Origin of the sequence: Streptococcus mitis (assembly GCF_001074635.1) — a bacterium.
Taxonomy (GTDB): domain Bacteria; phylum Bacillota; class Bacilli; order Lactobacillales; family Streptococcaceae; genus Streptococcus; species Streptococcus mitis_E.
The window spans coordinates 1-47,893 of record NZ_JUQO01000220.1 but is presented as its reverse complement, the minus strand read 5'-3'; the positions used below and the strand labels follow the sequence as shown (position 1 = coordinate 47,893).

39 protein-coding genes and 1 pseudogene are annotated in these 47,893 nt (G+C 39.5%); 4 read left to right on the top strand and 36 right to left on the bottom strand.

Going from position 1 to position 47,893, the window contains the following annotated elements; translation table 11 throughout:
- Nucleotides 1-87 precede the first annotated feature (87 nt).
- From brnQ to recJ, 16 genes and pseudogenes are all read right to left on the bottom strand, one after another.
- Nucleotides 88-1,413, bottom strand: coding sequence for a branched-chain amino acid transport system II carrier protein (gene brnQ, locus ADI58_RS09485; protein ID WP_033685412.1), 1,326 nt, complete (start codon nucleotides 1,411-1,413; stop codon nucleotides 88-90).
- 170 nt (nucleotides 1,414-1,583) lie between these two features.
- On the bottom strand, nucleotides 1,584-1,871 hold the full coding sequence (locus ADI58_RS09480) for a rhodanese-like domain-containing protein (protein WP_049522414.1): 288 nt from the start codon (nucleotides 1,869-1,871) through the stop codon (nucleotides 1,584-1,586).
- A 205-nt stretch (nucleotides 1,872-2,076) separates the two neighbouring features.
- Complete coding sequence (locus tag ADI58_RS09470; RefSeq protein ID WP_000078161.1) at nucleotides 2,077-2,655, bottom strand: uracil-DNA glycosylase family protein; 579 nt, start codon at nucleotides 2,653-2,655, stop codon at nucleotides 2,077-2,079.
- 53 nt (nucleotides 2,656-2,708) lie between these two features.
- Nucleotides 2,709-4,109, bottom strand: coding sequence for a dipeptidase PepV (gene pepV, locus ADI58_RS09465; protein ID WP_049522413.1), 1,401 nt, complete (start codon nucleotides 4,107-4,109; stop codon nucleotides 2,709-2,711).
- Between the two features lie 13 nt (nucleotides 4,110-4,122).
- The gene (locus ADI58_RS09460) at nucleotides 4,123-4,728 is read right to left on the bottom strand and encodes a nitroreductase family protein (RefSeq protein ID WP_049522412.1); all 606 of its coding nucleotides are present in this window, start codon (nucleotides 4,726-4,728) and stop codon (nucleotides 4,123-4,125) included.
- 173 nt (nucleotides 4,729-4,901) lie between these two features.
- Nucleotides 4,902-5,756: a metallophosphoesterase family protein gene (locus ADI58_RS09455; protein ID WP_049522411.1), complete on the bottom strand. Its 855-nt coding sequence runs from the start codon at nucleotides 5,754-5,756 to the stop codon at nucleotides 4,902-4,904.
- 57 nt (nucleotides 5,757-5,813) lie between these two features.
- Nucleotides 5,814-7,559, bottom strand: a complete 1,746-nt coding sequence (locus tag ADI58_RS09450; protein WP_049522410.1) for an AAA family ATPase — start codon at nucleotides 7,557-7,559, stop codon at nucleotides 5,814-5,816.
- A 5-nt stretch (nucleotides 7,560-7,564) separates the two neighbouring features.
- Nucleotides 7,565-8,533 (bottom strand): hypothetical protein, encoded by a 969-nt coding sequence (locus ADI58_RS09445; protein WP_049522409.1) that lies wholly within the window; start codon nucleotides 8,531-8,533, stop codon nucleotides 7,565-7,567.
- 73 nt (nucleotides 8,534-8,606) lie between these two features.
- A pseudogene (locus ADI58_RS11710) lies at nucleotides 8,607-8,681 on the bottom strand (metallophosphoesterase family protein); the annotation flags it as partial.
- Nucleotides 8,671-10,518 (bottom strand): excinuclease ABC subunit UvrC, encoded by a 1,848-nt coding sequence (gene uvrC, locus ADI58_RS09440; protein WP_049522408.1) that lies wholly within the window; start codon nucleotides 10,516-10,518, stop codon nucleotides 8,671-8,673. The gene uvrC and the pseudogene ADI58_RS11710, both read right to left, overlap by 11 nt.
- Before the next feature lie 38 nt (nucleotides 10,519-10,556).
- Nucleotides 10,557-11,258 (bottom strand): M57 family metalloprotease, encoded by a 702-nt coding sequence (locus ADI58_RS09435; protein WP_049522407.1) that lies wholly within the window; start codon nucleotides 11,256-11,258, stop codon nucleotides 10,557-10,559.
- A gap of 78 nt (nucleotides 11,259-11,336) precedes the next feature.
- Nucleotides 11,337-12,503 (bottom strand): aminoacyltransferase, encoded by a 1,167-nt coding sequence (locus tag ADI58_RS09430; RefSeq protein WP_049522406.1) that lies wholly within the window; start codon nucleotides 12,501-12,503, stop codon nucleotides 11,337-11,339.
- 4 nt (nucleotides 12,504-12,507) lie between these two features.
- Nucleotides 12,508-13,728, bottom strand: a complete 1,221-nt coding sequence (gene murM / locus ADI58_RS09425) for a peptidoglycan bridge formation alanyltransferase MurM (protein WP_049522405.1) — start codon at nucleotides 13,726-13,728, stop codon at nucleotides 12,508-12,510.
- A gap of 110 nt (nucleotides 13,729-13,838) precedes the next feature.
- The gene (locus ADI58_RS09420; RefSeq protein WP_049522404.1) at nucleotides 13,839-14,618 is read right to left on the bottom strand and encodes an alpha/beta hydrolase; all 780 of its coding nucleotides are present in this window, start codon (nucleotides 14,616-14,618) and stop codon (nucleotides 13,839-13,841) included.
- Nucleotides 14,619-14,684: 66 nt separating this feature from the next.
- Nucleotides 14,685-16,346 (bottom strand): ribonuclease J, encoded by a 1,662-nt coding sequence (locus tag ADI58_RS09415; protein ID WP_049522403.1) that lies wholly within the window; start codon nucleotides 16,344-16,346, stop codon nucleotides 14,685-14,687.
- A gap of 173 nt (nucleotides 16,347-16,519) precedes the next feature.
- On the bottom strand, nucleotides 16,520-18,742 hold the full coding sequence (recJ, locus tag ADI58_RS09410) for a single-stranded-DNA-specific exonuclease RecJ (protein WP_049522420.1): 2,223 nt from the start codon (nucleotides 18,740-18,742) through the stop codon (nucleotides 16,520-16,522).
- Nucleotides 18,743-18,918: 176 nt separating this feature from the next.
- Between recJ and ADI58_RS09405 the strand changes: the two genes are divergently transcribed.
- The 4 genes from ADI58_RS09405 to ADI58_RS09390 are packed head-to-tail and all read left to right on the top strand — an operon-like array spanning nucleotide 18,919 to nucleotide 21,841.
- Nucleotides 18,919-19,677: an amino acid ABC transporter ATP-binding protein gene (locus ADI58_RS09405; protein ID WP_001229571.1), complete on the top strand. Its 759-nt coding sequence runs from the start codon at nucleotides 18,919-18,921 to the stop codon at nucleotides 19,675-19,677.
- A 10-nt stretch (nucleotides 19,678-19,687) separates the two neighbouring features.
- Nucleotides 19,688-20,482, top strand: coding sequence for a transporter substrate-binding domain-containing protein (locus tag ADI58_RS09400; protein ID WP_080982534.1), 795 nt, complete (start codon nucleotides 19,688-19,690; stop codon nucleotides 20,480-20,482).
- Nucleotides 20,483-20,494: 12 nt separating this feature from the next.
- Entirely contained in the window at nucleotides 20,495-21,172 is a 678-nt protein-coding gene (locus tag ADI58_RS09395) for an amino acid ABC transporter permease (protein ID WP_049522402.1), read from the top strand.
- A 9-nt stretch (nucleotides 21,173-21,181) separates the two neighbouring features.
- On the top strand, nucleotides 21,182-21,841 hold the full coding sequence (locus tag ADI58_RS09390) for an amino acid ABC transporter permease (RefSeq protein WP_049522401.1): 660 nt from the start codon (nucleotides 21,182-21,184) through the stop codon (nucleotides 21,839-21,841).
- Between the two features lie 93 nt (nucleotides 21,842-21,934).
- On the opposite strand, the gene ADI58_RS09385 is transcribed toward ADI58_RS09390, so the two are convergent.
- The 20 genes from ADI58_RS09385 to ADI58_RS09290 all read right to left on the bottom strand — a co-directional run.
- The gene (locus tag ADI58_RS09385; protein WP_000229952.1) at nucleotides 21,935-23,065 is read right to left on the bottom strand and encodes an ABC transporter ATP-binding protein; all 1,131 of its coding nucleotides are present in this window, start codon (nucleotides 23,063-23,065) and stop codon (nucleotides 21,935-21,937) included.
- A 112-nt stretch (nucleotides 23,066-23,177) separates the two neighbouring features.
- A complete protein-coding gene (locus tag ADI58_RS09380) occupies nucleotides 23,178-24,047 on the bottom strand; it encodes a helix-turn-helix domain-containing protein (RefSeq protein WP_049522400.1) in 870 nt (289 codons plus the stop codon).
- Nucleotides 24,048-24,050: 3 nt separating this feature from the next.
- Nucleotides 24,051-24,437, bottom strand: a complete 387-nt coding sequence (locus ADI58_RS09375; protein WP_049522399.1) for a Mini-ribonuclease 3 — start codon at nucleotides 24,435-24,437, stop codon at nucleotides 24,051-24,053.
- On the bottom strand, nucleotides 24,430-25,773 hold the full coding sequence (gene cysS / locus ADI58_RS09370) for a cysteine--tRNA ligase (protein WP_049522418.1): 1,344 nt from the start codon (nucleotides 25,771-25,773) through the stop codon (nucleotides 24,430-24,432). The genes ADI58_RS09375 and cysS overlap by 8 nt, the downstream gene beginning before the upstream one ends.
- A gap of 82 nt (nucleotides 25,774-25,855) precedes the next feature.
- Entirely contained in the window at nucleotides 25,856-26,740 is an 885-nt protein-coding gene (locus ADI58_RS09365; RefSeq protein ID WP_049522398.1) for a GNAT family N-acetyltransferase, read from the bottom strand.
- Nucleotides 26,741-26,751: 11 nt separating this feature from the next.
- Nucleotides 26,752-27,369 (bottom strand): serine O-acetyltransferase, encoded by a 618-nt coding sequence (gene cysE / locus ADI58_RS09360; protein ID WP_000539979.1) that lies wholly within the window; start codon nucleotides 27,367-27,369, stop codon nucleotides 26,752-26,754.
- 15 nt (nucleotides 27,370-27,384) lie between these two features.
- On the bottom strand, nucleotides 27,385-29,598 hold the full coding sequence (gene pnp / locus ADI58_RS09355) for a polyribonucleotide nucleotidyltransferase (protein ID WP_049522397.1): 2,214 nt from the start codon (nucleotides 29,596-29,598) through the stop codon (nucleotides 27,385-27,387).
- A gap of 494 nt (nucleotides 29,599-30,092) precedes the next feature.
- Nucleotides 30,093-30,959, bottom strand: a complete 867-nt coding sequence (gene metF / locus ADI58_RS09350) for a methylenetetrahydrofolate reductase [NAD(P)H] (protein WP_000089956.1) — start codon at nucleotides 30,957-30,959, stop codon at nucleotides 30,093-30,095.
- A 103-nt stretch (nucleotides 30,960-31,062) separates the two neighbouring features.
- Nucleotides 31,063-33,312 carry a 5-methyltetrahydropteroyltriglutamate--homocysteine S-methyltransferase gene (gene metE / locus ADI58_RS09345; RefSeq protein ID WP_049522396.1) on the bottom strand — a complete coding sequence of 750 codons (2,250 nt, stop codon included), beginning with the start codon at nucleotides 33,310-33,312 and terminating at the stop codon, nucleotides 31,063-31,065.
- A 244-nt stretch (nucleotides 33,313-33,556) separates the two neighbouring features.
- Nucleotides 33,557-33,919, bottom strand: coding sequence for a TIGR02328 family protein (locus tag ADI58_RS09340; protein ID WP_049522395.1), 363 nt, complete (start codon nucleotides 33,917-33,919; stop codon nucleotides 33,557-33,559).
- Nucleotides 33,903-34,307, bottom strand: coding sequence for a YbgA family protein (locus ADI58_RS09335; protein WP_049522394.1), 405 nt, complete (start codon nucleotides 34,305-34,307; stop codon nucleotides 33,903-33,905). Before ADI58_RS09335 ends, ADI58_RS09340 begins: the two co-directional genes overlap by 17 nt.
- A 145-nt stretch (nucleotides 34,308-34,452) precedes the next feature.
- Nucleotides 34,453-37,497 carry a type I restriction endonuclease subunit R gene (locus ADI58_RS09330; RefSeq protein WP_049522393.1) on the bottom strand — a complete coding sequence of 1,015 codons (3,045 nt, stop codon included), beginning with the start codon at nucleotides 37,495-37,497 and terminating at the stop codon, nucleotides 34,453-34,455.
- Nucleotides 37,498-37,558: 61 nt separating this feature from the next.
- On the bottom strand, nucleotides 37,559-39,286 hold the full coding sequence (locus ADI58_RS10420) for a restriction endonuclease subunit S (protein WP_065428660.1): 1,728 nt from the start codon (nucleotides 39,284-39,286) through the stop codon (nucleotides 37,559-37,561).
- Nucleotides 39,287-39,297: 11 nt separating this feature from the next.
- Nucleotides 39,298-40,173, bottom strand: a complete 876-nt coding sequence (locus tag ADI58_RS09320) for an Abi family protein (protein WP_049522392.1) — start codon at nucleotides 40,171-40,173, stop codon at nucleotides 39,298-39,300.
- A gap of 146 nt (nucleotides 40,174-40,319) precedes the next feature.
- Complete coding sequence (locus ADI58_RS09315; protein ID WP_049522391.1) at nucleotides 40,320-41,921, bottom strand: type I restriction-modification system subunit M; 1,602 nt, start codon at nucleotides 41,919-41,921, stop codon at nucleotides 40,320-40,322.
- A gap of 37 nt (nucleotides 41,922-41,958) precedes the next feature.
- Complete coding sequence (locus ADI58_RS09310; RefSeq protein ID WP_049522390.1) at nucleotides 41,959-42,552, bottom strand: hypothetical protein; 594 nt, start codon at nucleotides 42,550-42,552, stop codon at nucleotides 41,959-41,961.
- A 7-nt stretch (nucleotides 42,553-42,559) separates the two neighbouring features.
- Nucleotides 42,560-43,795: a restriction endonuclease subunit S gene (locus ADI58_RS09305; RefSeq protein ID WP_049522416.1), complete on the bottom strand. Its 1,236-nt coding sequence runs from the start codon at nucleotides 43,793-43,795 to the stop codon at nucleotides 42,560-42,562.
- A gap of 25 nt (nucleotides 43,796-43,820) precedes the next feature.
- Nucleotides 43,821-45,194, bottom strand: a complete 1,374-nt coding sequence (locus ADI58_RS09300) for an SIR2 family protein (RefSeq protein WP_239683538.1) — start codon at nucleotides 45,192-45,194, stop codon at nucleotides 43,821-43,823.
- Nucleotides 45,178-47,040, bottom strand: a complete 1,863-nt coding sequence (locus ADI58_RS09295; protein ID WP_049522389.1) for an ATP-binding protein — start codon at nucleotides 47,038-47,040, stop codon at nucleotides 45,178-45,180. Before ADI58_RS09295 ends, ADI58_RS09300 begins: the two co-directional genes overlap by 17 nt.
- On the bottom strand, nucleotides 47,040-47,893 hold an 854-nt coding region (locus ADI58_RS09290), incomplete at its 5' end, for an SIR2 family protein (protein ID WP_049522388.1). The genes ADI58_RS09290 and ADI58_RS09295, both read right to left, overlap by 1 nt.

The following is a 47,893-nucleotide window of genomic DNA, read 5'->3' as shown; positions in this document are numbered from 1 at the left end:
AACTAGGAAACTAGCCGCAGGCTGTACTTGAGTACGACAAGGCGACGTTGACGCGGTTTGAATTTGATTTTCGAAGAGTATTAGTGATTATTCCATTTCAAAAACATCACTTTCTTGCTTGTTTGGTAGAACCAATGAGAGCAAGATTCCGACAACGGCTGGTACTAACCATGGGAGTGATGCCTTGGCAAAAGGAAGAGCGTTGACAAGATTCGCAAGAAACTCAACTTTAAATGAGCTTCCTAGTACGCTTGCAATGGCAATAGCTGTAACAACAGCAATTGTCAACTGCATACCTGGTTTTGAAAGAGCCACAAATTTGTTGACAATGACAATCATAACGATGGCAATGGTGATTGGGTACAAGATAACCAGTACTGGAATTGAGTACTTGATAATCGCATCAAGACCTAAATTGGCAATGGCAAATCCAATCAAAGTAAAGGCTGTCGCATAAACCTTGTAGCTGATTTGTGGGAAGCGTTCATTAAAGAACTCAGCTGTTGACACAATCAAACCAACAGTTGTTGTGAAGCAGGTTACGGTAACCATAGCTGCAAGGAAGAGTTGAGCTGTTGAGCCAAAGATTTCTTGAGTAGCTTGTGACAAGATGTAAACACCTGGTGTTCCACCCTTCATCGCTTCAGCTGGTACTGGGAAATGATTTCCAAGGAAACCTAAACCGATGTAAAGAGCGCTGAAGGCAAGGGCAACAACGATACCAACCACCCAAATAGTTGAAATGTATTCTTTCTTACTTGAAAATCCAAGTTGTTTCAAGGTTTGAACTGCGATTACACTGAAGGCAACTGAGGCAAGAGCATCCAAGGTATTATATCCTTCTAGGAAACCTGTACCAAAGGCAGAAGCTTGATAAGCAGCTGAAGCAGCTTGAGGACTTGTTCCACCGTATTTGAAAGCTCCCAGAACAACCAAGATAACAATCAAAATCGCAAAGACTGGTGTTAAAATACGGCCGATACGGTCTAAGATTTTTGATGGATTAAGCGAAATCAAATAGGCTGCTGCAAAATACAGAACTGTAAAGACAATCAAACCAAGACCTTTATTTGCATCTGACAAAAGAGGGCTAATCCCTACTTCATAAGCTGTTGTAGCTGTACGTGGGATAGCAAAGAATGGACCGATTGACAAGTAAAGAACTGAGAGGTAAAGAGTCGCAAACCAAGGCGCTATCTTTGTTGAAATCTCGTAGATATATCCTTTAGGATTTAGCGTTCCAATAATAAGAGTCAAGACGGCGATACCGACGCCTGAAAAGACAAAACCTGCGATGGCAGGAAGAAAATGTTCTCCAGATAGAGCACCCAGAGAAGGCGGAAAAATCAAGTTCCCCGCACCAAAAAATATTCCAAACAGGAGTAAACCTGTTAAGGCACCTTTTTTAGCCATGAAAATCTCCTTCATATTTATAAAATACTGACCTAGTATACCACGATTAGGAGTCTGAAAAAAGCATCACGAATTAAATATTGAATGTTTTCAAGATTCTTAAAAATGAGAATTATCTAAAAACAAAATCCCCTACCGAGATCACGCCAAGTAGGAGAAAATTCTTATGTTTAGAGTTCTTCAAAGGCAGTCATACCACCTTGAACATTGATAACCTCATAGCCTTGTTCAGCTAAAAATTGACAAGCACGCGCTGATCTCATTCCAGCTTTACAAATGACATAATGCAACTTGTCCTTGTCCAACTGATCATAGCCATCAGCTAATTGACTAAGCGGTAGATTGTGGGCGCCTTCTAAATGAAGAGTTTCAAACTCATCCACTTCTCTCACGTCCACTAGAGAAAGCTGGTCGTTTTGGTAAAGCTGGTAAAATGCGTCAAAGGTAATTTCTTTCATTCTTTTTCTCCTAATACTCTTCGAAAATCTCTTCAAACCACGTCAGCGGCGCCTTACCGTAGGTATGGTTACTGACTTCGTCAGTTCTATCCACAACCTCAAAACTGTGTTTTGAGCTGACTTCGTCAGTTCCATCCACAACCTCAAAGCTGTACTTTGAGCAGCCTGTGGCTAGCTTCCTAGTTTGCTCTTTGATTTTCATTGACTATAAAATGGTTTTAATTCTTTTTTTCAAATCTGGCACTACTTCTGCCTCAAACCAAGGATTTTTGGCCATCCAGATTTGATTTCGCGGTGAGGGGTGAACTAGCGGAAAATAGGTTGGCAAGTAGTTCTGGTAATGTTTTACCCGTTCTGTCACCTTGCCGCTGATTTTCTCCTGTAAATAGTAGGCTTGGGAATATTGCCCAATCAAGAGGGTCAACTGGATATCTGGTAATTCTTTCAAGAGCTGCGGATGCCATTTTTCTGCAAAACCGGTACGAGGTGGAAGATCGCCCGACTTGCCATGCCCTGGAAAGTAGAAATCCATGGGCAGAACTGCGAAATAACCTGAGTTGTAAAAGGTGTCTTCATCCACACCTAGCCACTCCCGCAAGCGGTCACCACTCTTGTCCTTCCAGTAAAGGCCTGCTTCTTGAGTTTTAAGTCCCGGTGCCTGACCGATGATATTGATGCGAGCAGTCTTTGGCGCCGCAAAGAGAGGTTCAATGCCGCGTTCTGTATAGCTGGCATTCTGCGGATCCACCATAATAGCCTGCTTAATTCTTTCGATTTGAGACATCTGTTTTCCCTCCAAAAAGAAGTCCAAGCATAAGATCTCAGACTTCTATCGTTTTATTTGATCAATTCATAGATAGCTTCGGCATAGATTGCTGCTGCGCGGAAGAGATCATCCAAGGCGATAAATTCATTGGCTTGGTGCATAGTATCAATAGAATCTGGGAACATGGCACCGTAGGCAACTCCGCGTTCGAGCAAGCGACCAAAGGTTCCACCACCGATGACTTGCTCGTGACCTTTAAGACCAGTTTGTTTTTCATAAACATTCAACAAGGTTTGCACAAGTGGATCTTCCATTGGCACATAGTGAGGGGTATGACCGTGCTCAGAAAGGCTAACAGAAGCAACTGGCAAGTTTTCAAGGGTTGACTTGATTTGTTCTGGACTTGTTCCTTTTGGATAGCGGATGTTGAGGGCAATGGTATTATCAGCGCTTGTTTCGTCAAAGCGGAAGACACCGGCATTCATAGAAAGGGCACCCATCTTTGCATCCACATGAGCAATCTTGAGATTTTCACCCTCATGGTCGTTCAAGAGAATTTTACCAGCGATGTCAAGGTAGTCTTTGGCTGGACCAGCAAAATCAAACTGGCTAAGGAAGAGGGCTAGGTAAGTCGCACCATTAACACCTGAAGCAGGCATAGCACCGTGGGCTGATTTACCAATGATGGTCACCTTGTATTGGCCAGCTTCTTCTTGAATTTCTCCTCTGAGCTTGTGTTCTGCAACAAAGGCGTCTAGTTTAGCTTGCAAGTCAGCCAAATCACCTGAAACGACTGCTGTTGCTGATTCCGGTACCATGTTTTCACGCAAACCACCTGTGAAGCTGTGAAGACGAGCTGCACCTGCATTTTCACCTGCAAAGTGAAGGTATTCCGTGATATTTCCTTTTTCACCATTGATGATAGGGAATTCAGCATCTGGAGAGAAACCAAAGTCTGGCTTGGCAAGTCCTACGTGCTCAAAGTAGTAGTCCATATCTGCCCAGCCTGATTCTTCATCAGTTCCGACAATGAAGCGAACTTTCTTAGAAGTTGGAAGACCCAATTCTTTGATGATTTTCAAGCCATAGTAACAAGCTGTTGTAGGACCCTTGTCATCAGAAGCTCCACGCGCATAGAGGCGACCATCTTTGATAGTTGGTGTGTATGGATCTGTGTCCCAACCACTACCAGCAGGCACCACGTCCATGTGGGCAAAGATTCCGAGAACTTCTTCTCCGTCACCAAATTCAAAATGTCCTGCGTAGTTGTCAACATTTTTAGTTGGGTAGCCATCGCGGTCTGCGATTTCAAGGAATTTTTCCAAGGCTTTTACTGGACCAGGCCCAAATGGATGCTCAGCATCAACCTTGCTATCATCACGTTCTGAGTTAATTTCCAAAAGGCTAAACAAGTCAGCCAAGAGGTCTTCTTTGCGTTTTTCTACTTCTGCTGTAAAATCAATTGTTGTCATTTCTTTCTTCTTTCTATCTTTTCTCGATGATTTCATCTACTGGCAAGCGGTAACTTGGTTCCAATTTTTCGTCTGTGTATCCCACTGTAATCAAGAGTTCTGGGCGGAAGCGGTCTTCGATTTCCAAAACTTCGTTGACTTTTGATTTGTCAAAACCAAGAATCAGATTTGATCCGATTCCTTGGTCTGTAAGAGCCAGAACCAAGTTCATGGCAACTAAACCTGCATTGAGGGCTAGGTAGTCGCTGACTTGTTGCTCACTGTAACGCGCAAACTCGGCAGGCAAATTTTTCATAAAGTATTGAAGTTGTTCTTCTGAGAAATTGTTAGCACCGCCGACACGGGCAATCTTACGAGCACGTTTAGCCAAATCTGTGTCTGTAAACAAGGCAATAGTTACAGGCGCTGATGATACCTGTTCAAAGTTTGAACCGTAAGCCAATTTTGCTAGTTCGGCATTTTTCTCACGCACCACTACAAATTTCCAAGGCTGGCTGTTGTGGGCGCTTGGTGCCAAGGTTGCAATTTCGATAGCCGTACGCACATCTTTGGGATCAACTGCCTTATCAGTGAACTGCTTGGTCGCATGACGTTTTTTATTTAATTCAAGAAATTTCATAATCGATTTCCTTTTCTAATTCTACTGCTTCCATTTTACCATATTTTGAAAGAGCTTGCAGGGATTTTTCATAGAAATAAACTGGAACAAGGATAAGCAATCGAATGAAGAAAACCATTTAAAGCAGGAATCCCCTCATCCAGTTCCAATTAATTTTCAGCTGCTTAAAGAAACTAGTCCATCTTATATTCTGACTTTATAATCTCCAAGAAATCTTTCACATCTTCTACATACCCATGCTTTTCTATTAAGCTTGCTAATAGTTCCAGATTGTGCCCCTGATAGTTGTCTTCTCTTCGTAGCTCTTCATACATTTCGATAAAGGGAAGTCCCTTGGACTTGGCCAGTTCTAACTCCGCTTCATAATCATAAGCGACTTTACGAAATAGGATATTTACCAATTCCCCATCTTCAACTTCTATCACGGCATACTGGGCACGGTGATTTTTTAACGCCTCCCAATTAAAATAGGGCATGCCAATCGACCCTGGATTGATGATTTGTTGCCCTTGACTGCCGTAACGAAGTAACTGCTTGTGAACATGACCATAGACTGCCACGTCGGTTTCCGCATCTAGCAGTTGGTCAAATTTTTCTGTATCATTCCCAACCAGTAGATCCCCACCATAGTTTTTGTCAGGTAAATTATGTGAGAGAGAAAAACGCAGTCCTTCAACTTCTTTCTTTTCCAGCAATGGTAAGCTTCGTAGCCAGACAATCGTTGCAGGATCCATTCTCTCCATCAAAAACTGGGTCAATCGCATGAGCTGGACTTCCTGTGGGTCTTCTAAGCCATATTGCCCATCTAAAGCCTCAAGGACACAATCATCCCAATTGCCTCGAACACTAGCTGTGATAGGAAGGGCCTTTAGCAGGGCGACCAAGTCATTTGCGCCTGGGCCAGGAAGAAAAATATCTCCCAGAAGCCAGTATTCACTGACTCCTTGATTTTTAGCATCTGCAATCACTGCTTCTAAGGCTGTCGCATTGCCATGAATATCTGATAAAATTGCGATTTTATGGTTCATATTATTACTTTCTAATATTCGTTTACATTAGTATTTCAAGCTATTTGTTTACAGAAATTATGTATCCCTTGTATTTTCTTCAATCATTGTTCTGACTTTCTGGCGTTGTTCATCAGTAAGATCCAATTTGAGTAATTGTTTTTCAATACTAAATTCTGAGGTATTGTATTTCTTATCATACATCTCTAATAATTTATTACGAAGAATTGGCTCGCTGATTAAATGAATTTCTTTTAATAGTTCTTCTTCATTTCCTTTTTGCACTTCTTTCCCATTCAGTCTACTTATCATAGAATCAATCTTTGCTAAAGCAAAATCACCATAAATGTTATCGATCAAATTCTCCTTCATGATTTCTTGGATATTCTTAGCAAACGTATTTTGTAATCTTTTTCCTTCTGAATATCCCGTTTCTTGATTTTTTTCAATCATAATCACATTTCCTGATTTAATATCTGAAAGCATATAAGGGGAATGAGTTGTGAAGATGAGCTGAATTTTTTTCTCCCGTCCCTCAGTTTCTAATATTTCAGAAAAAATTTTTATAAGAATGTTAATTAATCTCCTGGACCATTCTAAATGCATGCCTGTTTCTAATTCATCAACTAGCAGTATAATATCTTCAGCATTTTTTTCATACATAACTAAATACGAATAAACTCGTGAAAATATTTCAATTAAGTTCCCTTCTCCAGTTGACATATGATAATTAGGAGTCTCATTTAACGCATAATCATTATTATATTTTTTATTTGATATATAACAATCATTTACTAATTCTTTCGATTTTGTATACTGAAATAGTATGTCACTAAGTTCCTCAAATAAATATCTTTTATTAGAGTATTTTAACAAAATTGAATTATAATAATCTTCAATTAAAGAACTATTTTCTCGAATTTTTCTAAAAATATCAACTATATTAATTATTGATTTAACATACTCTTTTGCAACTCTCCTAGTTTCATCCTCTGGTTTATTCCTCTCGTTTTTGCCTAATTCTTTTACTATCTCTTCAAGTAAATTTCCGCCTATACCCTCATAATCAGAAACATCCTCTTCTAAATATTTTTTACATTTCGATAATAAAGGTTCAGATAAAAATTTCTTTATTAATTTAACTTCGTCATAGAAAATATTATATATAGACTTATATATTAAAAATCCTATAGCTTTTATCTCCCTCGGAATTGATTTCAAACCATAGGATTCAATCTCTAACGAACAAGATAAATCCGAACTAATAATTTTACGATCGCTTAACCACAAATATGAATGTATAAACCTTGTTAATCCCATTTGATTCAATGTTGTGCGATATCTAAGGAAACCTCTTCCCCTATTTAACAAACTAACGTATAAAATATTTTGAGTCCCATCATAATATCCTGAATCATCCTCAAAACTTCCATCTTGATTTCTGTAAAAAGGAGATTCTCCATATTCTGATAAATTAGTAATAGATAAATTTTGTCGAGAAACCTTAAACCTTACTTTATTTTCGTGCTTTCCAAGTTCAAAAATAAAAAAATATTGATTTCCAAGATCTTGCTCGAATTTATCCGGTGAGTAGCCACTAATTATGTTTAAAACTGTTGTTTTCCCTGTCCCATTTATACCTACTATTGGTGAAATATTATAAATAAATTGTCCATAAAAATTTTCGATATAGTCTGGATTTTTATCAATTTTAAGTTCATTCGTTTCAAAGTTAAAATCAACTTTATATTCGTCAGAAAAATTAAAAACCTCTTCTTTAAAAAGTTCATTATATCTTTTAATCACCAAAGCAATCAATGCCATTACTTTTATCCTATCAATCCTATTTCTCTACCAATATCTGCAACCATCTTCGAGAGTGGTCTTTTCCCATAATTTTCTTTGTCCGTGTAGTGACCTGTTATAAAGCGATTCAACTCAGCTTGACTCAATTCAAAATTTGTTTGATTTAAGATTTTTGACAAACCTTCTCTATAACTATCTGTATATACTTCTTTTTTCCAAATCAATTCATTGACTACATCAATGTGGCTTTGATATAGCTCCTCTATTCCCAAAATACGAATCCCATTTTTAAAGTCTGGATTACAAGAATCAATTTTTATTTCAATCTTATCAGTAGACTTTGGAATGTATGTAAACTTTACATCATCGAATGGAAAACTGCTATCATAAGGACTATGTTTTAAATCCTTATTTAATTTCACATGATTGCAACTATAGCAACTAGGTATTAAATTATAAAATGAAACAGCAAATAGTGGATAGCTGTCTTTTGGAAAAAAATGGTCGAGTTGAGCAGTATTTACTACTTTAGTCTGACCGTTAATTTCTTGTTTGCAACCCAGACATTCTTTTTCAGTCCCATCAATTACCAATAACTCTTGATTACAGTTATTACATTGAAGGAATTTATATGTTGAACTTATATAATTACGATTACAATACGGACATACTGAAATATTCTTTGAGTCAATTATTTTCTTTCTTAGTTCGGAATCAATCTTTTCGTAGGATTTTTTTAGATACTCTGCTAATCTAGGTTCTTTATCTAAGAAATTATGCAAGAATTCTTTAATGTTCTCTAAAAATGAATACTCACCAGTCATTATCTTTAGAAAAGCATCTTTTTCTCTTGCTAGTTTTGGTACATTGCTGGCTACCCAACTATTTAAATCATTTTTAAATTCAGGATAATTTCGAAAATTCATTTTTTTATATAATTCTAAACAAATTTTTTCAACTTCAAACGGATTTGATTTTTCTATAGGTATCATAACTGACTTTCCATTCTATCACAATATACTATTCGCAAAATCTTGATTGTCATGTTAATCAAGATTTTGCTAAGGATTCTGCAATCACTGCTTCTAGCGCCGTCGCATTTCCATGAATATCTGATAAAATTGCGATTTTATGTTTCATTGTGGTTTCCTTCCGTTTGGTAATCTACTCTTTCTTCTGCCACTTGAGGCAAGGTTTCTGTTTCATGCGGGTTCAACTTGTTTTGCACAGCTTCTGCGACTGCTCTTGGTACCCCAACTTCGACAATCTCATCCACACTGGCTTCCTTGATTTTAGTTAGAGATTTGAAATGCTTCATGAGATTTTGCTTGCGTTTAGGTCCCAGCCCTTCAATTCCATCCAATTGGGATGAAAAGGAATTTTTGGAGCGCAGTTGGCGATGGAAAGTGATAGCAAAGCGGTGCACCTCATCCTGAATGCGTTGCAAAAGGAAAAATTCCTGAGAATTGCGAGATAACTCCACCACCTCAAGCGGATCTCCAAAGAGCAATTCATGGGTTTGGTGCTTATCATTCTTTTGCAGACCTGCAATGGGAATATCCAAGCCTAGTTCATCTTGGATGACCTGCTTGGCGATATTGACCTGACCTTGTCCCCCATCAATGACAATCAAATCTGGAGGAGTCAAACCGTCACGCTGTACTCGACCATAGCGCCTGCGAATGACTTCTCTCATACTGGCATAGTCGTCTGGTCCGACGACAGTCTTGATTTTATACTTACGATAATCTTTTTTACTTGGTTTGCCGTTGACAAAGACCACCATGGCTGAAACAGGGCTAGTTCCCATGATATTAGAATTATCGAAGGACTCGATGCGGACTGGGGTCGGTATTTGGAGCAAACGACCTAGATTTTCAATAGCTCCTTGTGTCTTTTCGACAGATTTCTCTAGCAGGTTGAATTTCTGCTCTAGGCTGACTCGAGCATTCTTTATAGCCAGATTGACCAGTTGCTTTTTCTCTCCACGCTGGGGTTTGAGAATCTTGGTATCCGCCAAGACCTTGACTGCTTCTTCATCGATATCTTGCGGAATCAGTACCTCATTGGGTACTAGGTGAGATTTTTCTTGATAAAATTGTCCCACATAGGTTAGAAAGTCCTCATCCGGATCGTTGTAGTATGGAAAGAGATTGACATCGCGCTCAATAAGCTTGCCCTGACGAACAAAGAAAACCTGAACACACATCCATCCCTTGTCCACATAGTAGCCAAAGACATCCCGATTTTGGAGATCCTTAGCCATAACCCGTTGCTTGGTTCGAAGCGTTCCAATGGCCTGAATCAGATCACGGTATTCCGCTGCACGTTCAAATTCCATAGTCTGAGCTGCCGCTGCCATCTTGCCCTTGAGGTCATCGATAATTTTGTCATCCTGCCCTTTTAGGAAATCAGAAACCTCCTGAGCCATAGACTTGAAATAGTCCTCATCTTTCTTACAGATGGTGTGGGCCATACATTGACCGATATGGTAGTAAAAACAGACCTTAGACGGCGGATTGGTACACTTTCTAAAAGGGAAAATCCGATCCAGCAGTCGCTTGATTTCATTGGCTGCCCCCACATCTGGATAAGGTCCAAAATAGAGACCTCCGTCCTTCTTGACCTGTCGGGTAATAATCAAACGAGGGTAGCGCTCACTGGTGATTTTTATAAATGGATAAGACTTATCATCCTTGAGCATGATATTGTACTTAGGCTTGTTTTCCTTGATCAGGTTGATTTCTAGAAGAAGTGCCTCAATATTAGACTCAGTAACGATAAATTCAAAATCCACAATTTCAGACACCAGAGCCTCTGTCTTAGTATCATGACTTCCACGGAAATAAGACCTCACGCGGTTACGCAGATTTTTAGCCTTTCCTACATAGATAATGGTGCCGTTTTTATCCTTGTGAATGTAGCAACCAGGGCTGGTAGGCAAGAGCTCTAGTTTTGATTTAATCAAGTTGTTCATAATTCCATTATAGCAAAAAAGTAGGGAAAGATAGTCCCCTACTCATTGGTCTCATATAATTTTCGAAGTCTTTCAACATCCTCTTCCTGGATACCATAAAAGGAACCTGCAGGTTGCATGACAGACTTCTCATCTGTATGGTCCAAGCCAATTGCATGCCCCAACTCATGTTCTGCCGTATGGACAATACGCTCAAAGGAATAGCCATAGTTAGGATTGGACAAATAATAATGATTCAACCGCACCGTTACAGACAAGAATTGCCCCGTCAAGAGATTGGTCTGACTTTCCGCCTCTCCTGCCACAGGAGTACCTCCGTCATTCATCTCCGTAGCCATAATATCTGCCTTGCCGGCCTCAGTCACAATTTCAAAGTTAAAAGCACCAGTTTGATTCCAATTCTGGATTGCTTCTAAATAAGCTTCTTGAAAGCGTGAATCCATCTGGGGATCCAAGTAAATACGAGCAGAAGCCTGTGGCCACCTTCCTTCAGAATGCTGGTGGCTATCTGTCTGGTTCAACTTAGGCAGTTGCCCTGTTCTTTCCCATTGGTCGATACTTTGTTGACCAATCTTGACTGACCGCTCTGCCTGCTTCAACGCTCCTTGAAAATCCCCGTTCAGATACCAGAGAAATCCAAAAGCAAGAGTGCATAAAAGCAAAACAATCCAAACCAAGCGCCAAAACAAACGCCACACAAAAGAAAAGAAAGCCCCTATCAAACGAAAAAGCCAGCGCATGTCCCTCCACCTTTCTAGCAAATAAAAATTATTTTACTAAAACAAGCTGAAAGAAAGCTAAATACTGACTTTTTCATCTTAACGTCCTAATATTTTTTTGAATAACTGGATAGCTTTGTATTTTAAAGGCGATGGATGATAACGGAAAGTACCCGCTTTGCGTACAATATAGCCATTAAAATTTTGTTTAAAACGCAAAACACCATCACTACCATCAAAAATCCCTTGAATCCCTAGGAAGTTGTATTGATGGATATTTCGTTGCATTGTCTGCTTCATCGCATGATATTGAAGTAAAAATGGAGCTGAAAGCTTCTGATACTCTGCGTACGACCCCCCAAACAAGTAGGTTGCCTCTGTATTTGTGTAGATTATTAAAGCACAAGCCAGAGCAACATTGCCAGACTCACTATCCAAACTAGTTAGAAAATCTTTTTTCTTTTGCAAGGCTTGGTATTGCTGGTGAAATTGTTTCGACTTCTTGTCAAGACTAGCCATCTTCACATTTAAAGCATCTATAGACTGTTGCGGATTGACTTCAGCAATTAGGAAATCCGCCTTATCTCCAAACATATCATACAATTTCATGTAATAATCTAAATTCTTATCCTCAAAACCTTGTCTTTTACCTGTTTCTTCGATAATTTTTTTGAATATTGGAATTTCTTCCCGTTCTGCATTTCGAACAAGAAGATTAAAATCAAAAGCTGATTGAATGTTGCGAATACTATTTTTATTAAAGGATTTCAATAAGGAAACAGCATCATAATCTTGCAAATCTTTGATGTAATGCCAGCTGACTTCTCCATTAGGATAACCTCTTGTCAATCCATCAAATTGATAACCTAAATCAGTTAAACCTTGAATGATACTTTTTTTCTCAGCATCTATCGGATTACCTTGGCTATCAAAAGTTTGATAAGTTTCATAAGGTTTTACAAGCAACTCTAATACACCATTTTGCTTGGCATATTCTTTTAACTTCGCATAAAAAACTGGAAGAGCATCTTGTTGGGTATAAATCGGCCCCGAATTGAGCTCCATATGCAGACCACCCAGCATGGGCAAGCTATAAACCAGAGCTGCAACTTGAATTTCTCCTTCTTGTTTCAAAGCTAGATAAACAATTCGAGCTCCTCTTTTTTCTAACAAGTCCCCCATCTGGACCGATTGCATAAAGGAACGAGAAGAAACCTGATCAGAATAAGCCTGAAACTCTTCTTTCGTGAGTGTAATTAGTGCCATATACTTACTTTCTATGTTTTTTTCTTAATGTTTTACGGAAATCAAGAGCAAGTCTTAACAGAGGATAGAGAGGATGGGTAGGCATTGTAAATTCACCCAAGTATTCTTCGATCGTTGGATTAAAATTAGCTTTAAAACGATAGAGTCCACCATCTAAAGCATTCTCGACGCCTCCTAAATTTTGCCATAAAATGCCACGTTCAAAGGAATATCGAGCTGTCTCATACCAGGTCAAAATAGGAGCTTTATAACGTCTAAAATCTTCATCCATTCCTGCGTATAGATTGACAGAAGTTTGTCCGAATTCTAAAGTCAAGGTAGCCGCTAAGGGAACTCTTGCTTGACCTGCATCCATATATTCCTGCAGGAAAGTCAATTCCTCTAACAAACGTTCTTTTTCCTTCTTCTGCGCTTCTACTTTTGAAGTGCGAGTCGACTCAGTAAAGGTCTCTTCCAAGGCTCTGTTTTTCGCTAACTGTTCTTCTAATTCTTGCGAACGTTTAGAGACATCCAAGGTTGCCAAGGTGATGTAGGCCTTGTCCTTAAAATTATCTAACAACTTTTTATAATAGGCTTCATTCCTCAAATGAATCTCTTTCCGCTTCTCTGTTTTTTTCATCAAAAAGGAAAAAGACTCCAATAATTCAGTTCCACCAAATTGAATCTCTACCCCCTTATTCCGTGCTGTTCGAATAGCCTGTTTTGTTGACTTGGAAAGTTTATCCTCTTTAAAATTTTCCTTGTATATTTTCGCCTGAATACGAGGCTGAATGGTGTCTCCCATTTCCTCTGTTCTTCCTGACCACCTTACTCCCATTTGTTGCAAACTATCAATAATAGCCAGATTTTCAGGAAATTCTGTTTTTTCCTGATTAACTAAACTTTGAGACAGGCAAATACTTGGGTCAAAAGTCACAAAAATAGCTCTCTTACTGCGAGCATAAGACTTAATGGACTGAATGACAAAACTCAAGAGTTCCGTATCCCCATAATCCAATATAGGCCCTCTTGGGATATAAAACATTTTATAGCCTAGCGGAAGAGTTCTAATCAAAATACTAGCTGTCGCCAGTAATTTTTCTTCCCTGTAGACACCAAACTTCTCATGTTGCCAATCAGACTTCACTTCTTCCCAAGCACTACTTTGTAATACATTGGCTAATTCATGTTCTTTGACAAACTGATCATATTCTAATGCGGGAATGCCAATTTGATAACGGTACATTTCCTACTCTCTTTCCTCCAGTATCTTATTACTATTCTACTACTTTCGTTTGAAAAGTCTAGTGAAAACATATTTTATTTTAGTTCTACTCTCCTATGCTGAAGTTCAAACTAAGTCAATCTCTCTTCTAATTTGAAATCAATTGGTAGGGTTACTAAAAAACGTTCCAATTGTTTTTCCCAATAATACCACTCGTGAGTTCCAGCACTATGGCTATAGGTCACATCAAAACCTAGTTTTTTGAGATTTTTCACTGCTAGATTATTGGCTTCATACAAGAAATCCTGCTCTCCACACCAAGCCCACAGCTTGGTCTTTTTATCCGATTTTTTAGCCAGACTTTCAAGCGAATAGGGACTAGTTGTCCAATCTTTAATCTCTCCAAAAACACCTCTCCAGTAAGCTGGTGTCCCCAGATTTTGGCTTTCAGGAGAAAAATCTTGAAAACTAAGAGCGCCTGAAAAGCTAGCTGCACGAGAGAAACGATTTGTAGCAAGAGCCAGTTTAAAACAGCCGTAACCTCCCATAGAGAGACCAGCGATAAAGGTCTTTTCACGCTTGCTAGTCATATTAGGGAAGAAGCGTTTTAAAACCTCTGGCAATTCCTCTGCCAGAGCTGTGTAATAATCAAAACCATACTGAGTATCAGTGTACCAACCATTGCTAGTATTGGGCATAACGACAATGAGATTAGTCCCCCGAAGTAAGCGTTCTACATTAGTCCGCTTGAGCCAACTATTATGATTACCAGACATCCCGTGCAAGAGGTACAAGACGGGAATATCTTTACACTCTGGTTCTTCTACTCGATTGGCATCAGGGTAGAGGACATTCACTCCCCACTCCATATCCAAGACTTGTGAGTAATACTCAATTTTCATTACTGCCATAATTTTTCCTCTATTTTTCTATAAGAAAAAGCCAGAACTCGGCTTTCTCTCTGTTTATTTCAAAGATTATTTCGCTTCCATGACTACTGGTAAAATAGCTGGACGACGCTTAGTCTGGTCAAAGAGATACTTGGTCAGGTTATCACGAACCTTCCCTTTAAGGTCTGCCCAGTCAAAGTCATCTCCTTGAAGATAGTCTTCTACCGTCTGGTTAATCAATTCTGAACTTTCACGGAGAATATCACGACTCTTCTTGAGATAAACAAATCCACGCGTGTGAACACGGGCCTTGGCCACAATTTTCTTCTCACGACGGTTAACGGTGATTGCTACGATGAAAATACCGTCCTCTGACAAGACCTTACGGTCACGAAGAACCACATTACCAACATCACCAATGGCATTCCCGTCAATCAAGACATCGCCTGCCGAAACTGCGCCAGCTGGGACAAAGTCCCCATTCTCATAAGCCATGCTGGTTCCCTTTTTAGGGATGAAAATGCGTTCTGGCAACATCCCAACTGCCATAGCAGCCTTAGCGTGGGCATCCAACTCGCGGTATTCCCCTTGAATTGGGAAGAGATACTTAGGTTGCAAGAGATTAATCATCAACTGCAAGTCACGCGCATTCCCATGTCCTGACACACGCAAGCTTTGGGTAATCAATTTGACAACTCCACCAGCTTGGTAAATCATGTTTTCCACACGCGCCACGACCGCTTCCTTGGCGATAGACGGAGTCGTTACAATATAGACTAGGTCACCGTCCTTGATTTCCACATAACGGTGGCGACCAATCGACATCTTGCGAAGACCGTTGATAGGCTCACCCATACGACCTGTCTCAAGGATAATCAACTCATGGTCCTCAAAACGAGACATATCTTTTGGTTTAATCAAAAGACTTTCGTTAGCTAGAGACAATTTCTTGAGGCGAATAGCAGTACGGACGATATTTTCAATATCAAATCCTGTCAAGACCACACGACGACCTGTTGCATCCGCAGCGTCAAACACCTGCTGAATACGAGATAGGTTGCTAGCTACCGCCGCAACAATGATACGACCATCCCAGTCCGAAATTGTTTGAGTGATCTCGTCCCCAACTTCACTTTCGCTAGCCACTTGGATATTGCTATCTGCATTGGCTGAATCGCTGAGCAGAGCTAGAACTCCGTCACGACCGATTTCTGCCAAACGAGCGAAGTCTGTCGCATAAGATTCACTAGCTGTCTGGTCAAATTTGAAGTCACCTGTGTAAACGATACTACCTTCAGCTGTCTTCAAGACAACACCCAGACTTTCTGGGATAGAGTGGGTCGTACGGAAGAAGGACACCACAGTTCCTCCAAAATCAATCTCCGTATCCTCATCGATAACATGAAAATCATTGAATTTCTTAACTGTGTCATTTCCTTTGACAAAGAGTTTGGCCAACTCAATGGTCAACTCAGAGCCAAATACAGGTACCTTGGCTTCAGCCAAGAGATAAGGCAGAGCACCAATGGCATCTGCATGGCCGTGAGTCAAGAAGACCCCAGCGATACGATCGCTATTTTCAAAAAGGTAGTCCATATTTGGAATAACTACGTCCACCCCTAGTTGTTCATTTTCAGGGTATTTCAGACCTGCATCCAAAACGAAAATAGATCCATCGATTTCAGCGATATACATATTTTTCCCGTTTTCACGTACACCACCAAGTGTTGTTAAACTGATATTACTCATTTTTCCTCCGAAAGCTTTGTTTATCTTGATTATAGGGTTACTTGCCCTTTTATTCTAAAAGCACTATTACTTTTAGCCGAATCTTTTCCAACCATTATACCATTTTTTTGATGATTTTCAAAATGAAGATTTGTTTTTAAAAAAGAGCTGGTTTCCCAACTCTTTCCTATCTGCTATTCTCTTTCCATTAAAAAGTCATAAATTTCTTGCACGGTACCCAGCGCCATCATTTCTTGGTCTTTGACGGTTTGTTTGAGATTTTGGTAAATCTGACTTTCTCCGATCTCTCGCTTCGGTGCCTCTTTATTCACTGTCATGACACCATCTTTGATGGTCACAAAGCCTAGTTCTTCAAATACTTGAATCATCTTGACCAGCAAGATTTGTTGGATATTAAGATAAGCTGCCAAATCCTTGAGCTTGTAGCGAATATCAAACTCTGGGAACTGGTAAATGGTCTTGTACAATTTGGCAAACTGCTCTCTAGTCCCATAACCTGTTAGATAGTAGGCCTTGTCAATATCATTTTTGAAATAGACAGCAGAAAAATTCTGTTCCTGAAAAATGGTCTTCAGCCGAGTAATATTCTCAGGAATGGTTTTCACGACAATAGCTTCACTAGCCGCCAGATTTGGCACTTCTCCAGCAAAATCCAAGACTGGAACCCCTTCTGGCAAGGCTGCATTCTTCCCACGGATGTTAAAGAGTTGAACACCCTCCACACGCGCATCCACCATCATCAACTGGAGGGCAGTTTGGCCATTCCATTGGTTGACAGACAATTTGACTGCCAACTCTAGATTCTTGGTTTGAGCAAACTCTGTTGCCCATCTGCCTTGTCCAAAGGCTACCACTTCAAAACTCGCCTCACCCTTGGAAATTTTCAGCTTGAGATGGGCGTTGCCTGCTCCCATAGTACGGGCACTTTCGACCTGAAAATCCTTGATATAAAAGACAGGTTTCTGATTATCCATTCCAAAAGGTGCCAAACGTTCAAAACTTTTGACCGTTTCCAAGCTAAGTGTCTCCAAATCCAGTTCTTCATCTAGATTTAACTTGTTCTTGCCAGCAGCATCTGCACCTTTTTCACGGACATAGTCTTCCAAGACTTGAGATAAATCTGAGAGTTTCTCCACTTCCAGCGTCATGCCAGCTGCACCAGCATGGCCACCAAAGGCGATAAAAAGATCTCGATGAGGATCCAGAGCCTCAAAAATATCGACCGCTTCCACACTACGAGCACTACCCTTGGCACGACCGTCTTCTATATTAAGAACGATGACTGTCCGCCCTAGTTCTTCCAGCAAACGACCAGCCACGATTCCTAGAACCCCAGGATTCCAACCTTCCTTGGCCAAGACTTGAACCTTCTTCTCAGGGTCCACCATGGTCTTAGCTTCTTCATAGATAGACTGGACGATTTCCTTGCGCTCTTCGTTTTTCTGATGAATCATGAGAGCAATCTCATGCGCTTCCTCATCATCAAAGCCAGTCAACAAATCAATGGCAGGATTGGGATCATCCAAGCGGCCCAAGGCATTCAAACGAGGGGCAATCTGGAAACCAACTGTCTCTTCTGTCACTTCATTGGCAGCAATCCCAGCCATATCCATCATTTCTTGTAGACCAATGCGCTGAGTGTGTCCCAACATTTCCAACCCATACTGAACCAAGATACGGTTCTCATCTGTCAAACTAACCATATCAGCAATGGTACCAATAGCAACCAAATCCAGTAGTTCCACTTGCACTTCTTCTAAAAGGGCACAAGCCAGCTTGAAGGCCACTCCACAACCAGCTAAATATTTGAAAGGATAGTCCGCATCTGGATGTTCAGGATGGACAATAGCATAGGCATCTGGTAAGGTTTCAGGCATGGAATGGTGATCTGTGACAATGACATCCACTCCCATAGACTGGGCCAGTTCAATGGCCTCATGACCAGCAACCCCATTATCCACCGTCACAATCAAGGAAATTCCTTCTTGCTCGATAAAGTATTTATAAACACTAGCATTTGGACCATAGCCATCAGTAAAACGATTGGGCAAGTAAACACGGCACTCAGCGCCAAGCTGTTCCAAACTTTCCTTCACAATAGAAGCCGAAGTCATTCCATCCGCATCGTAATCTCCATAAATGAGAATATTTTCCCCTTCTTCAATGGCCTGACGAATCCGTTCCACTGCCTTATCCATATCATGGAGTAGATAAGGATCGTGCAAGTCCTCCAAGGAAGGTTCTAAAAACTTCTTCAGACTTTCTTGACCTTGAATCCCTCTCTCAAACAATAACCGAGCCACCTCAGGACCCAGTCCAGCCTTCTTGGCTATCTTTGTAAAATCCGCATCTTCTACCTGCGGGGCAAACTGCCATTCATAAGTAGGTGTTATCAAAAAGACATCCACTCTTTCTAAGAATTCTATTGCTTCATTATAACATGATTTAGACGTTTTCTCTATCCAGATTGCTTTTTTATAAAATTTTAGTGAATTTTTTCAGATATGATTTGACAAGGCAATTCTTTTGGTGTAGAATCGTGTTATAAAATCTAACACAAAGGAGATTCCTTATGGCTTTAGTAGAATTTGAACACGTCGAAAAATATTACGGAGATTACCATGCACTCCGTGACATCAATCTCCGTTTTGAAAAAGGACAAGTCGTTGTCCTACTCGGACCATCTGGTTCTGGGAAATCCACTCTGATTCGCACAATCAATGGTCTAGAGGCTGTTGACAAGGGAAGTCTTCTAGTCAATGGTCACCAAGTTGCTGGTGCCAGTCAGAAAGATTTGGTACCTCTTCGCAAGGAAGTCGGCATGGTTTTCCAGCATTTTAACCTCTATCCGCATAAAACGGTGTTAGAAAACGTAACACTTGCACCCATAAAAGTTCTAGGAATTGATAAAAAAGAAGCTGAAAAAACAGCCCAAAAATATCTGGAATTTGTAAATATGTGGGACAAGAAAGATTCTTATCCAGCCATGCTGTCTGGTGGACAAAAACAACGAATCGCCATTGCTCGTGGACTCGCTATGCATCCTGAACTCCTCCTCTTCGATGAACCAACATCTGCCCTTGACCCTGAAACCATCGGTGATGTTCTGGCAGTTATGCAAAAATTGGCCCACGAGGGTATGAATATGATTGTCGTTACCCATGAAATGGGCTTTGCCCGTGAAGTTGCCGACCGCATCATCTTTATGGCTGACGGAGAAGTTTTAGTGGATACGACAGATGTTGATGACTTTTTCGACAATCCAAGCGAACCTCGTGCTCAACAATTCCTCAGCAAAATCATCAACCACGAAAGTGACAAAGTCAAATAAGGAGGCGCCTATGAAAAAGAAATTCTTTCTATCCGCATTATTGATTAGCCTTTTCGGCCTTGCTGCTGCAAAACCAGTCCAGGCTGATACCAGCGTCGCAGATATTCAAAAAAGAGGCGAACTGGTTGTCGGTGTCAAACAAGACGTTCCCAATTTTGGCTACAAGGATCCTAAGACAGGAACCTATTCTGGTATCGAAACTGACTTGGCAAAAATGGTAGCTGATGAGCTCAAGGTCAAGGTTCGCTATGTGCCTGTTACCGCACAAACCCGTGGACCCCTTCTAGACAATGAACAGGTCGATATGGATATCGCAACCTTTACCATCACAGACGAACGAAAAAAACTCTACAACTTTACCAGTCCCTACTACACAGACGCTTCTGGATTTTTGGTCAATAAATCTGCCAAAATCAAAAAGATTGAGGACCTAAACGGCAAAACCATCGGAGTTGCCCAAGGTTCCATCACCCAACGCCTGATTACTGAACTGGGTAAAAAGAAAGGTCTGAAGTTTAAATTCGTCGAACTTGGTTCCTACCCAGAATTGATTACTTCTCTACACGCTCATCGTATCGATGCCTTTTCCGTTGACCGCTCTATTCTGTCTGGCTACATCAGCAAGCGCACAGTACTACTAGATGATAGTTTCAAGCCATCTGACTACGGTATCGTTACCAAGAAATCAAATACAGAGCTCAACGACTATCTCGATAACTTGGTTACTAAATGGAACAAGGATGGTAGTTTGCAGAAACTTTATGACCGTTACAAGCTCAAACCATCTAGCCATACCGCAGATTAAGGAGGACACCCTATGACAGATTTATCATCTTGGACAGCCTATTTTCAGGATTTTGGACAATTTTTCAATGGTTTCCTCTTCACTCTTGCCCTAGCGATTGGATCCTTTATCCTCGCCATGGTTTTAGGCATCTTCTTTGGAGCCATGTCAACCAGCAAACGTCTAAGTTTGCGCATTTTAGCTCGCATCTTTGTGGAGTTTTACCAAAACACTCCCCTCTTGGTGCAGTTTGTTATCGTTTTTTATGGCCTACCTCTTATCAGTGACCACACCATCATGATTCCGATTTATTGGACGGCTGTTCTCTGCGTGGGACTCTATCACGGCGCCTATATCGCCGAGGTAATTCGCTCAGGCATTCAGTCTATTCCTAGCGGTCAGATGGAGGCCGCCTTGTCGCAAGGGTTTACCTATATCAGTGCCATGCGCTTGATTATCTTGCCTCAAGCCTTCCGTATCATCCTCCCTCCTTTGACCAACCAAATCGTCAACCTCATCAAGAACACCTCTACAGTCGCTATCATCTCTGGTGTAGACTTGATGTTTGTGACCAAGTCTTGGTCGGCTCTTAACGGAAACTACATTCCAGCCTTTTTAGGCGCTGCCCTGCTCTACTTCTCTCTTTGCTTCCCTGTTGCCCAATTTGGTCGCAAGATGGAGCAAGCCAACAAAAAAGCCTATTCACTTTAGGAGGTTACTATGGAATCTATTTTAGAAGTTTTGACCCCAGATAACCTAATCTTTATCTTTAAAGGATTTGGCTTGACCCTCTATATTTCTCTGATTGCCATTGTCCTCTCTACCCTTATCGGAACGGTGCTAGCCGTCATGAGAAATGGCAAAAATCCTATCTTGCGCATCATCTCCAGCATTTACATCGAGTTTGTGCGCAACGTTCCCAACCTCCTCTGGATTTTCACCATCTTTTTGGTGTTTAAGATGAAGTCCACACCAGCTGGTATTACTGCCTTTACCCTTTTTACCTCAGCAGCCTTGGCTGAGATTATCCGTGGTGGCCTAAATGCCGTAGACAAGGGACAATACGAAGCAGGAATGTCTCAGGGATTTACTTCTGCGCAAATCCTCTACTACATTATTCTCCCACAAGCGATCCGTAAAATGCTGCCAGCCATCATTTCTCAGTTTGTAACCGTAATTAAGGATACCAGCCTCCTCTACTCTGTTATCGCCCTACAAGAACTCTTTGGAGCTAGCCAAATTCTCATGGGCCGTTATTTCGAACCAGAGCAAGTGTTTAGTCTTTATATCCTGATTGCCCTCATCTACTTCAGCTTTAACCTAGCCATTTCTAGCCTATCTCATATGCTAGCCAAACGTTGGCAACAAGCTGCAGAATAAACAGCCACTCTCCAGTTCAATTGGAGAGTTTTTTCTACGCAATCTCAAAAAAACACTGCCAGATTTCTAGCAGCGTTTTGAGTTTTATTTATCTTAGTAAACTGTTTTTTCAGTTTCTACATCGAAGAAGTGTGCTTTGTTCAAGTCAAATCCAAGTTCAACTGTTGCACCTGTTTGCAAGTAGTCACGAGCATCAACTTTGGCAACAAATTCATCTTTACCAACTTGACAGTAAAGGTGAGATTCTGAACCAAGCAATTCTGATACTGAGATAGTAGCTTTAACAACTGATTCTGGGAATGTTTCAAGGAAAGCAGGTTCTGCATTCACGTCTTCTGGACGGATACCGAAGATCAATTCTTTACCTTCGTAGCCTTTTTCACGAAGAACTTTCAATGCTCCTTCTGGAACTTTCAAACGGAAACCGTCAGAAACAATTTCGCTACCAACCAATTTCACGTTGATGAAGTTCATAGCTGGGCTTCCGATGAATCCTGCTACGAATTTGTTAACTGGGTTTTTGTAAACTTCTTGAGGAGTACCGATTTGTTCTACACGTCCGATAGTACCTGTACCAGCAGGGTTCTTAGTTGCTGACATGATAACGATACGGTCTGCAAGTGTCATCGCTTCTGTTTGGTCGTGAGTTACGTAGATAGTTGTAGCTCCAATACGACGGTGGATTTTAGCGATTTCAGCACGCATTGATACACGAAGTTTTGCATCCAAGTTTGACAAAGGTTCGTCCATCAAGAATACTTTTGCATCACGGACAATGGCACGACCCATGGCAACACGTTGACGTTGACCACCTGAAAGGTCAGCTGGTTTACGTTCCAAGAATTCTTTCAATCCAAGGATTTCAGCTGCTTCTTGCACACGTTTGTCGATGTCTTCTTTGCTGTATTTACGCAATTTCAAACCGAAAGCCATATTATCGTATACAGTCATGTGTGGGTAAAGAGCGTAGTTTTGGAATACCATGGCGATGTCACGGTCTTTTGGAGCTACGTCGTTGACAACCACGCCATCGATAGATGCAGTACCTTCTGTGATGTCTTCAAGACCAGCAATCATACGAAGAGTTGTTGATTTACCACATCCTGAAGGACCTACGAAAACGATAAACTCTTTGTCTTTGATGTCCAAGTTGAAGTCTTCAACTGAGTAGTGTTCGCTGTTTGGATATTTTTTGTAAATATTTTTAAGATTTAATTCTACCATGAGGTGAACTCCTTTTGTATTTTGATAATTTTATTATAGATGAAAACGCTTTATTTTTCTATGGCAAAGTGACCAAAAAAATAAAAAAGTTCTGTGCAACTTGCACAAAACTTTAGAGAATATCTGGTAAAATCAATTGATAACACAGGGTCAGGTCGGTCAACTCCTTCAACTGAAGCCCAGTCAATTCTTCCCATTTGTCAATCTTGTATTGGAGAGAATTGCGGTGCAGATAGAGTTGCTGGGCTGTTTTAGTGAGAACAGCACTATTTTCCCAAAGAGAGAGAATGATTTCCTGAATCTGATCTTGATCCAAAATCATCTGGTGCAGGCATTCCTTAATTGCCTTCAAGTCCACGAGTCTTTCTCCCATACTCCAAAGATAGAGCTGAGAAAAAGTATGAACACCTTGGTGACCCTGACGCCACCAAGTCTTGAACAAATCGCGCTCAGCTTTGATTAAGTCTGATAGGGCTTGATGGCCTGTCTGAGACCAAACCTGGCCCAACATGATTGACAGACGAAGGCCAAAGTCATACTCAACCGCTTCAATCGTATCACTTAAAATAGCTCGTACAGAGGTGTATTTATCTTGTTGAAGTATGAAAACATAATCCTGAGCTCCGACCTGTAGCACTGTCTGGCAGTTAGGAAAAAGAGTCCGCATCATATCCAGCCAAGAAGCTAGATTTTCCTGCTGAAAATAGGAAAGATGACAGTAAACCAGCTGAATCTTTTTAAAAGCTTGTGGTGCCTGTCCCTTCCCCTCAATCAGATAAGAATACCAAGGATTGAGCGAACGAGCCTGCTCCTGCTGGGTCAAAAGAGCAACCAACTGCTTTTCACGCTCGCTGAGCCCAGCTACCTCCAGCAAAATCCACTGCTGAGAAGCTAAAGGGAGAGTAAGATAGCCTTCTTTCTCTACTGGTTGGTCTGAAATCTGAGCTTCAGGAAACCAGTCTTGTAGTTCTTTTGCCATCATGTCCTAGCCCTCCACTTTTTGGATGCACCACGAAATCAAGCTCTCAAGACGTTCTAGATTATCAGTCATATGGAGATAGCCCATGACGGCTTCAAAACCTGTGGACATACGGTAAGTCACCACATCAGCATTTTTGGCCTTGGTGTGACTATTGGTATTGCGACCACGTTTATAGATTTCTTCTTCTTTTTCCGTTAGGACTTGCTCCTCCAACATAAGGGAAATCAGGCGAGCCTGAGCTTTGGCTGAGACATACTTGGTCGCTTCTTGATGGAGTTTATTGGGTTTGGTCATGCCTTTAAGAATGAGGTGACGACGAATATACATAGAATACACCGCGTCCCCCTCAAAAGCTAACGCAATCCCGTTAATGAGATTGACATCAATCACGTGTCCACCTCACTCCATCTTTGGTGTCAAGGAGCTTAATTCCTTGAGCAGCCAATTGGTCACGGATTTGGTCTGCTGTCGCGAAGTCACGATTGGCACGCGCCTCTTGTCGTTTTTGAATCAAGGCTTCGATTTCTGCATCCAAAACTTCCTCAACAAAGACAATTCCAAAGACTTCTAACATATCCGCAAGAGCTTGCTTGACACTTGCATCATAATTGCCAGAGTTAATCCACTTGGCCATTTCAAAGATGACTGTGATACCGTTAGCAGCGTTAAAATCTTCATCCATTGCAGACACAAACTTATCTTTAAAGGCCTGTAACTCTTGAATATCTACAGTCCCAGAAAATGGTTGCTCGTAGGTGTTCTTTAGATACTTGAGATTAGTCTCAGCATCGCGCACTGCCTTTTCTGTAAAGTTGATAGGCTTACGGTAGTGTTGAGTCGCAAAGAAGAAACGAAGCACCTGGCCATCAATGGTTTTAAGGGCATCATGGACTGTGATAAAGTTGCCCAAGGACTTAGACATCTTGACATTGTCGATATTGACAAAGCCATTGTGCATCCAATAATTGGCAAAGGTCTTACCAGTTTTGGCTTCTGACTGGGCAATTTCATTAGTATGGTGAGGAAACTCTAGGTCGGCTCCACCACCGTGAATATCAATGGTATCACCTAAAATCTCTGTCGACATGACTGAACACTCGATATGCCAGCCCGGACGACCAGGTCCCCAAGGGCTATCCCAAGAAATCTCGCCTGGTTTGGCAGATTTCCAGAGGGCAAAGTCTACAGGATTTTCCTTACGAGCCGTTTCTTCATCGGTACGACCTGAAGCACCTAACTCCAAATCTTCCAAGGTTTTATTGGCCAACTTGGCATAGTTGTGAGATTTTTCTACACGGAAGTAGACATCCCCTTGACTCTCGTAGGCAAAGCCTTTTTCAATCAAGTCTTCCACGAAACGGATAATATCCGCCATAAACTCCACTACACGAGGATGGCGAGTCGCAGGCTTGACGCCCAAAGCCGTCACATCCTCACGAAAGGCAGCAATGTACTTACCCGCAACCTCCTGAGGCGTGATACCTTCTTCCTTGGCACGGTTGATAATCTTATCATCCACATCCGTAAAATTGGAAATATAGGCAACCTCGTATCCACGATACTCAAAATAGCGACGAATGGTATCAAAAGCTACCGTCGAACGGGCATTGCCCACGTGAATATAGTTGTACACGGTTGGCCCACAGACATACATCTTAACCTTACCGTCTTCGATTGGGACAAATTCTCGCAAATCACGAGACATGGTGTCATAGATTTTAATCATAAAATAATAGTCAGGAAATCCAAAATCCAAGAACAATTAGTTTCATCACTAAGAGTTCAATTGAATTTCGGTCCGAATGTCTCTAAACTTCGGAATCCCTTGCTCCTTTCTCATTCAGATAAACCACCTGAGTCTGTTTGACAAAGCCAATTTTTTCATACAAACGTTTGGCACCTACATTGCTATCTTCCACTGCAATCTGAAATTCCTTGTCATTTTGCTCAATTAGTTGGTTGACAAGGGATTTTGCTAAATAGCTTCCATAGCCTTTCCCACGTTCAGGTTCCGATATTGCCAAACCATAAAAGTAATTCGTATTAGTCGACAAATCTACCGTGCAAGTTCCAATAACCTGACCGTCTTTTAACAAAATATATAAGCGACTTTCTGGATCCTTCAGGGCTTCAGCGACATATCTATACACAACTTCTCTCGATTCATGTTCCTCTGAAAATGCCTGAAATTTTAACTGGGTAATTTGCTCCTGATACGAACTATCTGCTAACAAAACTTCAAGATTAGAAAGTTTTGCTAACTGATAAGGTCTTCTATCCTTACCTAACCAGGTTTCTGTCTCTTCATCCTCAACCAATCCCCAGTTGCTGACAAAATCAGGATGACATTCTAGAAAAATACGTTCTGTCTGAAAAGTCACTGAACGAATAGGGAAAGAAGCCGTTTCTTTCTCAAAACTCGTAAACAAAGCACTCGCAATTCCTTGATGACGATGATCTGGATGAACCAGTATCGTCACTTCCACATCTTGATCATCAGCATAAACAGTTAAGAGACCAACAAGTTCGCCTTTTTCATAATAAAGGAAAAAGGCGGGCATGTTTGGGTCAAAATTAAGCATGTTAGAGAGATAGGGATCACGATAGGTACTGTCATAGTTTTGGCAACAGTCAATTAGTTTTTTCGCCTCAAATAACTCTTCTTGGCTCAACTTATTTCTTGCTTGAATCATATAGGTATCCTCTACAAACCAGACGATCTGTGACTGGCTTCTTTAGCCTGCTCGAGTTTATTGACGTAATACTCTCGTTTTTCTTCGACTTCATGAATGACTGGCTCATCTTTCTTTCCATGAACACGAACAATCTTGGCAGGAATACCAACAACCGTCACATCACTAGGTACGTCTGCTACGACAACTGCTGCTGCACCGACCTTGGCATTTTCACCGATTTCCACAGGCCCGATAACTTGGGCATGGGCTGATATGAGGGCTCCTTTACGCACGGTCGGATGGCGTTTACCAACATCCTTACCAGTCCCACCAAGGGTTACTCCGTGATAGAGAAGAACACCTTTTTCAACAATCGCTGTCTCTCCAATTACCAGGCCTGAACCGTGGTCAATAAAGACACCTGAATCGATCTGAGCACCTGGATGAATCTCAATCTGAGTCCAAAAGCGCCAAAACTGACTGTGCATACGAGCCAGGAGTTTGAAGCCATGCTTCCAGAGAAAATGCGAGAGACGGTGGGCCGCCAAGGCCTTGACACCTGGATAGGTCAGCAAAACCTCCAAAGTGGTGCGGGCCGCTGGATCATTTTCTTTTACGATATCAATGGTTTCGCGCCACCATCCCATACATTTCTCCTTTTCTTATTCTGAATCTTTTTGTGTTTCTGTAAATTCTTTCTTAGGTTTGTGATCCTTGTGATGACGTGGGCGGTGAGGACGCTCTGATTTTTCACCTTTTTCATCACGTTCAGGTTTTGGAGGACGAGGAAGAAGGGCTTTCATAGAAGCATCCACACGTCCTTTTTCATCAATCTTGATAACCTTAACATCAACTTCATCCCCGATTGCTACCAAGTCTTCGACATTATTGGTACGCGTCCAAGCCATTTCAGAAATGTGAACGAGGGCATCTGTCTTGTCAAAGAGGTTGACAAAGGCACCAAATTTCTCGATACGAACGACTTTAGCACGGTAAACTTCATCCACTTTGGCTTCACGGACCAAACCAGCAATAATTTCTTTGGCACGGTTAATGGCATCTTGGTCGCTAGAATAGATAGACACATTTCCTTCTTCGTCAATATCAATCTTAACGCCTGTTTCAGCGATAATCTTATCGATGGTTTCTCCACCCTTACCGATGACAATCTTAATTTTGTCCACATCAATCTTGATGGTATCAATTTTCGGAGCAGTTGGAGCCAATTCTGGACGAACTTCTGGAATGGTTGCTTCAATCACATCAAGGATTTCAAAACGAGCTTTCTTGGCTTGGGCAAGGGCTTCCGTCAAGATTTCTGCAGTGATCCCTTGAATCTTGATATCCATTTGAAGGGCTGTAATCCCGTCACGAGTACCTGCAACCTTAAAGTCCATATCTCCAAAGTGGTCTTCCAAACCTTGGATATCTGTCAAGACTGTATAGTTGTTTCCATCTGAGATGAGACCCATGGCAATCCCTGCTACTGGTGCCTTGATTGGCACACCACCAGCCATAAGGGCAAGAGTTCCCGCACAGATAGAAGCCTGAGATGAAGAACCATTTGATTCCAAGACCTCAGCTACCAGACGGATAGCATATGGGAATTCTTCCAAACTTGGCAAGACTTGAGCAAGGGCACGCTCACCAAGAGCACCGTGACCGATTTCACGACGACCTGGCGCACCGTAACGACCAGTTTCCCCTACAGAGTATTGTGGGAAGTTATAGTGGTGCATAAAGCGTTTCTTGTACTCTGGATCCAAACCATCAATGATTTGAGTTTCACCCATCGGAGCCAAGGTCAAGACTGAAAGGGCCTGAGTTTGCCCACGAGTGAAAAGACCTGAACCGTGCACACGAGGAAGGAAGTCAACAACCGCATCCAAAGGACGGATTTCATCGACCTTACGACCATCAGGACGTACCTTATCTTCTGTGATCAAACGGCGCACTTCAGCGTGTTCCATTTGTTCCAAGATTTCAGCCACATCACGCATGATACGGTCAAATTCTTCATGGTCTGCATATTTTTCTTCGTAAACGGCTGTGACTTGATCTTTAACTGCTTGAGTTGCAGCTTCACGAGCCAATTTCTCTTCTACTTGAACCGCTTTTTGGAGGTCGCTGTTGTAGGCTGCAATGATTTCAGCCTGCAATTCAGCGTCCACATGAAGCAATTCTACTTCTGCTTTTTCTTTCCCGACAGCAGCAACGATTTCTTCTTGGAAGGCAATCAATTCTTTGACTGCTTCGTGCCCTTTGAGAAGAGCTTCCAACATGATTTCTTCTGACAATTCTTTAGCACCAGACTCTACCATGTTGATGGCGTGTTTGGTACCAGCTACTGTCAATTCAAGGAGAGATTGCTCTGCTTGTTCTTGCGTAGGGTTGATGATGATTTGACCATCTACATAGCCCACCTGTACCCCAGCGATTGGACCGTCAAATGGAATATCTGAGATAGAAAGCGCCAAGGATGAACCAAACATAGCAGCCATTGGTGCAGAGGAATTTTCATCATAAGAAAGCACTGTGTTAATCACTTGCACTTCATTACGGAAACCTTCCGCAAACATAGGACGGATTGGACGGTCAATCAAACGCGCTGTCAAGGTCGCATCCGTTGAAGGGCGTCCTTCACGTTTCATAAAGCCACCAGGAAATTTCCCAGCCGCATACATTTTTTCTTCGTAGTTGACTTGAAGAGGGAAGAAATCCCCAGTTGCCATTTTCTTAGACATAACGACAGCAGTCAAGACAGTTGACTCACCGTAACGTACGACAACAGAGCCATTTGCTTGCTTAGCAACCTGACCAGTCTCTACAATTAACTCACGACCCGCAAAAGTCGTTTGAAACACTTGTTTTGTCATTTTAATCCCCTTTGGATTGATGAAATTATACGCCTTGCCTACAAAGATCAAGATACCAAGGACGTCAAAAGCAAAGTAAAAATAGGAAACTGACGAAGTCTTCGATGAAGACAAAACAGTTTATCTTTTTTACACAGCTTTTCGGCCGGGTTCAATTACACAAGATACAAATCATTAGAAAGGTTTGATGCTAAAGCATCTAATCCTTTCACGCTAATCGCTATCAGGCAATTAGCTAAATGCTTTACTAACTCTCTCGTCAAATAACATCGATTTGACTCGTTCGTGTCGCTCTTTCCTACCGTTAGTCATCAGAAAGATTTGATGCTAAAGTATCTAAACCTTTCAGTTAGAATGCATTCTATTTTTTAATACCCTCATCTTTGTATCAAGTACGTACAGAGTCTATTTTATCATATTTTTCTTAAAAAGTGCGGTCTTTACCATTAAAAAGGAACCATTCCCCTCACCTGAGAAGAATGGTTTACTTTTTATTATCCTAGAGACTGATGATTAAACAAGGCATGGGTTGCTTGGTGGATATATTTTGCTGTTTCTGCATTGTTCATAGTGTAGAGATGTACACCGGCCACATCCTGAGTTACCAAGTCCACAATTTGGTCCACTGCATAGGCAAGTCCTGCTGCTCTGAGCGACTCAGGGTCATGCTCATACTTGTCTAAGATGGCTTTAAATTTGCGTGGAAGATGGATATTCTCACAAGTCTTCAAGAGGCGGAGAGCCTGATTTCGATTCAGAATTGGCATAATCCCTGCATGAATGGGTACATCAATCCCAGCCAAGATGCACTTGTCTTGGAAATCATAGAAGCGCTCATTGTCAAAGAAAAGCTGAGTTACAAGACTCGAACAGCCTGCATCCACTTTCTTCTTAAGATTTTGAATATCTGAAATCTGATTTGGTGAATCTGGATGGCCTTCTGGATAACAAGCACCAACAATATCAAAGTGAGGAGCTTGTTCCTTGATGAACTCAATCAAGTCAGTTGCGTAGCGGAAATCCTTTTGTGGTTCCACATCTGGAATAATATCCCCACGAAGAGCCAAGATTTTCTGTACCCCAACCTTGTCCAAGTCCGCAATGGTTTCAGCAACCTTGTCCTTAGTCAAATAGATGGCTGGCAAGTGAGCAATAGTCGGAATCGCCAAGTCATTTTGGATAAAGTCAGCCAAACGAACCGTCGTTTCCTTGATATTAAATTTATTATTGCTGGCAGTTACACTGATAAAGTGGGGAGCCAACTCCTGCATATCTTGAAGAGCAGAAATAATTTTATCATTACCCACGGCTGGGTTTGGAGGGAACACTTCAAATGAGAGTGACGGTGTTTGGCGTGACATAGTCCTTATCCTTTTCTAGTTGATTTTTTTCGTTAGCTGGATTCCTAGAATCCAAGTGAAACAGGCAGATTGACCAAACAGCGCTTCTAGAGAAATCCTTATCTTACAATTTCTCACGCGCAGCTTTAGCTGCTTCAACAAGGCGGATCAAGCTTTCTTTTGTTTCTGGAATACCACGTGTTTTCAAACCACAGTCAGGGTTGATCCAAACTTTCTTGCTTGGCACTTTGGCAAGAATGGCTTCGATTGTGTTGTCGATTTCGCCTTCATTTGGCACACGAGGTGAGTGGATATCGTAAACCCCAGGTCCCACTTCTGTTTGGAAGTTTTTCGCTTTGAGTTCGTCCAAGATTTCAAGGTTTGAACGGCTAGCTTCAAAGGAAATAACATCTGCATCCATGTTGTCGATAGCTGGGATGATATCTGTAAATTCTGAGTAACACATGTGAGTGTGGATTTGAGTATCTGGCGCTACTGTTGAGTGTACCAAGCGGAAGGCAGGAATTGCCCAGTCAAGGTAGTCTTCGTACCAGTCGCTACGACGGAGCGGCAATTTCTCACGAAGAGCTGCCTCGTCGATTTGGATGATCTTCACGCCAGCAGCTTCAAGGTCAAGAACTTCATCCTTGATAGCAAGAGCGATTTGAAGAGTAGAATCCTTGATAGAGATGTCTTCACGTGGGAATGACCAGTTGAGGATGGTAACAGGTCCAGTCAACATACCTTTAACAGGTTTGTTTGTACGGCTTTGTGCATAGCTAGACCATTTAACAGTGATAGGGTTGAGACGAGTGACATCACCCCAGATGATTGGTGGTTTCACCCCACGCATACCGTATGATTGTACCCAACCATTTTTAGAGAAGAGGTAACCTGACAAGTTTTGGCCGAAGTACTCAACCATGTCATTACGCTCAAATTCACCGTGAACAAGGACATCAAAGTCGATATCTTCTTGCCATTTGATCCATTCATCGATCGTTTCAGCAAGGAAAGCATCGTACTCTTCTTGAGACAATTCACCTTTACGGTAAGCCAAACGTTTGGCACGAACTTCTTTAGTTTGAGGGAATGAACCGATAGTTGTTGTTGGAAGAGCTGGAAGTTTGAAAGCTTCTTCTTGGATAGCTTCACGTTCTGCAAAGGCTGGCAAACGAGTGTAGTCTGCGTCTGTCAAGCCAGCGATACGCGCACGAAGTTCTGCATTTTCACCCACACGTTCAGTCGCAAAGAGTTCTTTGTTAGCAGCAAGAGCTTGTTCACCTTGACCATTGCGGATAGCATCCAAATCACGAATCTCATCCAATTTTTCAACTGCAAAGGCAAAGTGGTTCAAGATTGCTGGTTCAAATTCTTCATTAGCTGTTGTAAATGGCACATGAAGAAGTGAGCATGAGCTTGTCAAGACAATGTTTTCAGCTGGGATTTGTTCAAGAACAGCCAAGCTCTTTTCGTAGTTGTTACGCCAGATGTTTTTACCATTGACAATACCTGCGTAGAGAGTCTTGTCAGCTGGGAAGCCACCTTTAACCAATTCAAGAGTTTTCTTACCTTCAACGAAGTCAAGACCGATAGCATCTACTGGCAATTTCACAAGGTCAGCGTAAACGTCACGAACGTCACCGAAGTAAGTTTGAAGCAATACTTCAAGACCTTTTTTGTCAGCCAAAAGTTTATTGTAAAGGTTCAAGAAGAGAGCTTTTTCTTCAGCTGTCAAATCTTTGACAAGAGCCGCTTCATCCAATTGGATGCGAGTCGCACCAAGTTCTGCCAATTTAGCAAAAACTTCTTGGTAAGCAGCCACTAAGCTGTCTACGAAGTCTTCTGCTTTCACACCTTCTTCAAAGTCTGACAATTGAAGGAAAGTGAATGGACCTACAAGAACTGGGCGAGTGTTCAATCCAAGTTCTTTTGCTTCTTGGAACTCATCAAAGATTTTGTGACCTGCAAGTTTGACTTGAGTGTCTTTTTCAAATTTAGGAACGATGTAGTGGTAGTTGGTGTTGAACCATTTCTTCATTGGAAGGGCGCGAACATCCCCTTTTTCTCCTTGGTAACCACGTCCCAAAGCGAAGTAGCGCTCAAGGTCAGACAAGTCCAAGTTTTGAACTGAAGCAGGTACCACGTTGAAAAGGAAAGCTGCATCTAGGAAGTTGTCATAGTGAGAAAAGTCATTTGATGGAATTTCAGTGATGCCTTTTTCTTTGACAATGTTCCAGTGTTTAGCACGCAAGTCTTTTGCGGCTGCAAGGAGTTCTTCTTCTGATATTTCTTTTCTAAAGTATTTTTCAGTTGTAAATTTTAATTCGCGGAATTCGCCCAAACGAGGGAAACCGATGATTGTAGTTGACATGATGTGTCCTCCAAAATTTGTTGTTGAAACTATCTTAACAGAAAAGGAAGCGTCTGTATAATTGTAAAAAATTAGGCTTTGATATAGTTTGAAACTATATCTCCGTTTTAGACAACAGAAAAAGACCTGAGATAAATGCCTCAAATCCTTTGTGTAGCTTGTTTTATAGCTTTATTTCAGTTAGACGGTTCAAACGCGTTATTAGTAATTCTTATAAGTGACTATGACTTGTTATTAGAAAAGACTATAGGTTGATTCCCTTCTCTCGGAGATTGTCCAGACACTCCTCATAGTAGGCAGCATCGTGCTCCTTGTAAATAGGGCTCGTCAAAGTCTCCTCAGGTAAATCCTCATAAGAAGGACAAATCTTACCACGATAGTTTTTACCCAACCACTCTGGACTGACCTTATAGCCTCGGTTAGCCATCTCCTCCATGATCAAGCGATGATAGGCATAGAGACGATAGGGCGAGTGGGTAAAGACATAGTCCACCGTCGCATGCTTTCTGCCCCAACCGTTGCCACGCAGAGCACAACACTCTCGATGCTGCCCCAAGAGTTGAGGACGGGGAAGTTGTGAAATCAAAGCCTCATGCCAAAGTCTCATCGGAGTCTCCTTTCAGCAAGGTAGAATGTTGCAAGTAAACATTTGGGTAAAGTTCAAGCAGGTCTCGGGTTTTCGCAATCACATCTTCCTTAGAAGCCTGACCATAGCGGTAGCGATCCAGCAAGATCATATAGTCCTCACGCTCAGCATCTGTCGCTTTCTTTTTAAAATAGCCCCAAATATGCTGAAAGGCATTGCAAACCTGACCCCTGTGTTCTGGGATTTGACAGGCACGGTCAATCATCTCCTGTACCTGACTCACCTCCACCTCTTCATTCTTGAGATACTGACGAATCTCATTGTAAATATTGCTAGAATGACTCAAAATCAGGTATTTGTTTCTAGCCCAGAGTTGTTGGCACCGGGATTTTTGATTAGTTTGTTCCATTTTTCTCCTTGCTTTTTATCAGTTTCCAGGAAATATGGAAACAAAGTTGTATCTTAAAAATGAGCGAATTATGAGCGGAATATGAGCGAATCAAGAGTATTTTTTATAGTTCCTGATTTTTCTAATAAACCTTGTTTGACAATACTTAAATACCTGAATAAGTCTCTACTAACAACTGAATCTTACGTAAAACTTCTTGCTTTTTCCGTTCACGCGCTCCCTGTCTACGAGAAGTTGGTGGAATAATCGAATCCAAATCAGTCCCACTGTTTTCAGCATAACCTCGTTGAATTGATTTGTCTATGAATAATTGGTAATCAGCTACAAGTTTCTCAGACTCAGCTAGGTCATGGATTGCGATTTTCTTGCGCCCCTTGCCATATTCGTAGAAAGCATTGATAATCCCATCATGGTCTTTCAATTTTTGCAAATCAGTGTCATTGATAAAGCCGATAACCAACTCTTCTTTGGCACGAATATCGATACTAGAACGAATTACACGACTAACTTCTGCTTTCATTGCTTCTTTGGACTCAGAATTCTTCGATTTTTCAACAATCAATGCCAAGATATAGTCTAGGTTAATCTCATCTGTTTTTAAGAGTTCAATTTCAAATTCAACATCTGAAAGATCAACATTCAAATCCTTGGTCTTTTCATAATTTTTAAGGTTCAAAAATTCATCTCGAATTTCCACATAAGTGCTTCTTAAATCCTGAAGATAACCTTCTGAAATAGGTTTGTCTATCTCTTGGAATTCGTCATAATTTCGAAGAACATTATCAAGCTTCAACAACTCACCAAATAACTTAACAAACTCCTTCTTATCATGCTCTGTTTCAATTTCTTGCGGATTCGGGAATCTTTCCAGGATTTCCTGACAAACCGTAGTATATCCTTTGACCTCGATACCTGTTACTTGGTCAACGAAACCATCCATATATTCACTAAAGCTTTTTTCTAAGATGATTTCAAGCTTATTGGTGTCTCCAAAAGTCTTAATAGCTTCTTGCGTAGCCTTTTCTAAATCACGGAAACAAACAATATTCCCAAAAGGTTTAACCTTGTTAAAAATTCGATTGGTTCTCGAGAAGGCTTGAATCAAACCATGATAACGTAGATTTTTATCGACAAAGAGTGTATTCATAGTTGGGGCATCAAATCCAGTTAAGAACATACCGACCACAATCAGCAAATCCACTTCCTTGGATTTAACTCGTTTGGAAAGGTCACGATAGTAATTTTGAAACTCCTTCCCATCAGCTGAGAAGTTGGTCTTAAACATGTGATTATAATCATCAATCGCTCTAGAAAGAAACTCTTTAGAAGATAGAGGCATGGATGTATCTTGAGGTTCTAGCTCTTCATCTTGAATTTCTCCATAAGCTGACTGTTCTTCGTTAGGTGCAAAGCTAAAGATAGTCGCAACTTTCAAACGCTTAGCCTCTGGTAAAGCTGCTTGCTGTCGTTGGAGTTCTTCATAGTATAATTTTGCTGCTTCAATACTTTGTACAGCCAGCATGGCATTAAATCCAGACAATTGTTTTTGTTTATGAGTATAGTGTTGATTTCGGTGTGTTTTTGTATTATACACGCGAAGTAAGTATTCTGTGATGGTTGCTATCCGTTCTGGATGTAGAAGTAGCTCCTTCTCCATCTTTTTGAATTTCTTCTCATCAATCTCTCGGCCAACTGCTTTTTCAGCTTCTCTATACTTATTGATTTCAGGCTTGATATAGTTGTAATCAACCTTAAACTTCAAGACTTTTTTATCCCGAATAGCATCCGTAATAACGTAATTATGAAGCTGTTCTCCAAAAACTTCTTGCGTTGTTTCACCCGTCAAGCTATTTTCTGGGAAAATTGGTGTCCCTGTAAATCCAAATAAGGCATACTGTTTAAAGGCCTTCTTAATACGCTTTTGCGCCTTCCCAAACTGAGAACGATGACACTCGTCAAAAATCAAGACACATTTCTTAGCATAGACTTCATGATTAGGATTCGCAGTGATAAACTTATTTAACTTTTGAATAGTTGTGACAACGATTCGATCATCATTTTCTTCGATACTGAGTTGTAGTTCTTTTGTATTGTTACTACCATTGACTGAATTTGGTTGGAATTTTTGATATTCCTTCATAGTTTGATAGTCTAAGTCTTTTCTATCTACAACGAATATCACTTTATCAATGTAGTCCAACTCTGTCGCTAAGCGCGCAGTCTTAAAGCTGGTCAAGGTTTTCCCTGACCCTGTCGTATGCCAGATATAACCACAAGCATTGATGGTTCCAAAATTCTTCATTTCATTGGAAGAATGAATCTTGCGCAAGATACTTTCAGTTGCTGCTATCTGATAAGGACGCATGATGAGCAAGGTATTATCCACATCAAAAACACAATACTTGGTCAAAACTTCCAAGAGGACACGCTTGCTTAAGAAAGTAACAGTAAAATCTTCCAATTCGTGAATAGTCTTATTCTTACGGTCTGCCCACTCACAGGTAAACTCATAGTGATTTTTATTCTGAGCTGTTGTATTTGCAAAGTAGCGTGTATAAGTGCCATTCGAAATCACAAAAATCTGAACATACTTATACAAAGAATTTTCGCTGTTAAAGCTTTCCTTACTATAACGGTGAACCTGATTAAAGGCTTCTTGTAAACTAACTCCACGCTTCTTCAATTCAATCTGAACTAGCGGAAGACCATTGACTAAAATGGTCACATCATAACGGTTGGTATGACTCCCCACTTGAGTCACTTGGTTGATGACCTGCATACTGTTGTTGTGAATGTTTTTCTTGTCAAGGATGAAAATATTTTTAATCCGTCCATCATCAAAAACAAAGTCATAGATATGATTTTCTTGGATTTTTCTTGTTTTTTCAACTAATCCTTCATTGGGACAGTCTAAATACTCGACTACAAAACGTTGCCATTCATCATCCGTAAACGTAACCTTATTAAGCTTTTCAATTTGGACCTTTGCATTCTCTAAAAGCTCCTCAGGTGTATGGATATCCAATCGTTCATAATTGAGATCATTGACTAAATCCATAAGCAATTGTCTTTCCAAATCTGCCTCAGACTGAAATTCTCTATCTGTGCGATACTCTGGTTGATACTCAGCCAAGAGAATCCCTTCATTTGTTTCCGCAATTACTTCATGTACTTTTGAATAATCAACCATAGTATGCTTCCTTTTATTGTATTAATTGAGATTCTTTTTCGAAATGATTCAAGAATTTATCTTATCTAGTGAAGTTTAATAATTGTTCTCTCCAGTATTCATACTGTTTCTGTCTTAGTTCGATTTCTTTTGGAAGGCCCTCAGAAAGAGAGTTGGTTAAAGTGTTAAAATTATCAAGAATGGAGACGATTCTTTCTTGTTCTGTAATGGAAGGTAAGTAAAAAGTAATTTTATCAATAGCATCCTTCGACAATCTAGGAATACTAGCCTTTCGAACCTGTGATTTAAGTCTATCTTGCTTACTTAAAAAGACATAGTATATAAATTTATCAGAAATATTATCTGACGTCTCTAACGTGTAGACATCATCTGCTGCCCAAAAATCCACAGTGCTATACCCAATTTCACCAGCCGCCCCTGCACAAATTACAAAGCTAGTATTTTTCACTCTGTTTGATTCGGTATAATATCCTAAGGGGGCCAAACTATTTTGATAAACTGGAACACTTCCTGAAGTAGTTAGTTGCTTTCTAACAAGTCGTTTCCCACGTTGCAAATTGACAACTTGTCCCACCTTCACTCGAATTGGCCCAAATATCCACTGTAAAAGCTTGATAATAGCGGAGTTGTCCCACTCCTCTACTCTACTCTCAGTGTACTCGCCTTCGGCGACGAATGTCAAGAGTTTTTCTCTAAAATATTCATACTGTTTTTGTCGAAGTTCAATCTCTTTGGGGAGTCCGATGTTTAGGTCATTACAAACCTTGTCAAAGTTGTCCAGAACTTGAACAATACGAGACTGGATTTCGAGAGAAGGGACTGGGATTTTGAATTTTTCAGTATCATTACTAGAAATTTGTGGCATCTGCATATTGTTAGCAATATTTTGAAAATGTCCTTTATTATAAACTAAATAGTGATAAACATATCTTAAATTGATACTTTCATTATTTGAGCTGTATGACCAGAATTCATTTTTAAAACTAAATGGTTTTTTACAATATTCAAAGTCAATAATCCCGCGAGATTTTACAATAATTGCTTCTTCAGTATGAATATCTTTATCAGGAATATCTCCATAGTTCACATCAGCGTAAGTCTTTCCTCCTGCAAAAATACGGATTGGTGCACCATCTTTGTGAAGTAATTTCATCTGACTAGCTGTAATTTTAGTTCCTTTTCCTTTTTTAAGACATTCGTTTAATTTCTTCCACTCAACCTGATAAACTTCATCCTCAAAAGATAACAATTTATCTCGATAATAAGAATATTGCTTTTTACGTGAGGTCAATTCTGAGGTCAATTCTGAGGTCAATTCTGTAACATAATCAGTTAATTTGTCAAGTATTTGTACGATTTTCTCTTGAATTTCTAGAGGAGGGAGGGGAATGAAAATTCTTGAAACATCCTTAGGATATACGTGTGGTACTCCTGATCCTTTTTTCAAACTAAAAAGTATTCCTTGTATTTCTAGCAAATAATAATATAAGAACTTTGAGCTTAAAATTCTATCAAATGGTTTAATAGAAAAAGCATCTGATACAAATATCGGTTCATTCCAATACATCACAAAACCTGCATATGCACCACTACCTGCAACAGTTATTGTTTCACCTTCTCTGTTAAAGTCCCCATGTAAGTATGCAGGTTTCTGACCTCCAGAAATAACTGGATAAGGTCCATCAGTAGCTGTTTTAGAGGTAATTGCTTTTCCACGTTTTAAAAACGCCACTTCCCCCAGCTCTTTCCACTCAACAGGACAGTTTCGGATTTCTTCTAGAATGTTCATATCATACTCCCTCATTTCTTTAGTACTTCTTCCCACTCCTCCACAAATCCAATATGATGCAGATGAATTACTGCTTGATAACGTTTAATGAGTGCTGACAATTCACCTAGAAATCCTTCATTCCATTTTTTCTTATCAGGATAGAGGCTTTTAACTGCATAAAGTTGTGCCATTAGTCTATTTTTCAATTTACTATTTTCGTTCATGAATGTAGGGAGTTGACCAGGTATCTTTGTGAAGCTTGTATAATATAATCGATTATAATGGGCACAGTAATTTCTTAAAACCACTGCAACTTCTAAATAGGTTCTAACTTGAGTAGACTTTATACCAACATTTTTAGCAATATCTTGCTGGATATCTATCGGAGAATCTGCAAAAAATTTCGAAGTCATTCCAAAAGTAAAAAATTCTACTAAAACCCAAATAGGAAATTCTCCATCATATTTTCGCTGGTGATGCTTATAAATCGGGCTTTTCTTCCTATGCTCCAACTCCTTTTCAATATTTCCTAAAAATTCATTATGTTTATGAAATTTATTAAAAGCAGTCGTTTCTTTATAAGCTAAAGCTCCGTATTTATTTCCATGATGATAGGCGACTTGAGTCCTAAAATACAACTCAATGTCCTCTAAATATTTAAAAATAAGCAAACGTAACTCTGCATCAAAACAAGCAATTCCATAAATTTTCTCCAAAGAAACCTTGCTGGAATCATACTTCTGCGTCTCTTTATCACGAAAAGGTAAAAAATAAGCAGTTAGCCGATAATAATTAACCTTTTGTAAAATATCAATCGCATACTCATTTGATTTGATATCTTTACATCCGTGCTCAATTAATTTGGCCACCTGCTCATCCCAAGTTTTAAATTCTTTAATTTTCATAGCAACTTCCGTATAAAAAAATGTCCGCCTTGTCACATCAAAGAGAGGTGGGCGGTCCTATTAATTCTATTATACCGTTTTTAACAGATAATTCAAGGATTTTTTACTTTTTCAATTATTTTTAAAATTTGGGTGAATTATCCCCATCACCCTTCAAACTCTTTCAAAAACTCTTTAAGTTCGGCATCGGCTTCTGGTGTGGTTCCGTGTAGTTGACCGAGCATTTCGAGTAGGGAAGCGGTTTGGTTTTGGATTTCTTGATTTGTCATGTTAATCTTGCTGACGATATCTGTCAGTGGTTCGACTTCTTCTTCCTCAAAGGTATCAACATAGCGAGGGATATTGAGATTATAATCATTTTCGACAATTTCTTCATAGCTTGCTAGATGGGCAAACTTGTCAATCTCCTCACGTGACTTGTAGGCTTCCAGAATCTTTTCGATATGAGCATTCGTCATGATATTCTGATTTTTGCCCTTATCAAACTCCTTAGAAGCATCGATAAAGTAAACATCACGATTGGTACGGTTCTTTTTGAGAATGATAACCGTGGTCGGAATGCTGGTATTAAAGAAGATATTAGCTGGTAGACCGATAACCGTGTCAATGGCACCTTCTTCTAACAAGGCCTTACGAATGGTTCCCTCCGCATTGCCACGGAAAAGAACACCGTGAGGAAGGACGATAGCCATAACCCCATTATCCTGCTTGAGGTGGTAGTAACCATGCAAGAGAAAGGCAAAATCAGCCTTGGACTGGGGCGCTAGTTTCCCAAATGGAGAGAAACGAGGATCAGCCATAAAGCCAGAGCTTGCTGACCATTTGGCAGAGTATGGTGGGTTCATGAGAACACCGTCAAAGTTGGTCGGCTCTTGAGTCGGCCAGTCTTCATCCAGTGTATCGGCATTGTGGAGAAATTGATTTTCAACAGGAACACCGTGTAGGATCATGTTCATCCGAGCTAAGTTATAGGTTGAGGTATTGAGCTCCTGACCAAAATAGACGACGGTTTGCGGTTTATGAGAATATTTCTTGGCGTTAAGCAAGAGAGAGCCAGACCCCATGGTCGCATCATAAATGGTAAAGCCTAGCTGATCCTCACGACCCAAAAAGGCAATCTGAGTCATGAGTTTGGCAACAGGTTGAGGTGTATAGAACTCACCAGCCTTCTTACCCGAGTCAGTCGCAAACTGACCAATCAGATACTCATAAGCATCTCCCAGCATATCACCAGCATGACCAGCCACATCTAACACAGCCAACTCCTTCATGACCGCCGCCACCGTTTGGTTTTGCTTTTGCGGAGTCGCCCCTAGCTTTTTGGAATAGAGGTCAATATCTTCAAAGAGGTTTTCATAGAGTTCATCACTCTGCTCAATATCTCGAAAACCCTGAGCCAAATCTTCCAACTGGAAAGTTCCCTCATTGACACGTGCTACCAGAGCCGTAAAAGTCAAGTCAGGCTTGATACTATAGTTTAGCTCGTCCTTCATGACTGCAAGAAGATCCTCGTGGGTGGTCGCATCCTCATAGTAGTTGCGATAAACCTCAAGGGCAGTCTCTAGACTCTCACTCCCCTCCTCCATAGTCTCCGCCACGAAAAAGAGCATCTTATCTGACAGGTACTTATAAAAGACCATACCCAAAAGGTAGGACTTGTAGTCATTAGCATCCATCTTAGAGCGGAGAACATCCGCTGAATTCCACAGGGCTTGGTAGAGCGACTGGGACGTTTGTGTTGTTTCCATAATGTTTCTTTCTAAGTTTTTTCAAAGGAGATTGATGTTAGTTTATAGCTCTCCAATCATCATCGGTCTTGTTCTTGGATATAATCCATGGTTCACTAATCTCAAAAATTTTAAACTCATGGTATTTATCTTTAGAATCAAAATATGATATTCTAACCTCATCAAAATCACTATTAAATTCTTTTTGAGAAATAGCAAAATATAGATCAAATCTTTTTATTTCATAAGCATCAATTAGAAATGAATACGCTCCATTCTCACCATAAAAGAATTTCTCATTTGCTTTTTCAGAAAAAGTAACTTGTCTCATCTTTCTAACCTGTTCGCCTCTATTGTACAGAACAAGATTCATATTTCTAATAATTTGCTTTCTAGACTTTGTATTATGAAGCTCAATTGACAAAGGAACTCCAAAGACCATTCCATTTACTGAATTATCAAATCCCCAAACTCTGCTTATTAGTTTATGGGAAGTCGACTTAATATAAATCTTAACTTTTCCTCTATTAGATAAACTAGTTGAAACGATTACTTGCAATAGAAATCCTATAAAAGAACCTATGAGCGAAAATAGAGCAGAATAAACTAACAAAGTAAACTCAAAGTGCTGAAATAAATCATTCAAATTCATTTCCTCCTTAAATAAACATATCTTGCAAGAGCTTCTTTTTGAGTGTTCCTAATTGAGAAATTTTTTCTTGATGAGAATTGATGAGGTTATCGAGGTTTGAGAAGTAGGCACCGATAGCTTGTTGTTCTTCAATACTTGGAATATTTAATTCCAATCTAGAAATTATCATTTTATTTAAACCACCACGTGTTCCATCACCTGACGAAATTAAACGTAGCTCATCATATCGTCTTCCTAAATCTGTATATAAGAATAAAAAATCAATATTGCTATTTGTTTCAATCGCTGCAATTGATTGATTTGTGGTTAGTGGTATCTTATTAATTGCTACTCTACCTCTAGTTTGCCCCTGACCTGCTAATGCAATTAAAACTGAATTCTGCTTAACCCATTTTGCACTAGAATTTTCTAGTCCAATGCAAGATATCATTTCTTCAGTTTCATTTAAAATCTTCTTATTAATTTCTCCTGAGGACATCCACGGAATCTCTTTTGGATTCCAAAATTCCTTTACACCAGTTCTAGGTGTTCCACCAGTTATAATTCTACAATTGTCTCCTAATTTAACAATTTCCCACTCACCTTCAAATCCATCCAGACGAATCTCAGGAACTCTCTGTCCAGCTTTGGGAAACATCTTGGAGAGCATGGTCGTCTTAAGAGATTGGTAGTTTGTGAGATTATCCTTGTAGCTTGCAAGAAGGTCGTCGAGGGTGCGGAAAAGAGAGCCGATAGCAGTTTGTTCTTGAATATTAGGCACATTAACCTTTATCGTCGCTATATCACTAGCATTGTATGAAGGAAGGGCACCGATTTGTGCATACTTGGGCAAATATATCGTTTGAAATAATGTCAAACCAAAATCTTTATCCCATGATTTATTAAGAGAATAACTCATAGTATTATTGTCAATCAGAAAAGTTTTAGTAACTAACCGTTTTCTATTTAACATCAATGCAGCACCGACTTTGGCAAAGATGATAGCTGGGGTGTCTTTAACAACATTCCAGCTATTTTTCGCAATTTGCTCCTGTGTAACATAATTGTTTGCATTTCTCATCTCAGTTTCATTTCCAATATTATTCATATCAGAAACCTTAAAAAATGGAATTCCTTCTGTACCACCTTGTTGACTATCTGGAAAGCCTATACCTGATTTAAAACTTCCCAGCTGACCTAATTTGTAATTATCCCACTTGTTACTAAACTTTTCAAATCTTATTCTGGGATTACTCTGTTTCATCATTTAAATCTCCACTAAAATATATCTAACAATACCATGGCATACAATGAGGGATTCCCCCATTCTTATAGGGGATAACATTCTCTTTACAATAATGGTAAAGTTTTGGAATTCTATTATCATTTAAGTAGGATAATAATGTTTCTAAATCATCAAAATTTTTACCATTAAAATAAAATATAGGTGGTAATAAAGCATCTTCATTTTTTCCACGAGCAAACAATTCTAAGGCCAAAAAACCATCAGAATAGCCTATGTCATAGTAGGCTCGTAAATATTCATCTTCACTCATCCTTAGGTTAGATAAATATAAATAACTATGAATAACCTCATGAGTATAATTTGGAATTAATATTTTCCCTGATTTTTTATCTGCTATGCATCTTTGAAAAGCATGTATTAAACCATCTTGGTAGGCAATTGTCAATAATAGTTCAGGATACTCTTGCAAAATTTCATGAAACTTTTCATCATTCATCCAACTTAAATGTGCATTTATCAAAATTTCATTTGTATCTTCTGCAAAACGATATACCATACTGTCAATCAGAGTTCCTTGCTGAATAAGTTCATTTTTCAAAGACTTAACAAAAAATGTTCCATCAGTAATAATCGGGATTATATTTTTAGGGTGCTTCTCCAACCACTTTTCATCAATTGTCACTAAATAAAATTGATTTGCAAACTGTCCCAAATCATCTGAAAGAATTTCAATAATTTTATTCAAATCTTCGTCACCGAAAGAAAAACCTACAAATACTACTGTTTTTGTTGATAAGATAGTTTTTAACCTATCCCCAATAGGTTTTGTTGACAATTTTTTATAGCAATTTTCATAGTCATTCTCAGTTGCAATAATTGAACCTATATTTTTAATAGAACCATGAATTTTAAAAACCCTTTTATCAAATGTATCCCACAAAGCAACATCTTCATTATAAATAATTGGAAACATATCACAATTGTCTTCAAACAAAGTATCCCAATTAGTTGTTATTACAGTGCCAACCTGTGGAATTTTAGCAACTTCTTTGTGAAATTCTGAAGCAATACCATATAGTTCCGGAAAATTATCGATCATTTGAAATCTTCTATTTATCCTTTTAAATAGTTCTTTTCTACCATTTACGACATTTTCACAAAACAAACTCATCAACTTAGAAAAGGATAGATTATCATCTACTTCAATATGATTTTTATATTCCAACTCATCTTTTATATCCGTATAAAATGAAGTAGGCATAACTTTTTTTGACTCTGTACTTACACCTGCACCACAGAACAATACTAAATCTCCGTTAATTGTTGCTTGAATGACATCTTCAGGCAATGTAAAACCATTCTCATTGTCAGATTCTCTGCCCCCTTCAATAAGTTTTCCTTTAACTTTTACCATCATTTCTACTCCATAATTCTGTTAAAATAACATCATCACTATTCGGTCTAATTATTTCTTCTTTATCTACTTTCACAAATACTGGAACTTGAATAGCATTACCAGTAATTATAGCCTCTCCTTTACCTAAACTAGGAATTTTATTAAAGGAAGTTTTATCCAGCGTAGGCATAGTATTCACCAACATTCGTAAATCATTATCATTAACCAATCTATGGATGAAATAATTATGAACTTGTGAAAGAATAGTCGGTGAAATATCTGCCGGTCGTTGACTAGATAACGTTAAGTAGAAACCAAATTTTCGCCCTTCCTTAATGATTTCCTCAAAAATACTCAATCTGTAGTCCTGCCAAGTATCTCCTACAGAATGATTTTGAGCATTTAAAATATTATGTGCTTCATCAATAATTAAATGACTAGTACATGTAACATCGTCTCGATTTATATTCTCTTTCTGTTTATCATAAACCATTTTTGAAATAAGCATTGGGATTAGTCTGGTAATCTCCTGATTAGCATGTACGAGATTAATAATATTTAGACTGGAAAAATCTCCATCAATACTCTCTTTAACTTCAACAACTTTTTTCAAACTATTTAGAGCTGTATCAATTCTATGAAATAAAGGATTAATATGCTCAATGTTTGTTGATTTCCAAGCTGATTGATGTACTTTTTGAAAATCAAGATGAAACTTCAATTTGTCAATTTCTGGGAGTGCGTCAAATTTATTACATAAAGCTTCTTCAATTTCATTAATTCGTAGATAATGTATTTCGGAGTTTTCTATTGGAGTATTCGCATTAATTATATAGCAAGTATCACCGTTCCTCTTTGTAAAATAGGATTCACGTGCAGAATTGTAATACAAATTATTTTTTAAGACAGTAAATAAATCACTGTTAATGTATTTCTCTGCAATCGATGTCCAATTATCTTTAGAATCCAAACTCGCAGAATTCCCAGTAGTTAAAATCTTTTTCAATGTTCCCACAACAAATCTTGCAATACTAGTACCATCAAATTTATTCTCCTCCCATATTTTAAGCGCTTTTCTCAAAAATGGCACTTGTGTAGCTATTGTTGCTCCAAATAGGATTGACAAAATATCAGGATCAAATAAATAATCTGAAGTGATTGGAATTTTATTATTGGTTTGATTTCTAGTATCTATATCAAACACCTTCTTATTTTCTATGACATCAAAACTATTATCTTTTGTATATTCACCATTAAAATCAATAACATAGAATTTTGAAAGCTCTAAAATTTTTTCTCTATAGTCAGACCGAAATAATTCTAAAAATAACTTATGCAATGTATTTGATTTACCGCTACCAGTATTCCCAAAAACACCAATATGGGAGGCAAAAATCTTATTAATTGATAAAGGGATAACTTGACCTTCTAAGATTGATTTTCCAATAGAAATTGTCGGCTCAGACGTATTAATCCCATATATTAATTCTAAGTCTTTTTTTGAAGTAATACATACTTCATTACCAATCATAGGTACATATTGACTTGTTACTTGAAATTCACCTTTTTCAATAATACCTTTAGTCTTCAAATGAACAATTCGATTTATAGAATTCTTTGAAAATCGATTGTCAAATTCTGTACTTCGAATTGTATTTTGTTGATCAGCAACTTTTTCAGTAACAACAGAAGCGATAATTTTTACATTATTCTGCAAAATTGTCAGATATGCTCCGATTTTTGCACCTTGTAACACATCACCATACCATAGATATTCAGCATCATTAGATAAATGATACATTCCAACTTGAGAAATATCGCCATCAACACCTACGATTACACCTAATTTTTTCACAACTCGATTCATTATACTTCATCATCCTCAATGATAAATAACTTTGTCAGACTACTTATATCAAAATTCCCACTTGTACTCAAAATGTTCTTATTTTCGACTTCCAAATCAGATGGTAACACTATCTGAAGATTCCTAGGAATATTATCAAGAGATAAGTTCTTCTTAATAACATCAAAATCGCTATCAGCATAGCAAAATATATAAATCATTAACTCTGGATTCTTTAAGGATCTCCTTATCATCTTGGCAATATGATCATCTTGAAAAGAAAATCCTATAACAATTAACACTGATTGAGGTTTATCTAACTCGAGTTGGAATATTCTTAACATATCATGAAAATGATTGTTAAGATATGTTTCTTGTCCTTCAAGTCCAGTAGGTCTAACAACAACTGGGTGATTAACAGTACACGTTCTTATTAGAATCTGATTATTTTCGCCTCTTTCCCAATTCATAGATCCGTGAGGTTTAATTAAGGAAACTGAAGGAAGCTCATTTAAATAATTTTCATTTAATCCTCTATACGCCACACTTTTATTATAATTAGAACTATCTAACACTTTATAGAAATAACCATTGGAACCATCATTAAATATGAAGTTATCGTTTTTCATTAATAAATCCAAGGCTCTTTCAATAAACAAATCATAATTTGTTGTAAAAACATTAACACTCTTTGAAACCGTTCTGGAATTTGAAATGTAAAGCAATGTAATTACTTTTTCTAAGAACCTTACATATCGTTCTAATACAAAATCAATACTAATCTCAAAAGTGGTAAAATTCCTTAGTTTAGTAAAATATTTCGCAGAATACAAAATCTGTTTATCCATTTTTTCAACAAAATACTTAATTCTAT

Coding starts and splice junctions, on each gene's coding strand:
- pepV (WP_049522413.1), bottom strand. CDS start 4,109: ATGACAACAATTGATTTTACAGCAGAAGTAGAAAAACGCAAAGAAGAC.
- ADI58_RS09380 (WP_049522400.1), bottom strand. CDS start 24,047: ATGATGGCAAAAGAACTACAAGACTGGTTTCCTGAAGCTCAGATTTCA.
- ADI58_RS09445 (WP_049522409.1), bottom strand. CDS start 8,533: ATGATACCTATAGAAAAATCAAATCCGTTTGAAGTTGAAAAAATTTGT.
- uvrC (WP_049522408.1), bottom strand. CDS start 10,518: ATGAACAACTTGATTAAATCAAAACTAGAGCTCTTGCCTACCAGCCCT.
- cysS (WP_049522418.1), bottom strand. CDS start 25,773: ATGATTAAAATCTATGACACCATGTCTCGTGATTTGCGAGAATTTGTC.
- ADI58_RS09400 (WP_080982534.1), top strand. CDS start 19,688: ATGAAAAAGAAATTCTTTCTATCCGCATTATTGATTAGCCTTTTCGGC.
- cysE (WP_000539979.1), bottom strand. CDS start 27,369: ATGGGATGGTGGCGCGAAACCATTGATATCGTAAAAGAAAATGATCCA.
- ADI58_RS09415 (WP_049522403.1), bottom strand. CDS start 16,346: ATGAGTAATATCAGTTTAACAACACTTGGTGGTGTACGTGAAAACGGG.
- ADI58_RS09390 (WP_049522401.1), top strand. CDS start 21,182: ATGGAATCTATTTTAGAAGTTTTGACCCCAGATAACCTAATCTTTATC.
- ADI58_RS09330 (WP_049522393.1), bottom strand. CDS start 37,497: ATGGTTGATTATTCAAAAGTACATGAAGTAATTGCGGAAACAAATGAA.
- ADI58_RS09300 (WP_239683538.1), bottom strand. CDS start 45,194: ATGATGGTAAAAGTTAAAGGAAAACTTATTGAAGGGGGCAGAGAATCT.
- ADI58_RS09420 (WP_049522404.1), bottom strand. CDS start 14,618: ATGGCAGTAATGAAAATTGAGTATTACTCACAAGTCTTGGATATGGAG.
- ADI58_RS09430 (WP_049522406.1), bottom strand. CDS start 12,503: ATGGCACTAATTACACTCACGAAAGAAGAGTTTCAGGCTTATTCTGAT.
- metF (WP_000089956.1), bottom strand. CDS start 30,959: ATGTCACGCCAAACACCGTCACTCTCATTTGAAGTGTTCCCTCCAAAC.
- ADI58_RS09385 (WP_000229952.1), bottom strand. CDS start 23,065: ATGGTAGAATTAAATCTTAAAAATATTTACAAAAAATATCCAAACAGC.
- ADI58_RS09305 (WP_049522416.1), bottom strand. CDS start 43,795: ATGAAACAGAGTAATCCCAGAATAAGATTTGAAAAGTTTAGTAACAAG.
- ADI58_RS09340 (WP_049522395.1), bottom strand. CDS start 33,919: ATGAGACTTTGGCATGAGGCTTTGATTTCACAACTTCCCCGTCCTCAA.
- ADI58_RS09365 (WP_049522398.1), bottom strand. CDS start 26,740: ATGATTCAAGCAAGAAATAAGTTGAGCCAAGAAGAGTTATTTGAGGCG.
- ADI58_RS09315 (WP_049522391.1), bottom strand. CDS start 41,921: ATGGAAACAACACAAACGTCCCAGTCGCTCTACCAAGCCCTGTGGAAT.
- ADI58_RS09455 (WP_049522411.1), bottom strand. CDS start 5,756: ATGAACCATAAAATCGCAATTTTATCAGATATTCATGGCAATGCGACA.
- ADI58_RS09295 (WP_049522389.1), bottom strand. CDS start 47,040: ATGAATCGAGTTGTGAAAAAATTAGGTGTAATCGTAGGTGTTGATGGC.
- ADI58_RS09435 (WP_049522407.1), bottom strand. CDS start 11,258: ATGCGCTGGCTTTTTCGTTTGATAGGGGCTTTCTTTTCTTTTGTGTGG.
- ADI58_RS09405 (WP_001229571.1), top strand. CDS start 18,919: ATGGCTTTAGTAGAATTTGAACACGTCGAAAAATATTACGGAGATTAC.
- ADI58_RS09450 (WP_049522410.1), bottom strand. CDS start 7,559: ATGGCATTGATTGCTTTGGTGATTAAAAGATATAATGAACTTTTTAAA.
- ADI58_RS09335 (WP_049522394.1), bottom strand. CDS start 34,307: ATGGAACAAACTAATCAAAAATCCCGGTGCCAACAACTCTGGGCTAGA.
- ADI58_RS09470 (WP_000078161.1), bottom strand. CDS start 2,655: ATGTCTCAAATCGAAAGAATTAAGCAGGCTATTATGGTGGATCCGCAG.
- ADI58_RS10420 (WP_065428660.1), bottom strand. CDS start 39,286: ATGAACATTCTAGAAGAAATCCGAAACTGTCCTGTTGAGTGGAAAGAG.
- ADI58_RS09460 (WP_049522412.1), bottom strand. CDS start 4,728: ATGAAATTTCTTGAATTAAATAAAAAACGTCATGCGACCAAGCAGTTC.
- ADI58_RS09320 (WP_049522392.1), bottom strand. CDS start 40,173: ATGAAAATTAAAGAATTTAAAACTTGGGATGAGCAGGTGGCCAAATTA.
- metE (WP_049522396.1), bottom strand. CDS start 33,312: ATGTCAACTACAATCATCGGTTTCCCTCGTTTGGGCGAATTCCGCGAA.
- ADI58_RS09395 (WP_049522402.1), top strand. CDS start 20,495: ATGACAGATTTATCATCTTGGACAGCCTATTTTCAGGATTTTGGACAA.
- ADI58_RS09480 (WP_049522414.1), bottom strand. CDS start 1,871: ATGAAAGAAATTACCTTTGACGCATTTTACCAGCTTTACCAAAACGAC.
- brnQ (WP_033685412.1), bottom strand. CDS start 1,413: ATGGCTAAAAAAGGTGCCTTAACAGGTTTACTCCTGTTTGGAATATTT.
- pnp (WP_049522397.1), bottom strand. CDS start 29,598: ATGACAAAACAAGTGTTTCAAACGACTTTTGCGGGTCGTGAGTTAATT.
- murM (WP_049522405.1), bottom strand. CDS start 13,728: ATGTACCGTTATCAAATTGGCATTCCCGCATTAGAATATGATCAGTTT.
- ADI58_RS09310 (WP_049522390.1), bottom strand. CDS start 42,552: ATGAATTTGAATGATTTATTTCAGCACTTTGAGTTTACTTTGTTAGTT.